General features: G+C 58.9%; 54 protein-coding genes, 1 tRNA gene and 1 other RNA gene (1 of these 56 running past the window's edge). 37 read left to right on the top strand and 19 right to left on the bottom strand.

All coding sequences use genetic code 11. The annotated features are described in order from the left end of the window. Positions 1-402 precede the first annotated feature (402 nt). From K328_RS0107980 to K328_RS0107970, 3 genes are all read left to right on the top strand, one after another. The gene (locus tag K328_RS0107980; protein ID WP_028465533.1) at positions 403-1,566 is read left to right on the top strand and encodes a phosphoserine transaminase; all 1,164 of its coding nucleotides are present in this window, start codon (positions 403-405) and stop codon (positions 1,564-1,566) included. Between the two features lie 79 nt (positions 1,567-1,645). Next, positions 1,646-3,223, top strand: coding sequence for a phosphoglycerate dehydrogenase (gene serA, locus K328_RS0107975; RefSeq protein WP_028465532.1), 1,578 nt, complete (start codon positions 1,646-1,648; stop codon positions 3,221-3,223). Between the two features lie 313 nt (positions 3,224-3,536). After that, positions 3,537-4,763, top strand: coding sequence for a bifunctional alpha/beta hydrolase/OsmC family protein (locus tag K328_RS0107970; protein WP_028465531.1), 1,227 nt, complete (start codon positions 3,537-3,539; stop codon positions 4,761-4,763). Positions 4,764-4,813: 50 nt separating this feature from the next. Here the strand turns inward: K328_RS0107970 and K328_RS0107965 are convergent, their stop codons facing one another. Then, positions 4,814-5,104 carry a DUF1127 domain-containing protein gene (locus K328_RS0107965; RefSeq protein ID WP_028465530.1) on the bottom strand — a complete coding sequence of 97 codons (291 nt, stop codon included), beginning with the start codon at positions 5,102-5,104 and terminating at the stop codon, positions 4,814-4,816. A gap of 193 nt (positions 5,105-5,297) precedes the next feature. Here K328_RS0107965 and K328_RS0107960 point away from each other — a divergent pair, with 193 nt between their 5' ends. Further along, on the top strand, positions 5,298-6,209 hold the full coding sequence (locus tag K328_RS0107960) for a transcriptional regulator GcvA (RefSeq protein WP_028465529.1): 912 nt from the start codon (positions 5,298-5,300) through the stop codon (positions 6,207-6,209). A 337-nt stretch (positions 6,210-6,546) separates the two neighbouring features. Here the strand turns inward: K328_RS0107960 and K328_RS26605 are convergent, their stop codons facing one another. From K328_RS26605 to K328_RS0107945, 3 genes are all read right to left on the bottom strand, one after another. After that, on the bottom strand, positions 6,547-7,206 hold the full coding sequence (locus K328_RS26605) for a hypothetical protein (protein WP_156901199.1): 660 nt from the start codon (positions 7,204-7,206) through the stop codon (positions 6,547-6,549). Next, positions 7,203-7,754 carry a beta-barrel domain-containing protein gene (locus tag K328_RS23025; RefSeq protein WP_051284633.1) on the bottom strand — a complete coding sequence of 184 codons (552 nt, stop codon included), beginning with the start codon at positions 7,752-7,754 and terminating at the stop codon, positions 7,203-7,205. Before K328_RS23025 ends, K328_RS26605 begins: the two co-directional genes overlap by 4 nt. A 124-nt stretch (positions 7,755-7,878) precedes the next feature. Then, complete coding sequence (locus K328_RS0107945) at positions 7,879-8,394, bottom strand: adenine phosphoribosyltransferase (RefSeq protein ID WP_028465528.1); 516 nt, start codon at positions 8,392-8,394, stop codon at positions 7,879-7,881. A gap of 169 nt (positions 8,395-8,563) precedes the next feature. On the opposite strand from K328_RS0107945, the gene K328_RS0107940 reads away from it, so the two are divergent. From K328_RS0107940 to K328_RS0107905, 8 genes are all read left to right on the top strand, one after another. Continuing rightward, positions 8,564-9,700, top strand: a complete 1,137-nt coding sequence (locus K328_RS0107940) for an MlaE family lipid ABC transporter permease subunit (RefSeq protein WP_051284632.1) — start codon at positions 8,564-8,566, stop codon at positions 9,698-9,700. Positions 9,701-9,703: 3 nt separating this feature from the next. Then, positions 9,704-10,519: an ATP-binding cassette domain-containing protein gene (locus K328_RS0107935; RefSeq protein WP_205620594.1), complete on the top strand. Its 816-nt coding sequence runs from the start codon at positions 9,704-9,706 to the stop codon at positions 10,517-10,519. Between the two features lie 20 nt (positions 10,520-10,539). Beyond that, positions 10,540-11,526 (top strand): MlaD family protein, encoded by a 987-nt coding sequence (locus tag K328_RS0107930; RefSeq protein WP_028465525.1) that lies wholly within the window; start codon positions 10,540-10,542, stop codon positions 11,524-11,526. After that, positions 11,526-12,173 carry an ABC-type transport auxiliary lipoprotein family protein gene (locus K328_RS0107925; RefSeq protein ID WP_036553248.1) on the top strand — a complete coding sequence of 216 codons (648 nt, stop codon included), beginning with the start codon at positions 11,526-11,528 and terminating at the stop codon, positions 12,171-12,173. The genes K328_RS0107930 and K328_RS0107925 overlap by 1 nt, the downstream gene beginning before the upstream one ends. Positions 12,174-12,256: 83 nt before the next feature. After that, positions 12,257-13,585 (top strand): aspartate aminotransferase family protein, encoded by a 1,329-nt coding sequence (locus tag K328_RS0107920; RefSeq protein WP_028465523.1) that lies wholly within the window; start codon positions 12,257-12,259, stop codon positions 13,583-13,585. 380 nt (positions 13,586-13,965) lie between these two features. Beyond that, a complete protein-coding gene (locus K328_RS0107915; protein ID WP_028465522.1) occupies positions 13,966-14,949 on the top strand; it encodes a TAXI family TRAP transporter solute-binding subunit in 984 nt (327 codons plus the stop codon). A 175-nt stretch (positions 14,950-15,124) separates the two neighbouring features. Further along, a complete protein-coding gene (locus tag K328_RS0107910) occupies positions 15,125-17,725 on the top strand; it encodes a TRAP transporter permease (RefSeq protein ID WP_028465521.1) in 2,601 nt (866 codons plus the stop codon). A gap of 14 nt (positions 17,726-17,739) precedes the next feature. After that, positions 17,740-18,165 (top strand): universal stress protein, encoded by a 426-nt coding sequence (locus tag K328_RS0107905; protein ID WP_028465520.1) that lies wholly within the window; start codon positions 17,740-17,742, stop codon positions 18,163-18,165. A gap of 83 nt (positions 18,166-18,248) precedes the next feature. On the opposite strand, the gene K328_RS0107900 is transcribed toward K328_RS0107905, so the two are convergent. Next, positions 18,249-19,070 carry a flagellin gene (locus K328_RS0107900; RefSeq protein ID WP_028465519.1) on the bottom strand — a complete coding sequence of 274 codons (822 nt, stop codon included), beginning with the start codon at positions 19,068-19,070 and terminating at the stop codon, positions 18,249-18,251. A 667-nt stretch (positions 19,071-19,737) separates the two neighbouring features. Here K328_RS0107900 and K328_RS0107895 point away from each other — a divergent pair. Next, entirely contained in the window at positions 19,738-19,992 is a 255-nt protein-coding gene (locus tag K328_RS0107895) for a hypothetical protein (RefSeq protein WP_028465518.1), read from the top strand. Here K328_RS0107895 and K328_RS23020 read toward each other — a convergent pair. The 5 genes from K328_RS23020 to K328_RS0107875 form a co-directional block, all read right to left on the bottom strand. After that, positions 19,989-20,630, bottom strand: a complete 642-nt coding sequence (locus K328_RS23020; RefSeq protein WP_036553247.1) for an alpha/beta family hydrolase — start codon at positions 20,628-20,630, stop codon at positions 19,989-19,991. The genes K328_RS0107895 and K328_RS23020 overlap by 4 nt on opposite strands. 13 nt (positions 20,631-20,643) lie before the next feature. Continuing rightward, positions 20,644-22,254 (bottom strand): fumarate hydratase, encoded by a 1,611-nt coding sequence (locus tag K328_RS0107885; protein ID WP_028465517.1) that lies wholly within the window; start codon positions 22,252-22,254, stop codon positions 20,644-20,646. Between the two features lie 92 nt (positions 22,255-22,346). After that, complete coding sequence (locus K328_RS0107880; protein WP_425411514.1) at positions 22,347-22,811, bottom strand: SspB family protein; 465 nt, start codon at positions 22,809-22,811, stop codon at positions 22,347-22,349. A gap of 63 nt (positions 22,812-22,874) precedes the next feature. Further along, positions 22,875-23,234, bottom strand: a transfer-messenger RNA (tmRNA) gene (gene ssrA / locus K328_RS26305). Between the two features lie 24 nt (positions 23,235-23,258). Next, entirely contained in the window at positions 23,259-24,779 is a 1,521-nt protein-coding gene (locus tag K328_RS0107875; protein ID WP_028465515.1) for a tetratricopeptide repeat protein, read from the bottom strand. A 172-nt stretch (positions 24,780-24,951) separates the two neighbouring features. Here K328_RS0107875 and K328_RS0107870 point away from each other — a divergent pair, with 172 nt between their 5' ends. The 3 genes from K328_RS0107870 to K328_RS0107860 are packed head-to-tail and all read left to right on the top strand — an operon-like array spanning position 24,952 to position 26,801. After that, on the top strand, positions 24,952-25,746 hold the full coding sequence (locus tag K328_RS0107870; RefSeq protein WP_028465514.1) for a thymidylate synthase: 795 nt from the start codon (positions 24,952-24,954) through the stop codon (positions 25,744-25,746). Between the two features lie 8 nt (positions 25,747-25,754). Next, complete coding sequence (locus K328_RS0107865) at positions 25,755-26,279, top strand: dihydrofolate reductase (RefSeq protein WP_156901198.1); 525 nt, start codon at positions 25,755-25,757, stop codon at positions 26,277-26,279. A 3-nt stretch (positions 26,280-26,282) separates the two neighbouring features. Next, positions 26,283-26,801 carry a GNAT family N-acetyltransferase gene (locus tag K328_RS0107860; RefSeq protein ID WP_036553245.1) on the top strand — a complete coding sequence of 173 codons (519 nt, stop codon included), beginning with the start codon at positions 26,283-26,285 and terminating at the stop codon, positions 26,799-26,801. 8 nt (positions 26,802-26,809) lie between these two features. On the opposite strand, the gene apbC is transcribed toward K328_RS0107860, so the two are convergent. Beyond that, positions 26,810-27,967 carry an iron-sulfur cluster carrier protein ApbC gene (gene apbC, locus K328_RS0107855; protein WP_028465511.1) on the bottom strand — a complete coding sequence of 386 codons (1,158 nt, stop codon included), beginning with the start codon at positions 27,965-27,967 and terminating at the stop codon, positions 26,810-26,812. Between the two features lie 141 nt (positions 27,968-28,108). Between apbC and hflK the strand changes: the two genes are divergently transcribed. From hflK to K328_RS0107835, 4 genes are all read left to right on the top strand, one after another. Continuing rightward, complete coding sequence (gene hflK / locus K328_RS0107850; protein WP_028465510.1) at positions 28,109-29,284, top strand: FtsH protease activity modulator HflK; 1,176 nt, start codon at positions 28,109-28,111, stop codon at positions 29,282-29,284. Further along, positions 29,281-30,156: a protease modulator HflC gene (hflC, locus tag K328_RS0107845; protein WP_028465509.1), complete on the top strand. Its 876-nt coding sequence runs from the start codon at positions 29,281-29,283 to the stop codon at positions 30,154-30,156. Before hflK ends, hflC begins: the two co-directional genes overlap by 4 nt. A gap of 39 nt (positions 30,157-30,195) precedes the next feature. Continuing rightward, positions 30,196-30,384 (top strand): DUF2065 domain-containing protein, encoded by a 189-nt coding sequence (locus K328_RS0107840; RefSeq protein WP_028465508.1) that lies wholly within the window; start codon positions 30,196-30,198, stop codon positions 30,382-30,384. A 278-nt stretch (positions 30,385-30,662) separates the two neighbouring features. Continuing rightward, on the top strand, positions 30,663-32,162 hold the full coding sequence (locus K328_RS0107835) for a DegQ family serine endoprotease (RefSeq protein WP_028465507.1): 1,500 nt from the start codon (positions 30,663-30,665) through the stop codon (positions 32,160-32,162). 84 nt (positions 32,163-32,246) lie between these two features. On the opposite strand, the gene serB is transcribed toward K328_RS0107835, so the two are convergent. Further along, positions 32,247-33,143 (bottom strand): phosphoserine phosphatase SerB, encoded by an 897-nt coding sequence (gene serB / locus K328_RS0107830; protein ID WP_028465506.1) that lies wholly within the window; start codon positions 33,141-33,143, stop codon positions 32,247-32,249. Between the two features lie 52 nt (positions 33,144-33,195). On the opposite strand from serB, the gene miaA reads away from it, so the two are divergent. The 11 genes from miaA (at position 33,196) to K328_RS0107775 (ending at position 44,874) form a co-directional block, all read left to right on the top strand. Further along, on the top strand, positions 33,196-34,167 hold the full coding sequence (gene miaA, locus K328_RS0107825) for a tRNA (adenosine(37)-N6)-dimethylallyltransferase MiaA (RefSeq protein ID WP_051284768.1): 972 nt from the start codon (positions 33,196-33,198) through the stop codon (positions 34,165-34,167). 163 nt (positions 34,168-34,330) lie between these two features. Then, positions 34,331-36,121, top strand: a complete 1,791-nt coding sequence (locus K328_RS0107820) for an acetolactate synthase 3 large subunit (protein WP_051284631.1) — start codon at positions 34,331-34,333, stop codon at positions 36,119-36,121. A gap of 114 nt (positions 36,122-36,235) precedes the next feature. After that, on the top strand, positions 36,236-36,832 hold the full coding sequence (gene ilvN, locus K328_RS0107815; RefSeq protein WP_205620593.1) for an acetolactate synthase small subunit: 597 nt from the start codon (positions 36,236-36,238) through the stop codon (positions 36,830-36,832). 137 nt (positions 36,833-36,969) lie between these two features. Further along, a complete protein-coding gene (ilvC, locus tag K328_RS0107810) occupies positions 36,970-37,989 on the top strand; it encodes a ketol-acid reductoisomerase (RefSeq protein ID WP_028465502.1) in 1,020 nt (339 codons plus the stop codon). Positions 37,990-38,277: 288 nt separating this feature from the next. Continuing rightward, complete coding sequence (locus K328_RS0107805; RefSeq protein WP_028465501.1) at positions 38,278-39,321, top strand: rod shape-determining protein; 1,044 nt, start codon at positions 38,278-38,280, stop codon at positions 39,319-39,321. A gap of 49 nt (positions 39,322-39,370) precedes the next feature. Next, complete coding sequence (mreC, locus tag K328_RS23015; RefSeq protein ID WP_084608156.1) at positions 39,371-40,312, top strand: rod shape-determining protein MreC; 942 nt, start codon at positions 39,371-39,373, stop codon at positions 40,310-40,312. Beyond that, positions 40,309-40,818, top strand: coding sequence for a rod shape-determining protein MreD (gene mreD, locus K328_RS0107795; RefSeq protein ID WP_028465500.1), 510 nt, complete (start codon positions 40,309-40,311; stop codon positions 40,816-40,818). Before mreC ends, mreD begins: the two co-directional genes overlap by 4 nt. Before the next feature lies 1 nt (position 40,819). After that, entirely contained in the window at positions 40,820-42,832 is a 2,013-nt protein-coding gene (gene mrdA / locus K328_RS23010) for a penicillin-binding protein 2 (protein WP_205620592.1), read from the top strand. Positions 42,833-42,847: 15 nt separating this feature from the next. Further along, positions 42,848-43,996, top strand: coding sequence for a rod shape-determining protein RodA (rodA, locus tag K328_RS0107785; protein WP_205620591.1), 1,149 nt, complete (start codon positions 42,848-42,850; stop codon positions 43,994-43,996). 176 nt (positions 43,997-44,172) lie between these two features. Beyond that, positions 44,173-44,739, top strand: coding sequence for a hypothetical protein (locus K328_RS0107780; RefSeq protein ID WP_028465498.1), 567 nt, complete (start codon positions 44,173-44,175; stop codon positions 44,737-44,739). Positions 44,740-44,798: 59 nt separating this feature from the next. After that, positions 44,799-44,874, top strand: a tRNA-Lys gene (locus K328_RS0107775). A gap of 110 nt (positions 44,875-44,984) precedes the next feature. On the opposite strand, the gene K328_RS25690 is transcribed toward K328_RS0107775, so the two are convergent. Next, positions 44,985-45,452, bottom strand: coding sequence for a PAS domain-containing protein (locus K328_RS25690; RefSeq protein ID WP_169721188.1), 468 nt, complete (start codon positions 45,450-45,452; stop codon positions 44,985-44,987). Between the two features lie 143 nt (positions 45,453-45,595). After that, positions 45,596-46,120: a hypothetical protein gene (locus K328_RS23000; protein WP_156901195.1), complete on the bottom strand. Its 525-nt coding sequence runs from the start codon at positions 46,118-46,120 to the stop codon at positions 45,596-45,598. Between the two features lie 196 nt (positions 46,121-46,316). Between K328_RS23000 and K328_RS0107760 the strand changes: the two genes are divergently transcribed. Both K328_RS0107760 and K328_RS0107755 read left to right on the top strand, forming a co-directional pair. Further along, entirely contained in the window at positions 46,317-46,790 is a 474-nt protein-coding gene (locus tag K328_RS0107760) for a c-type cytochrome (protein ID WP_028465497.1), read from the top strand. A 66-nt stretch (positions 46,791-46,856) separates the two neighbouring features. After that, complete coding sequence (locus tag K328_RS0107755) at positions 46,857-47,762, top strand: c-type cytochrome (RefSeq protein WP_036553239.1); 906 nt, start codon at positions 46,857-46,859, stop codon at positions 47,760-47,762. 57 nt (positions 47,763-47,819) lie between these two features. Here K328_RS0107755 and K328_RS25685 read toward each other — a convergent pair whose 3' ends face one another. Beyond that, positions 47,820-49,775 carry a methyl-accepting chemotaxis protein gene (locus tag K328_RS25685; protein ID WP_169721187.1) on the bottom strand — a complete coding sequence of 652 codons (1,956 nt, stop codon included), beginning with the start codon at positions 49,773-49,775 and terminating at the stop codon, positions 47,820-47,822. 723 nt (positions 49,776-50,498) lie between these two features. Here K328_RS25685 and K328_RS0107745 point away from each other — a divergent pair. The 3 genes from K328_RS0107745 (at position 50,499) to K328_RS0107735 (ending at position 53,990) form a co-directional block, all read left to right on the top strand. Next, positions 50,499-51,674 carry a M20 aminoacylase family protein gene (locus K328_RS0107745; RefSeq protein ID WP_028465495.1) on the top strand — a complete coding sequence of 392 codons (1,176 nt, stop codon included), beginning with the start codon at positions 50,499-50,501 and terminating at the stop codon, positions 51,672-51,674. A gap of 146 nt (positions 51,675-51,820) precedes the next feature. After that, entirely contained in the window at positions 51,821-52,675 is an 855-nt protein-coding gene (locus K328_RS0107740; protein WP_028465494.1) for an FkbM family methyltransferase, read from the top strand. Positions 52,676-52,766: 91 nt separating this feature from the next. After that, positions 52,767-53,990, top strand: a complete 1,224-nt coding sequence (locus tag K328_RS0107735; RefSeq protein WP_028465493.1) for an aminotransferase-like domain-containing protein — start codon at positions 52,767-52,769, stop codon at positions 53,988-53,990. Positions 53,991-54,072: 82 nt separating this feature from the next. On the opposite strand, the gene K328_RS25680 is transcribed toward K328_RS0107735, so the two are convergent. The 3 genes from K328_RS25680 to K328_RS0107720 form a co-directional block, all read right to left on the bottom strand. After that, the gene (locus K328_RS25680) at positions 54,073-54,570 is read right to left on the bottom strand and encodes an SRPBCC family protein (RefSeq protein ID WP_051284627.1); all 498 of its coding nucleotides are present in this window, start codon (positions 54,568-54,570) and stop codon (positions 54,073-54,075) included. Next, on the bottom strand, positions 54,567-54,881 hold the full coding sequence (locus tag K328_RS0107725) for an ArsR/SmtB family transcription factor (protein WP_028465492.1): 315 nt from the start codon (positions 54,879-54,881) through the stop codon (positions 54,567-54,569). Before K328_RS0107725 ends, K328_RS25680 begins: the two co-directional genes overlap by 4 nt. An 85-nt stretch (positions 54,882-54,966) precedes the next feature. Next, positions 54,967-55,380 (bottom strand): hypothetical protein, encoded by a 414-nt coding sequence (locus K328_RS0107720; protein ID WP_156901194.1) that lies wholly within the window; start codon positions 55,378-55,380, stop codon positions 54,967-54,969. A gap of 189 nt (positions 55,381-55,569) precedes the next feature. On the opposite strand from K328_RS0107720, the gene K328_RS0107715 reads away from it, so the two are divergent. After that, a complete protein-coding gene (locus K328_RS0107715; protein WP_028465490.1) occupies positions 55,570-56,541 on the top strand; it encodes an MBL fold metallo-hydrolase in 972 nt (323 codons plus the stop codon). On the opposite strand, the gene K328_RS0107710 is transcribed toward K328_RS0107715, so the two are convergent. Beyond that, positions 56,530-56,711 carry the final stretch of a PAS domain-containing protein gene (locus tag K328_RS0107710; RefSeq protein WP_084608154.1) on the bottom strand. It continues 616 nt past the right edge of the window, so only the last 182 of its 798 coding nucleotides appear in the window; its start codon lies beyond the right edge, outside the window — the gene reads right to left on this strand; the stop codon is at positions 56,530-56,532. The genes K328_RS0107715 and K328_RS0107710 overlap by 12 nt on opposite strands.

Raw genomic sequence — 56,711 nt, 5'->3', positions numbered from 1 at the left:
AGGGAGGAAACGCCCAAGAAGTAAACAATACGGCTGGGCAGTCCGTATTGCAGTGCACAATATATGCTGCAAATTTCTGAGGTGCAACCCATTCATCGAGCTAAATTGATCTCGATTTGGAATGAGCCGGTTTCTCATATGTGATGTGATTATTTTGCAACGATTTGAAGTGATTTAAACCAATTTTGAATGTAATGAGTGGGGCGTGAGGCGTATTGACGCACCTCCGATCCTTTCTAAAACCGAATGGTCTTTTCCATAATTGGTCGAGGATGTGCGGGAAATTTTGCGCTGCAACATTAGGTCGCGACAATTTCCCCTGTTGACAGTTCCGGCGAAATCCATAGCGTCTGCGGCGGGCCGCCACTCCCCAACGAGTGGTTACATGTTAAGGATGATACTATGAAGCCGACGGCAACCCCGTGTGCGCCTCAGTTCTCGTCCGGACCTTGCGCTAAGCGACCCGGATGGGGCCCCGCTGCACTTGCTGACGCCGCTTTAGGGCGTTCTCACCGATCCAAGATCGGAAAATCCAAACTCAAGGAAGTCATCGACCGGACCCGCGCCCTGCTGGGTGTGCCGGACGATTACCGTATCGGCATCGTGCCGGCGTCCGATACCGGCGCCTTCGAGATGGCCATGTGGTCCATGCTCGGCGCCCGCGGCGTGGATCTGCTGGCCTGGGAAAGCTTTGGTTCCGGCTGGGTGACGGATGTGGTCAAGCAGCTCAAGCTGGAGGATGTCCGGGTGCTTGAGGCGGATTACGGCCAGATCGCAGACCTTTCCGCGACAGATCCCAAGCGCGACATCGTCTTCACCTTCAACGGCACGACCTCCGGCGTTCGGGTGCCGAACGGCGACTGGATCGCCGATGACCGCGAAGGTCTGACCCTGTGCGACGCGACTTCGGCCGTCTTCGCCATGGATCTGCCGTGGGACAAGCTCGATGTCACTACCTATTCCTGGCAGAAGGTGCTGGGCGGCGAGGGTGCGCACGGCATGCTGATCCTCAGCCCGCGCGCTGTGGAGCGGCTGGAAAGCTACGTTCCGTCTTGGCCGATGCCGAAGATCTTCCGCATGACCAAGGGCGGCAAGCTGATCGAGGGCATCTTCAAGGGCGAGACCATCAACACGCCCTCCATGCTGGCGGTCGAGGATGTGCTAGACGCACTGAAATGGGCGGAAGGGATCGGCGGCCTGAAGGGTATGATCGCCCGCTCCGAAGCCAACCTCGCGGCGGTCTCTGCCTGGGTCGAGAAAAGCGACTGGGCGGGCTTCCTCGCGGCCGATCCCGCTGTTCGTTCCAGCACGTCCATTTGCATCTCCGCCTCCGACCCATGGTTCGACGGCTTGTCCGAGGAGGACCAGCGGGCGGCCATGAAACAGATCGACAGCCTGCTTGAAGCCGAAGGCGTTGCTTTCGACATCAACGGGTATCGCGACGCGCCAGCCGGTCTGCGGCTCTGGGGCGGGGCGACCGTCGAGGCCTCTGATATGGAAGCTCTGCTGCCATGGCTCGACTGGGCCTACGGACAGGTAAAGCTGGCCAGGTCAAAGGCCGCCTGATCGAAAATGCTCCCGGCAACAGGCCGGGAGCGTCTTTCCCGAGATTGCAGAAGAAATTCGAGCGCACGAGGAGCATGCCGTGCCCAAAGTCCTGATTTCAGACAAGCTGAGCCCCGCCGCCGTGGAGATTTTCCGCGCGCGTGGCCTGGAGACCGATTTCAAGCCCGGCCTGTCGGCTGACGAATTGCTTGAGATCATCGGTGATTATGACGGCCTCGCCATCCGGTCCGCGACCAAGGTGACGGCCGAGGTTCTGGCCAAGGCGCCGAACCTCAAGGTCGTCGGCCGGGCCGGCATCGGCGTCGACAATGTCGATACCGTCGCAGCCACGGCCGCCGGTGTGGTGGTGATGAACACGCCGTTCGGCAACGCCATCACCACGGCGGAACATGCCATCGCCATGATGTTCGCGCTGGCCCGCCAGATCCCCGCCGCCGACCGCTCGACCCAGGAAGGCAAATGGGAGAAGACCAAATTCATGGGCGTCGAGCTGACCGGCAAGCGCCTTGGTTTGATCGGCTGCGGCAATATCGGCGCCATTGTTGCCGAGCGGGCGCGCGGCCTGAAAATGCGGGTCGCCGCCTATGATCCATATCTGAGCGACGAGCGGGCGGCGCAGCTTGGCGTCATGAAGGTCGAGCTTGATCAGCTCTTCGCCGAGGCGGACATCATCACCCTGCATACGCCGATGACCGATGCCACGCGGAACATCATCGATGCGGGCGCAATCCTGAAGATGAAAGCCGGTGTCCGGATCATCAACTGCGCCCGTGGCGGGCTGGTGGACGAGGTGGCTCTGCGCGGTGCGCTGGAGACCGGTCACGTCGCCGGTGCCGCCTTTGACGTTTTCGTCGAGGAGCCTGCCAAGGAGAACGTCCTGTTCGGCGCGCCGAACTTCATCGCCACGCCGCATCTGGGGGCTTCCACCAGCGAGGCGCAAGAGAAGGTGGCCCTGCAGGTGGCGGAGCAGATGTCCGACTATCTGCTGACAGGTGCCGTGACCAACGCGGTCAACATGCCGTCCGTCACGGCGGAAGAGGCGCCGCTGCTGAAGCCCTATATGAAGCTGGCCGAAAATCTCGGCGCGTTTTCGGGGCAGGTGATCGGCAGTGCGATCAAGTCGATCTCCATCGAGTTCGAAGGGCTGGCCGCGGAGATCAATCCGGCGCCGGTCGTGGCCGCCGCACTCACCGGTGTGCTGAAGCCGACGCTGACCTCAGTCAATATGGTCAGTGCACCGGCGGAAGCGCACGCGCGCGGGATCGCCGTGACCACGATCAAGCATGACCGTCCCTGCGACTACCAGACCATGCTGCGGGTGACTGTCGAAACCGACGAGCGCACCCGGTCCGTCGCGGGCACGCTGTTCGCCGAGAACCTGCCGCGTCTTGTGGACGTGCAGGGCATCGCCATCGAGGCCGAGTTCGGCGAGCACATGCTCTATGTCCGGAACTACGACAAGCCGGGCTTCATCGGCGCTCTGGGCTCTGCCCTCGGCGATGCCGGGGTCAATATAGCCACCTTCCATCTCGGCCGACGGGAAGAGGGCGGCGAGGCGGTTGCCCTTGTGGAGGTGGACAGCGCTGTCAGCGAAGATTTGCTCGCCGCCGTCAAGAAGCTGCCGAACGTGGCGCGGGTGGATGCTCTGAACTTCTGACTATCAGCCCCACTACCGTCATCCCGCGCTTGATGCGGGATGACGGTGGAAAGCGGGTGCAGTTCTATGATTTTCCGGATTCCGGCTCTCCGGCCGGAATGACGTTGAGGGAGCTAAGGTGCGCCAGAGACATGGTGCATTTCATGTCCCCTGTGGGCATGGGAAGAGCTTCAGCGTCTCATGAAGCCCGCTCGCGCGGATATGAAGTCTAATTTCCCAAGCTCTGCATATATCACTCAGTGCGGCTATGGTCTTGTGACCATGGCCGGTTAAACCCTGCATCCAAGCTTCGATTAATAAGGAGAGGCGGTCTATGTCGGTCGAGACCAGAAAAGTCAGTTTCCCGGGGGCACAGGGCGGCACATTGGCGGCGCGCCTTGATCTACCGGTCGGCAAGCCGCGCGGGTATGTGCTGTTTGCCCATTGCTTCACCTGCTCGAAGGACATTGCCGCCGCGCGCCAGATCGCGGGTGGTCTGGCTGCGGAGGGGCTTGCCGTGCTGCGGTTTGACTTTACCGGTCTCGGGCACAGCGAGGGGGAGTTCGCGAATACGACCTTTGCGTCGAATATCGAGGACCTTGTCGCGGCGGCGGACTGGATGCGCGCGGAAGGGATGGCGCCGGCATTGCTGATAGGGCATTCGCTTGGCGGCGCCGCGGTTTTATCTGCGGCCGCTCACATCCCGGAGGTCAAGGGTGTCGCGACTATCGGGGCACCGGCTGACCCGGGGCATGTCGTGCATAATTTTGGCGCGGACCTTGACGTTATCGAGCGGGACGGAGAGGCGGAGGTGTCGCTCGCCGGCCGGAATTTCCGGATCCGGAAATCTTTCATCGACGATCTCAAGACGCATGACCTGGAAGAGCGGATCGCGAACCTGAAGCGGGATCTGCTGATTTTCCATGCTCCTCTGGACATGACTGTCGGTATCGAGAATGCGAGCCGGATATTTGCCGCAGCGAAACATCCAAAGAGCTATGTTTCTCTCGACAAGGCGGATCATCTGCTCACCCGGCCAGCCGACGCGGATTATGTTGCCTCGGTCATTGCCGCGTGGGCGGGCCGCCTCGTTCCGGAAGATGCGCCGCTGCAGCTCGCCGCGCGCGAGGGAGAGGTCGTCGTCGCGCATCTTGGCGAGGGGAATTTCCCGCAAGCCGTCCTTGCGGCGGGTCACAGGCTGCGGGCGGACGAGCCTAAAAGTGTCGGCGGCGATAATAGCGGCCCGGCACCTTATGACTTCCTGTTGGCGGGCCTCGGTGCCTGCACCAACATGACCCTGTCGCTCTATGCCGAACGCAAGGGCTGGCAAATCGACCGTCTCGAGACCCGGCTCCGGCACAGTAAGGTTCACGCTGACGACTGTGCCGCCTGTGAGACGAAAGCCGGCAAGATCGACAAGATCAGCCGGGAGATCACGATTGAGGGGCCGCTCGATGTGGAGCAGCGGCAAAAACTCCGGGAGATTGCCGACAAGTGCCCGGTCCACCGGACCCTGCATTCGGAAATCATGATCGAGACAGAGATCGCGGAGGCCGTTTGACGATGGCTTGAGGAGGGGCGGAGCTTGCCGCTTTGCCGACAGCCTGTAGCTCAAGCGTCACCCCGGTGCGCTTTCTGTTCGAGTATTCTCTCGACCGTCGCGGTGATTTCAGAGCGCTCTACACCGATATCCAAGAGCTGACGGTCGCTCATGCCTTGAAGTTCCTGGATGCTGGCGCGCCGCATTCGCTCGCGGGCGATCTTGCTGAAGCCCCGGCGTATCGCTGTATCCGCGGCCCGGATGAGTCGTGACACGCTTCCCAAAATCGGGTGCCCGAGCTGATCGAGGCGCGGTTGCTGGAAGTCGCAAGCGGGTTCGGGGTGCTGGTGGCGTAGGTGCATGATGTCCTCCAACGGCTTACGGATTCACCGGCCGTTGACTTTTTATGGAAGAGATTTATTTGATGATTTTGTCCACCTTTCCAATCGGGAGAGGCGCGGTGTTTGTTGTCTTATATTGAAAATATTGAGTACTATCGCTGCCGACAAACGAGAAGATCTCGGTTTATGTATTAGAAAAATTTGGGTGTAAGCCATGGGGAAACCGCAGCCGCCACTTAATGCGCTCAGGGCTTTCGAGGCGGCCGGGCGGCACCTCAGCTTCACGAAGGCGGCTGCCGAGTTGAACGTCACGCCGGCCGCAATCAGTCATCAGGTCAAATCGCTTGAGGAGCTGCTTGGGGTGCCGTTATTCCGGCGGCTGACCCGGGCGCTTCGGCTCACAGAGGCGGGGCAGGTCGCCCTGCCAACATTGGGGCAAGGCTTTGACAAGTTGGCCCAGGCGGTGGATCAGATACGCAGCCATTGCGAAAGCGGGGTTCTGACGATCAGCGTCAGCCCTTCGTTCGGCGGCATGTGGCTGCTGCCCCGGCTAGAGCGGTTCCGCAGCATGCATCCGGATATCGAAATTCGCATCAACGGAACCGATCGTCTGGTTGATCTGACGCGCGACGACGTGGATGTGGCGGTGCGCTATGGCCCCGGCGGCTATGAGGGGGTTCGGGTCGACCGCTTGTTCGGTCAGCGCAACACGCCGGTCTGCAGTCCGGCACTGCTGGAAGGGGAACACCCGTTACGCAAGCCCGAGGATCTGCGCCACCACACACTGCTGCATATTGACTGGATCGAAGCCGAAGCGAGCTGGCGTATGTGGTTGCTGGCGGCAGGCCTGCGCGATATTGACCCGGCCCGGGGCCCGCGCTTCAGTATGGAAAGTATGGCCGTTCAATCTGCGGTCGATGGCCACGGTGTGGCTTTGGTGGGCGAGTTACTGGTGGCGGATCACATCGCGGCGGGCCGTCTCGTGCGTCCCTTCGATCAGAGCCTGAGTACACCGCTGACCTTCGCCTTCTATCTGCTGAGCGCGAAGGATCGTGCCGATATTCCAAAGATTGCCGCGTTTCGCGACTGGCTGATGGAGGAAGTGCGGGCGGTGAATGGGGAGTGAGGCCCGTACCTATATCGTCATACCGGCCGAAGAGCCGGGACCTGGGCGATCATAAAGCTGCACACTCCGTCCCTGGGTCCCGAATCAAGTGCGAGATGACGATGAGGGGTAGATGATCCGCTCAGTCGTCGTAGGCGATCAACGACGTAAGGGGATGTCGAGCCGGTCGCGGCCCTTCAGGAAAGTTAGTTCCATGATGCCGGCGCCGCCGGTGACTTTCCTGCGAATTAAGTTGTGTGTCCCCTTAATTGCAAAGTTGTGTGTCCCCTTAATTGCAATGAATACTCTTCTGGAGTAAAATTGTATGAAACAGGAATTGTTTGTTGATCAGTCATATTCACTCAACCTTCTTGAATTCGTCACTAATTGAATTAGAATAAAAATCGATAAATTCGCTAAACTTCTCCTCACTATCAAATGGAAAACCGCCTTTACCGCGAATAAGGATCATCATGCCGATACTCATATGAAATCTAACTGAAAAACTTGACGCATAATCCATCCCATCAAATAAATTTATCTTAAGAGATGACCTATTTTTGTATTTTGGTCGAACAATATAACTTGTTACTATTCCTTCTCTTTTTTTAAATACCCTAGAAAAGCCTGAAAACCCGCCACCTGAAGTATCAAATTCTTGTAATTTCTTGTATTTTCCGATAATTTTAACTGCTCTATCAATTATTTCATAATCACAATCCTCAAACATAGTAACCAAAAAAATTTTCGAACGAAAAAAATTGGACATATCAATATTTTTTGAATCAATGAATATATTTTTTGAAAATTCTGTAGATCCATGTTTTGTTTTTATGAAAATATTTCTATTATGCGAGTAAACATCTCCACATATATCAATATATTCAGTGTTAGTTTTTTCTTTATTATTTTCTCCAGATAAAACTACTTTAGAAACAAATAAGCATGTTAACAATGAAAGATAAGCAAGATTTTTTATTTTTATAAATGAGCTTATTTTTTTCCTCACATCCCTCATCGTTCCCTCATCCCTTCGCTCGCATAGCGCAGCACCGGCTGCAGCACATATTCCAGCACACGCCTCTCCCCCGTCAGCAGGTCCGCCGTCACGTACATGCCCGGCACCAGACGCACGTCTCTTCCGTCCACATTCAGATGCTCCCGTTCAATCTCGATCCGCGCCGTGTAGGAGAGCATCTGCGGCGCCGCCTGCGGGCCGCCGGTCGCCGCGCCCGGGGCGCCGGCGGCGTTGTTCGCGTCCTGCGGCACCACGGCGTCGGCGCTGAGGCTGACGACTTTCCCCTCGATGCTGCCGTAGCGCATGTAGTTGAAGGCATCGACTTTTACCGCCGCCCGCTGGCCGATCTCGATAAAGCCGATATCCCGGTTCGTCACCGTTGCCTCGACCGTCAGACGGTCGCCGTCCGGCACGATCCGCATCAGCGGCGCGCCGGGCTGGACAGTGCCGCCGAGCGTGTGCACCGAGAGGCCGGTCACCTCCCCCGCCACCGGGGCGGCCAAGGTCAGGCGGCCGACCCGGTCGCCGGTTTTCCGGTAACGCCCCATTCATCCGGCTCCGACGCTGTTTCGACGTCAGGAATATTAGGCGGTGCGGTTCTGTCTGTCTTCAGCGAACAGCGAGGATGACGGACCGAAGTCAGGAGGCCGGGACATGGCGTCCCGTGTCGCCTCAGTCGTCGTAGGCGATCAGGGAGGTGAAGGGGATGTCGAGCCGGTCGCGGCCCTTCAGGAAGGTGAGTTCCATGATGCTGGCGGCGCCGGTGACTTCGCCGCCGACCTTGCGGACAAGCTCTATGGCTGCGGCAAGCGTACCGCCCGTGGCCAGCAGATCGTCGAGGATGACCACGCGCTGGCCCGGCTCGATGGCGCCGTCCTGCACTTCGATCGTGTCGCTGCCATATTCCAGATCATAGGTATAGGGAATGGTCTTGCCCGGCAGCTTGCCCTTCTTGCGGACCATGTGGAAGCCGAGGCCGAGTTCCAGAGCGAGTGGGGCGGCGACCAGGAAGCCGCGCGACTCGATGCCGGCCAGCACGTCGGGCTTGTAGCCGTCGACGATGGTCTTCAGCTGGTCCACGGTTTCCTTCCAGGCTGCCGGATGGGCAAGCAGGGTCGAAATATCGTAGAACAGGATGCCCGGCTTCGGGAAATCGGGCACTTCGCGGATATGTTTCTTGAGGTCCATGCTCGGTTTCCAGCGCCATCTGTTAAGCAGCGGCCTTGATAGGTGAGAGTTGCGATGAATTCCAGTATCTTGTGAAATCTTCGCGTTTTCAGGCGCATGGGGTGTGCCTGGAATAATCTTTGCGCCGATCGGCCGAGTGCCGGTGTCCTTGGACTGGGGGGAACAAGACGTGGCGGCTGCAGCCGAAACCTTGCTTTCGATCACGGAAACGGGTGGTGAACTCAGGGTCGGCATTGCCGGACCGCTGACCATTGAAGCGGTCGCACGGCTCGACCGGCAATTCCGGCAGGCAGTGAAGGCGTCCCCGCGTCAGGTGGTGATCGACGCTGGCGGGGTCACCGCGCTGGACAGTGCCGGCGCCTGGGTCCTGCGCCGCACGTCCGAGGCGTTCTCCGGACGCGGTATCGAGGTCCGGCTGGACGGTTTGCAGGCTGAGTATTCAGCACTGCTGGAGAAAGCCTTCATTCCCGATCCGGACGTGCCGACGGATGAAGACCGGCCGAACACGCTGATCGTGATCACCGCCCGGGCCGGGAAGGCAATGTTCGACATGGCTCATGTCGGGCGTGATCTGTTCGGCTTTTTCGGTCTCACCATCGTCTCGTTGCTGGGGTTGCTGACGGGCCGGACGAAGCTCCGCTTCGTCGCGTTGGTCAGCCAGCTTGAATATGTCGGTCTCAATGCCGTCGGTATCGTCTCGCTGCTCTGCTTTCTGGTTGGCGTGGTGCTGGCCTATATGGGCTCGCTGCAGCTTGAGCGGTTCGGCGCCGCGATCCTGACCGTGAACCTTGTCGGCATTTCGGTGCTGCGCGAGATCGGCGTCCTGCTGACGGCGATCATCGTCGCGGGCCGGTCCGGCAGCGCCTTTACCGCCCAGATCGGCACCATGAAGGTGAACCAGGAGGTGGATGCGCTGGAAACACTCGGCCTCTCGCCGGTGGACGTGCTGGTCCTTCCGCGCCTGATCGCGCTGTTCATCGCGCTGCCAATCCTGGTCTTCATCGGCGATATCGCCGGGCTGGCGGGGGGCGCGATGATCTCGGTCATGAAACTTGATCTGACGATCCAGCAGTTTCTGATTCAGCTCAAGGGGTCTGTCGATTTCTGGGATTTCGGCACCGGCATCCTGAAAGCGCCGGTCTTTGCCTATGTCATAGCGGTCGTCGGCTGCCATCAGGGGCTGAAGGTTTCCGGCAGTGCCGAGAGTGTCGGCTTCCGCACGACCAAGGCCGTGGTTGAATCCATCTTCATCGTGATCGTCCTGGATGCGCTGTTCGCGATCTTCTTTGCCGAAGTCGGGATCTGAGCGATGGCGGCGATGACGGAAGAGAGCTTTACAAGCGACGCGGCGAGCCCTCCTGCCATCCGGTTGCGCGGCATCCGGAACGCATTCGGCACGCAGGTTGTGCATGACAATCTCGATCTGGATGTTCTGCGCGGCGAGGTTCTGGGGGTCGTTGGCGGCTCCGGCTCCGGGAAGTCTGTCCTGCTCCGGACCATCATCGGCTTGCAGATTCCGTCGGCGGGCGAGATTGAACTGCTCGGCGAGAAGATCGAGGCGGGGCGCGGCGAGATGCCGACGCGCAAGCTGCAGGGCCGGTTCGGCATGATGTTCCAGGACGGAGCCCTGTTCAGCTCGCTTACCGTCGCGCAGAACATCATGGCGCCGATGCGGGAACGGGGCGGCATTCCGAAGCAGTTTATGCGCGAGTTGGCACTGCTGAAGATCAACATGGTCGGCCTGCCGCCGAACGCGGCGGACAAGTTCCCCTCGCAGCTTTCCGGCGGCATGCGCAAGCGGGCGAGCCTCGCCCGGGCGCTTGCGCTCGATCCGCAGGTGGTCTTCCTGGACGAGCCGACGGCCGGTCTCGATCCGATCGGCGCATCCAATTTCGACATGTTGATCCGGGATCTGCAAGGCAGCCTCAACCTGACTGTGGTCATGGTCACCCACGATCTCGACAGTCTGGTGGCAATCTGCGACCGGATCGCGGTGCTGCTCGACAAGCAGGTGACGGTGGGGACCATGTCGGAGCTGGTTGCCAATCCGCACCCCTGGATACAGGAATATTTTCACGGGCCCCGAGCGCGGGCCGCATTCGAAGCCCCGGGCCTCAAGGGCTAGGGGAGGGAGACGGAACTGCCATGGAAACACGCGCAAGCTATGTCGTCGTCGGAGTGTTCGTCTTCGCCATGTTCGCGGCCGGGATGGGGTTCGTCGTCTGGCTCGGCAAGGTCGAGCTGGACCGGGATGTCGCCACCTACGAAATCACTTTCGAGGAGCAGGTAACCGGCCTTTCGGTCGGCAGCCCGGCCCGTTATCGGGGCATTCCGGTTGGCCAGGTGACCGATATCACCATCGACCCGGACAATATCGAGATCATCCGGGTCCGGGTCGAAATCGACAGCAAGGTGCCGATCAAGCGGGACGTCTATGCCACTCTTGAGAGCCAGGGGCTGACGGGCGTCGGCTATATCCAGCTCGCTGGCGGCTCCAAAGACGCTCCGTTGCTGGCGGCACGCCCGGGCGATGAGGTGCCGGTGCTGGAATCCCGGCCATCGGTCTTGCAGGAAGTGGCTGAGGCCGCGCCCGAGATCGCCTCGCAGCTTGTCGTTCTGGTAAATCGTGCCAATCAGCTGCTGAACGAAAAGAACAGAACGTCGATCCAGAACACGCTGAAGAATCTTGAGAGCGTTTCCGCCATTCTCGCGAACCGCAGCACCGAGATCGAAGCAATCATCGAGAACGCCCATACGACGATGCTGGTGCTGGACGAGACCGTGGCGCAGGTCGGCGGCGACATTTCGGTGATGAGCGAGGAAATATCCCAGACCATGGCAACGACGCGGGGCACGGTTTCAGCCGTCGATGCGGAGATCGCGATTGTCTCGGCCGATCTTCGCGACACGCTGCAGAATGTCAGCAAGGCATCCGATGAAGCGGCCACCCTGATTTCCGAGAACCGCGAGGCGGTCAACGATTTCGCGGAAACCGGGTTATATGAGCTGACGGAGTTCCTAGTCGAGGGACGCCAGTTGATGAACGATCTTGACCGGCTAGTCCGGCAGGTCGAGGCGGATCCGGCGCGGATCCTCTTCGGCAACAGAAACAAAGGTGTGGAGACCGACTAATGAGTGAGCAGAACGTCCCCTCCCTGAGCCGCCGGCGGCTGCTTGCCCTTGCCGGAACGGTCTTGCCGGTTGCTGCTGTTTCCGCCTGCGGGGTGATACCGACACCGCAGGCGCCATCGCAGCTCTATCGGCTATCGCCGAAAAGCACGTTCGCCGACGATATTCCCAAAGTGTCCTGGCAGTTGGGTGTCGAGCCGCCGCTGGCCCCGGCGGGTCTCAATTCCTCCCAGATCGCGGTTATGCGCGGCGAGTTGACGATGGATTATTTCGCCCGGGCGAAATGGGTCGATACGGCGCCGTCCATGGTCTATCGGCTGTTGGTGGAGTCCTTCGAGAATTCAGGAAAAATCATCGGAGTCGGCCGCAGCGGCGTCGGTCTGCGCAGCGATTACGAGCTGCAGACCGAGTTGCGGGAATTCCAGGCCGAGTATCTCGGGGGTGCGGCTGTTCCGAACATCAGGGTCCGGATCAATTGCAAGCTGGTGAAGATCCCGCAGCGGATCATTATCGCATCGCATTCCTTCGAATCCCTGCGGGAGGCGCCGGACAACCGGATGGAAAGCATCGTCAAATCCTTCGATCTGGCGCTCGGGAGCGTGATGAAGAAGATCGTCGGCTGGACACTGAAGAGTGCTGCGGAGCTCTGATCCGGATGGCTTGACCGGATGCGGAGTGGGGGAGCACTGTCGAGTTTATTCATCCTGAAGCATCCCAATTGAAAGTCTCCGGCATGAACCACGTCTTTCATCGCAGTGCAGTCGCCTCCTATCCCGTCGCGGCAACCGGGGAGGGTGTTTACATCAAGGATACGGACGGCAAGAGCTATCTCGATGCCAGCGGTGGGGCTGCGGTGTCCTGCCTCGGTCACAGCGACAAGCGGGTGATCGATGCGATCAAGGCGCAGCTGGACGAAATTCCGTTTGCCCATAGCGGTTTCTTCTCGAACGAGCCGATGGAGCGTCTGGCGGATCACCTGATCGCGCGGGCGCCGGGCGACCTAGACAGGGTTTATTTTGTCTCCGGCGGCTCCGAAGCCGTCGAGGCGGCATTGAAGATGGCGCGCCAGTATTTCATGGAGATCGGCCAGCCGGAGCGGCACAAGATTATCGCCCGCAAACAGAGCTATCATGGCAATACGCTGGGCGCGCTGGCGGTTGGCGGCAACGAATGGCGGCGTGAGCAGTTCCGCCCTCTGCTGATCGACATCACCCATGTCTCGCCCTGTTATGCCTACCGGGGCCGGCAGGATGGCGAGAGCGAAGAGACTTACGGTCAGCGCGTTGCGGACGAGTTGGAAGCGGCCATCAAAGAGCATGGTCCCGAGACTGTCGCGGCGTTCGTATGCGAGCCGGTCGTCGGCGCCACTCTCGGTGCCGTGCCGCCCGTTCCCGGCTATCTGAAGCGCATCCGCGAGATCTGCGACACTCACGGTATCCTGCTGATTTTCGATGAGGTCATGTGCGGCATGGGGCGCACGGGCTATCTCTTCGCGTGCGAGGAAGATGGCGTTGCGCCGGATCTGCTGACCATCGCAAAGGGCCTCGGCGCCGGGTATCAGCCTATCGGGGCGACGCTGGTCTCGAAAAAGATCTTCGAGGCGATCCGCGACGGCAGCGGTTTCTTCCAGCATGGCCACACCTATATGGGCCATCCGGCCGCTTGCGCCGGGGCACTCGCGGTGCAGCAGGTTATCGAGGAAGACGGTCTGCTGGATAAGGTCCGCGTCATGGGAGAGAAGCTGAAGGCGGCCCTTGAGGAACGGTTCGGCAACCATCCCCATGTCGGCGATATCCGTGGCCGCGGTCTTTTCATCGGCATAGAGCTGGTCGAGGACAGGGCGAGTAAACAATCCTTCGACCCGGATCTGAAGCTCCACGCAAAGGTGAAAGCCAATGCCATGGCGAACGGGCTGATGTGTTACCCGATGGGCGGCACCATCGACGGCCGGGTCGGCGATCATATTCTGTTGGCCCCGCCGTTCATCATTGATGACAGCCATGTCGCTGAAATCGTCGAGAAGCTTGGTGTGGCGGTGGAGAGCGCACTGTCTTCACGCTAGCGGGAACCGGCAGTTGGCTATCCTGCGGCCGGTGGCATTATGAATGGGGACGTTCCACCAAGATCGCTGATTTGATGAAAGCATCGCTGCTTTCTGAGTGGGGAGACAGACCGCACTGCAGCATTCTATCGTGTTCGTCTAAATTTTTATTGTATACAAAAATAATTGAATAAATTCATACTTTTCAATGCCCTAGTGCGGATTGACCTTTCTCGTTCTTGCGAGGCATAGTTGTTCCGGTTGGTCTGCGACCCGATGGCTTTGATGCGCCATACGCATGGGAGCGTAGTCGCATCCGGTTCAGGCATTACTTGCCTGACAAAACGAAGCAGTAGAACGCAGACAATTTTTAAACCAGGATTTAACTTGGAGGAGGCTTCATGAAACGGGCTTTCACGTTTGGCTTTGCGGCGGCTCTTGTGGCTGGCGCGTCGCTCGTCGGAGCAACGCAGGGCGCTAGCGCTGCCGAGCAGCAGTTCATCACCATCGGTACCGGTGGTGTGACGGGTGTCTACTATCCTACTGGCGGTGCCATTTGCCGTTTGGTCAACAAAGGTCGTAAGGCGCACGGTATCCGCTGCTCGGTCGAATCGACGGGTGGCTCGATCTATAACATCAACACCATCCGTGCCGGTGAGTTGGACATGGGTGTTGCCCAGTCCGACTGGCAGTACCATGCCTATCACGGCACTTCGAAGTTCAAGGATGCCGGTGAGTTCAAGGATCTGCGCGCTGTCTTCTCCGTGCATGCCGAGCCGGTAACGGTTCTGGCGCGTGCCGATGGCGGCATCAAGAATGTCACCGACCTCAAGGGCAAGCGGGTGAATATCGGCAATGCCGGTTCCGGTACCCGTGGTACCTGGGAAGTCATGGAAGAGGCCCTCGGCTGGACGCGCGGCGATCTGAAGCTGGCCGCCGAGCTGAAATCCTCCGAAACCGGCCAGGCGCTGTGCGACAACAAGATCGACGCCTATTTCTGGCTCGTCGGTCATCCGTCGGCTCTGACCAAGGAATCTGTTGCGTCCTGTGACGCGGTGCTGGTCGACGTGACCGGTCCGGCGATCGACAAGCTGGTTGCCGACAACTCCTACTACCGTAAAGCCACCATCCCGGGCGGCATGTATTCCAGCAATCCGGAAGACGTGCAAACATTCGGTGTCGGCGCGACCTTCGTCAGCTCCACCGCCGTCTCCGACGATGTCGTCTATGAAGTCGTGAAAGCGGTCTTCGAGAATTTCGGCGACTTCAAGAAGCTGCACCCGGCCTTCGGTCATCTGAAGGAAACCGAAATGGTGAAGGACGGCCTGTCCGCTCCGATCCACGGTGGTGCCGCGAAGTACTACAAAGAAAAAGGCTGGATGTAATCCGGCCGAAAGAAGGGAGGGGTTCGCCCCTCCCTTCTTGCTTTGCCTGACGAAAAACAATGACGGGCAGCCCTGTCCAATGGGTTTGCCGGATGAACCGGGAACAGCGCGCTCTCTGCGCGCAGCATTTGTCTGAGGGTGACGTGTCCTGACCGGACACGCGAGGAGGGGGTTAATGAGCAACGAGACCACGGAGTCGAAATCCGCGCGCCAGGCGGCTGAAGATCTGGTCGCTGCCGTTGATACCGGCGCACGGAGCGTGCCGGGAAAGGTGGGGCTGGGTATCGCACTCGGTGCGTTGGCTTGGTCCCTGTTCCAGCTTTGGATCGCGTCGCCGCTGCCGTACCTGCTGGCCGACTTTGTCCCCCTGATGAACAACACTCAAACCCGGCCGATCCACCTTTGCTTTGCCGTGGTTCTCGCCTTTCTGTCTTATCCGGCGCTGAAAAGCTCACCGCGCCGCAGCGTGCCGATTACGGACTGGCTGTTCGCGATCATCTCGTCGGTTTGTATCCTTTATCTGGTCGCCGAGGCCGATAATCTCGCGGGTCGTATGGGGATCCCGACGACGGCAGACATCGTGACAGCAGGTATCGGCCTCGTGTTGCTGCTGGAGGCTACCCGGCGGTCTCTCGGCGTGCCGTTGATGGCCGTTGCTCTGGTCTTCCTCGTCTATATCTTTTTCGGCCAGTACGGGCCGGACATCATCGCCTGGAAGGGGGCGTCCTTCCAAAAAGCCATGTCCCACCTCTGGATCACCCAGGAAGGCGTGTTCGGGATCGGTGTCGGTGTGTCGACCTCCTTCATCTTCCTGTTCGTGCTGTTTGGCGCCTTGATGGACAAATCCGGCGCGGGCATTTACCTGACCAAGCTTTCCATTGCGCTGGTTGGCCACATGCGGGGCGGTCCGGCCAAGGCTTCTGTCGTTTCCTCGGCCATGACCGGTCTGATTTCCGGCTCGTCGCTTGCCAATGTGGTGACCACGGGCGCCTTTACCATTCCGTTGATGAAGCGCACCGGTTTCTCTGCCGAGAAGGCAGGTGCCGTGGAGGTTGCCTCCTCGACCAACGGTCAGCTCACACCGCCTGTCATGGGCGCTGCCGCCTTCATCATGATCGAGCGGGTCGGCATCGACCTCGTCGAAATCATGAAGCACGCCTTTCTGCCGGCAATCATTTCCTATATCGCGCTGGTTTATATCGTGCATCTCGAGGCCGTGAAGGCCGGTATGGTTGGCCTGCCGCGTTCCTCGACGGGCCGCGGGCGGACGATCCTGGCGAAGATTTTCAGCACGTCGACCGTGCTGGTCGGTTTCCTCGTCCTGATGGCCATCACCTATTACGGTTTTGCCTGGACCAAGGACGTTCTAGGCGAAGCGACGATCTATATTGCATCGGCTGTACTGCTGATCGCCTACGCATTTCTGCTCAAGCTGGGGGCCTCCTATGAGGACGGTCGCCCGGAAGATCTGGAAGAAATGACAGAGTGCCCGGAAATGCGGCCGACCCTGATGTCCGGTCTCTATTTCCTGTTGCCGATCGGCGTGCTGGTCTGGTGTTTGATCGTCGAGCGTTTCTCTCCGGGCCTCGCGGCCTTCTGGACGTCGATTGTTATGCTTGTGGTCGGGCTCACCCATCGGGCCGGCAAGGCTTTTTTCCGGGGTGAGGGGATCGACATGGCGGCTCTCGGCATGGGACGGGCCGAGCTCTATGACGGTCTGGTCTCCGGTGCCAGGAACATGGTGCCGATCGGCGTCGCCGTTGCGGTTGCGGGTATCGTGGTTGGCGCTGTGACTTTGACAGGTCTCGGTCAGAAGATGACCGAGTTCGTCGAATTCGTTTCCGCCGGCAATCTGATGCTGATGCTGCTGTTTACCGCCTTCATCTGCCTGGTGCTCGGCCTCGGTCTGCCAACGACGGCGAACTACATCGTCGTCTCGTCGCTTATGGCGCCGGTGATCGTGACCCTCTCGGCCCAGTCGGGTGTGATTTTGCCGCTGATCGCCGTGCATCTCTTCGTGTTCTATTTCGGGATACTGGCGGACGATACTCCACCTGTGGGGCTGGCGGCTTACGCCGCCGCCGCTCTATCGGGCGGCGATCCCATCAAGACCGGCCTGCAAGGATTTGCCTACGATATCCGAACCGCGATCTTGCCGTTCCTCTTCATCTTCAACACACAGCTTCTGATGATCGGGATCGACGGTGTGGTGCATTTCATCATCACCGTGGTCACGGCAACCCTGGCGATGCTTATGTTCGCCTCGGCGACACAGATGTATCTTCTGGTGAAGAACAGGATGTGGGAATCCGCTGCCTTGTTGCTGGTCGCGTTTACCCTGTTCCGGCCCGGTTTCTGGCTGGACCAGATCGATCCGCCGTTTGTCCTGCATGATCCGACAAAGATCTACGAAGTTGCCGAGGCAATCCCGGGCGGTGCTGACATTCGTCTGACGGTGCAGGGCGAAACCATAGACGGGAAGACTGTTTCCAAGGCGGTTCTGTTGCCGCTTGGAGATGCCGGCCCGGGGGCGGACAGGCTGGCGAATATAGCCGGTCTTGAAATGCGGTTCGAGGACGACAAGGCGCTGGTCGACAATATCGGTTTCAGCAGTCCGGCGGAAAAGGCCGGGATCGATTTCGACTGGCAGATCACGGAAGTCATGACGCCGGCAGACCGTCTGCCGAAAGAGCTGTTCTTCATTCCGGCAATTGGTCTGATGGTTCTCGTTTTTGCCCTGCAACGGTCGCGTCGCCGCCGCCTTGAAGCTGTCTAGGAAAGAGAGAGAAAATGTACAAGCACATCCTTTTGACAGTTGATCTGGATGACAAGGATTCGTGGAGCAAGGCGCTGCCGCTGGCTATCTCCAACGCCGAAACTCACGGGGCTACTCTTTCGGTCATGACTGTGGTGCCGGACTTCGGAATGAGCCTTGTCGGGCAATACTTCCCGAAGGACCATATCGAAAAGGTCATGAAGGAAGCGAACAAGCGTCTGCACGAGCTGGTCTCTGAGCGCGTTCCGCCGGGCATGCAGGTTCAGCACATCGTTAGGCAGGGGACGGTCTATGAGATGGTGCTCCTGACGGCGAAGGAGATCGAAGCCGATCTCATCATCATCGCCTCGCACCGCCCGGCGCTGAAGGATTACCTGCTCGGGCCGAATGCGGCGCGGGTGGTGCGCCATGCCAATTGTTCAGTCCTGGTGGTCCGCTAAACGAAAAGGCCCCGCCGGTCAGGAACGCGGCGGGGCTCTCTATAATCAATTGATCTAGGTGCGTGGCGCCTGAAGCCGTTCTGTTAAGAGCGGAACAGGCCGAGAAGTGCTTGGGGGCTGCGGTTGGCGATGCCGAGCGACAGTGCGCTCAGCTGGCCGCGGACCTGATCTGCCGCAAGCTGGGCTGCTTCCCGACCGAGATTTGCATCGACGATATTGCCGAGGCCTTCTTCGGTTGCATCCGCGATGCCCTGCAGCTGATCGTTCTGCGCAGTAATACGGCGACCGCTTGCGCCCAGCTCCCCGAGCGAGGTGTTCAGGGCTGCCTGGAAGTTCGTGAACTCATTTTCAAGAACTGCAGCGGGGTCGCTAAAATCCGCGGCAGCCAGTGCTGCGAGGCTGTCCGCGACCGAGCCCTGACCTGAGACGGTCAAGACGTCCCCGTCGCCGTTCTGAAGCGTATTCAGATCTCCGGCTCCGGACTCAAGCAGATTGGTTCCGTTGAAGCTGCTGTTGTCGACAAAGCCCTGAGCCTGTCCCAGGAGTGCATCCAGATCGTTCTGCAGGATGCCCTGTTGCTCTGTCGTGTTCGCGGGATTGGAAAGCTCAACCAGCTTGCCCTGAATGTCAGAAGTCAGATTTGAGATTGCCGTCGCACCGGCTGTTGCGACTTTCACCGCGCCTGACGTCTGGTTCAATCCCTGCTGCACGGCTGCATTGGCGCTCAGCTCTCCCCGGATGCTCTGCGCGATGGCAAACAGAGACGCCTGATCCAGCGCGCCTGCAACATTTTTTCCGGTCGAAATACGGTTCTGAGTTTGGCTTTGATCGTTACGCGCGGAATTGAAGCTCCGGAGCGCCGAAAAGGCGCCGCCATTCGTATTGATCGAATTGTTAATAGCCATATCTACGCACTCTCTCTAACGGTGCACGAACAGAGATGTCCGGTAGTCTCTTCACTCTCAACTTATAATATAGCATTTTTTCCGTCGTTTGTAAGTCGTGATCGGAAAACCGTCCCAACCCGGTGTGATACAAGTCACTCGACCGGCTCAAGGGAGGGTTTGCTTGCTATCACTGGGGCTCCGATGCGTCGCTTCAGCCCGGTTCAATTTGGGCGCGAATTGGCGTGGAATTAGCGCGGAAGTCGCGGTCAGATTCATGGGGTTTTTGAGGTCCGGATTATGCGCCGATACCTCTGAAGAGAACGAATCTACGTCGACATGACGCGGTTCATACTTGTTTAATTTTTATTAAATAGTTGCTTTAGAGCGGTTTATTTCCGTGCCGGGACGCTTAGTGATTGGATTGGCTTACTGGCAATACGCTTACTTTTTGTTAATGAAATTTTAGGACAACTTTAAAATATGACTGTCTATGTGTTTAATCGCATTGTTTTGGAAGACCGCGATACGCACATCTCTGGTTGTGGAAAGTTGTGTAATTTGTGGCACTTGCGGCAATGTGTTGCGACATAGCATTGAGGGTTGCATTTCTTTCTGCTAATGTAGGATTCACTTGTTGATTGTGGGAGCGCCTTTCAGGGGCACTCTTTGAGCGGGATTTAGATCAGTGGCCGTTTGGGAACAGACAGAAGACAGCGTCGCGGAAGCACTTTTCCGATCAGTTATGCGTGTGGTCGCTCTGGTTTCTTTAGCTGTTATTCTGGTTGGCCCGATTGTGGTCGGCGGGTGGATGGCAAATGCCTATATCGTCTACCGCACGAGTGCTGACGAATTGCAGCTGCCCGTGATTGAGAAGCAGATCAAATCACCGGCTGAACTGATCAGCGCTGCAATCGACGACAGATCCCAGCTTCACCATTAAGCCTTTTGTCTGCGAACGACGTTTTCAAGAAAGGTCATGGCGGCGGTAATCGTTGCTGCCATGTTCGATTGAGATGTGTGGCCTGAGGCTTTTCGTGGCGACAGGTCATGATTGCCGTCCGGGATCCACTCAAGGGTGATCGCTTCCGATAACCGATAGCTCTCGACTTCTGTTCGAGTCCCAAAAGGATCCCGCTCGCCCTGAAGGATCAGCGTCGGGCAGATGATGCCCTCCAGATGCTCCGTGCGAAGCTTGTCCGGTTTGCCTGGCGGATGAAACGGGTAGCCGAGGCAGATCAATCCATCGACACCGCTCTCGTCGGCGACAAGGCTCGCCATGCGGCCACCCATGGATTTTCCGCCTATGACGAGGGCGCGGTCTGCTGCCGCTGCCGCAATAGCGTTCCGCCAGCTTTCCAGAAGAATGGGTTGACGGTCGGGCGGCCGTTTGCTGCCGCCAGTGCGTCGTCCCGCCATATAGGGGAATTCAAAGCGGAGTACCCGGAAGCCGGCCGCGGCGACGCCTTCTGCGATCTGGTTCATGAATGGCGTGTCCATCGGCGCGCCAGCGCCGTGGGCCAGAACGAAAGAGGCCGGCGCATCCGCCGGCCCGTCCGTCAGAAAATCAGGCGCTGTCATACGCGCCACATCATCAGATGTTGGCGAAGAAGTCATTGCCCTTGTCGTCCGTAACGATAAAGGCGGGGAAATCTTCGACTTCGATACGCCAGACCGCTTCCATGCCGAGTTCCGGAAACTCCTGAACCTCGACCTTTTTGATGCTTTCCAGCGCCAGTTTGGCGGCGGCCCCGCCGACGGAGCCGAGATAGAAGCCGCCATATTTCTTGCAGGCTTCGCGGACCTGGGGGGAGCGATTGCCCTTTGCCAGCATCACGAAGCTGCCGCCGGCAGCCATGAAGGGATCGACATAGGAATCCATCCGCCCCGCCGTGGTCGGACCGAACGAGCCGGAGGCATAGCCTTCCGGGGTCTTGGCCGGGCCTGCGTAATAGATCGGATGGTTCTTCACGTAGTCAGGCAGGCCTTCGCCGCTGTCGATCCGTTCTTTCAGCTTCGCATGGGCGATGTCGCGGGCAACGATGATCGTGCCAGACAGTGAAACCGGGGTCTTGATCGGATACTGGCTGAGCGTCTTGCGGATCTCATCCATTGGCTGACCGAGGTCGATTTTGACGACATCACCCTCGAACTCACTCGGATCGATATCCGGCATATACTTGGACGGATCTGTTTCCAGCCGCTCGACGAAAATGCCGTCCTTGGTGATCTTGGCGAAGCACTGGCGGTCGGCAGAACAAGAAACCCCGATGCCAACGGGCAGGGATGCGCCATGGCGCGGCAGGCGGATAATCCTGATGTCGTGGCAATAATACTTGCCGCCGAACTGGGCGCCGATGCCCATGTCCTGGGTCATCTTCAGGACCTGCTGTTCCATCTCCACGTCGCGGAAGGCGTGGCCGGACTCGCTGCCCTTGGTCGGCAGACCGTCGAGATACTTGGTCGAGGCGAGCTTCACCGTCTTCATGTTGAACTCGGCCGAGGGGCCGCCGATCACGATGGCGAGGTGATAGGGCGGGCAGGCTGCAGTGCCGAGGGTGCGGATCTTGGTATCCAGGAACTTCATAAGCGCGTCCGGATTGAGGATCGCCTTGGTTTCCTGGAACAGGAAGCTCTTGTTCGCCGAGCCGCCGCCCTTCTGGCAGAACATGAACTTGTAGGCATCGCCTTCGGTCGCATAAAGCTCGATCTGCGCCGGCAGGTTGTTGGACGTGTTCTTTTCGGTGAACATGTCCAGCGGTGCCATCTGGCTGTAGCGCAGATTGTGGTTTGTGTAGACGTCGTAAACGCCCTTCGCGATGGCTTTTTCTTCGTTGAAGCCGGTGAAGACGTTCTGGCCCTTCTTGCCCATCACGATGGCGGTGCCGGTATCCTGGCACATCGGCAGCACGCCGCCGGCGGAGATGCCTGCATTTTTCAGCAACTCGTAGGCAACGAACTTGTCGTTGTTGGTCGCTTCGTCATCTTCGAGGATATTGCGCAGTTGCTGAAGATGCGCGGGGCGGAGCAGGTGGGAGATGTCCCGGAAGGCCTGTTCCGTCAGCATCGTGAAAGCTTCGGGCTCGATGGTCAGGATGTCCTGGCCACGAAACTTTTCCACACCGACATAATCGCTGGTGAGTTTGCGATATTCCGTCGTGTCCTCCGCAAGCGGGAACATCTCGGTGAAATTGAAGTCGGCCATTGGGGCTATTCTCCAGCGTATATCTCTCTTGCGGAAGCGGTGCCGCCTCCGTCGAAATGTATCCGGTCTTTACCGTGAGGCGGCCGCCGGATTTATTTCTTCTTCCGAAAAGTATCGAGGGAGACGACTTGGCCCATGGCCGCACCATCGTCTTCACCTTCTGGCATTGGATCCTCGGTCTCGTCGTCGGACGCCTCAAGCAGCTCCGCTTCGCTGAGCTCACTCTCCTCCAGTGTTTGGAACTGAAGGCCGAATTTCACCGACGGATCGGCGAAACCGGTGATCGCGGCGAACGGGATCACAAGCCTCTCGCGAACATCGTTGAAGCTGAGCGCGACGCTGAAGAACTCTTCCTCGATTTCCAGGTCCCAGAACTGGAACTGGAGCACGATGGTCATCTCGTCCGCGTATTTTTCAAGCAGGTAGGGAGGGATCGAAACGCCTTCTCCCCGGGTCTTGAAGGTGATGTAGAAATGGTGGTTTCCGGGGAGGCCGTGCTGGGCGACCTGCTTCAGCGCGCGCCGAACAACGCCGCGCAGCGCTTCATCCACCATCATATCGTACTGGAAAGGTTCTTCCAAAATTTCCCCCGGTATTCGTCCGTCAGCATACTCAAATTCAGCGGGACGCTTCTGTTGCCAGGTGCGCCCCAAACCCCGCCTAAAGGTGCGAACCCTTAGGACTTAAATGAAGACATCTGACTGCTTACGCAGCGAGACGTGCTTCCGCATAGTTGTTGTCATTTGCAACTACTATAATGGCCCGATATCGGTGGTACCATGCCGAGCGAAAGTTCTGTCTTTACTACACGCGTCGATCCTATTTCGCCCCCAAGGAGCCGGTCGAGAAACCGGAAATCTTTGGTGGAGGCGCCGGGTACCGCCCCCGGGTCCGCAATGCCTATTCCACAGGCCGTTTATCGCCATAGTCGGTTGCCCGACACGCTCAATATAGGCGCTTGTTGTCTCAGGAAAAAGAGGAGAGTTGCGAGATGTTTCGAGGAATTAGTGGTTTTCCAATATTTCGAGCGCGAGGCTCTTTGCAATAATCATAGATCTGGCCCAGTCGCCTAGTCTGGTCTGCTTGATCCTCCGGATCGCGCCTATAAAGCTGTCTCGGTCTCCGGATAGAGGTACCCAGCCGCCCGAGGTCAGAAACTCAATCGTTTTTGTGCCGACGGCGCCGACGATCGCCGCAGTCGAATTTCCAACCGAAAGCATCAGGTCGAGACTGGATGCCAGCGCAGCAAGGCTTTCAAGATCGTTGCGCAGATCGAGACCCGCGATTCTGTAAAGTTTGTGGCCCGTCGCTTCTTCAAACTCTGCGATCATTTCCTCCGTTTCGCCATACTGAAGTGAAACGAGCAACGTGTTGGGCAAGTCGAGCAAGTCGCGCCATGCTGATGGAGGTGGGTAATTAACTCCGCGCCCGAAGGTTTGTGAGCCGCTAGTCCAAGAAACGCCGACGATATGCCGTCCCGCAGCCTGGGCCCGGAGATGATTGCCGATCTGCTGCGTCAGATCCATGCGAGGGATCAAGAAGCCGCAGTCATTGCGCTGGGGCCGAAGACCTTCTCCTACAAAATGGCGTAAGCTGCCAATCTCGACATAGCAATCGGGACCTCCCGATTCCGGAAGCCAGGCATAAGAAAAATGTCCGCGACCGCTCCTTTTATGCCTGGAGAACCCGTGTGCCCGGATGGCTGGGATGGATCTCTCGAAAAGGTCAACTAGTCTAGGGTCGCATTCCAAGGTGATGCTTCGGGCTAACTTGGAGAGTTCCGGCAGCATAGCCGCAAACCGCAACTCATCGCCGAGACCCTGCTCGTTCAGGATCAGAATATTATGTGCTTCGGGGCAGGTTCCGTCCCAGCGCGGTATTGAAATCGATCTCACCGGGGCGCTGGATATCTGCGAAGAAAGCCTTGCCTCGTAATATGCCCAACCCTCCCTGACTTTTCCTTGAGAGAGAAGGTGAACCCCGTAATTGAGACGTAATTGCTGATTTTCCGGATTGGCCTGCAAGGCGCTTTGATAATGCGGCTCCGCTTCTGAGAAGCGTTCTTGCTGGCTTAGAATTTCCGCCAGGTTTGACTGCGCTTTGGATGAAGCCGGAACAATAATGACCGCCCGGCTAAAGGCGGGTTCAACCTGATGAATGTTCCCCGATTTCAGGGCTATTTCACCGTATGCTGTATAGACAGGCGCTATGCTTGGCGATCTGATGATCGCACGTCGTAGGACGTCATTCGCTTGTTCAGAAGCGCCGAGTTCGGCAAGGCTGTGCGCCAGTCCGATGACTGCCTCCGCCATATCGGGGAGGGTTGTGTGGATCGCCTGGAAAAGCTGGGCCGCACGGTCCATCATGCCCGAAAGACGGCAGGCCGTTGCCAGGCTATAGGCAATAAGAACATCAGTAGGGGCAGACGCGAACGCATTTTCCAGGCGGGAGCGCGCCTCGTTCCATTTTCCATTGGCCAAGAGCTGCTGGCAGTCGGCCAAAAGGGAGTCGCGGCTTTCCGGCATGATCGGTATCCCGGTCCGGTTTCGGTGCGAACGGATATTGGACCAAAAGTGCGAGCGGATTCAGCACTCTGTCAATCGTCATTGCCATCCTGGTCTGCAATCCCTTGCGTTAGACTGCGCCCGGTTCACAATATGTGCCGTTTCTCAATGAGCGTGACGGGACTGTCTATCCATGCGGCAATATCTCGATCTGATGGCGAAGGTGCTGGAGGAAGGCACCGACAAGAGCGACCGGACCGGGACCGGGACGCGGTCGATTTTCGGCCATCAGATGCGTTTCGATCTGTCCCGTGGCTTTCCGGTTCTGACGACCAAGAAGCTGCATCTGAAATCCATAATCCATGAGCTGCTCTGGTTCCTCGCGGGTGATACCAACATCGCATACCTGCAAGAGAACGGCGTCCGGATCTGGAATGAATGGGCGGACGAGAACGGTGACCTCGGGCCGGTCTACGGGCATCAGTGGCGGTCCTGGCCGGATAAGGATGGCGGGACTATCGACCAGATCCGGAACCTGCTTGACGATATCGGCGAACGGCCGGATTCCCGACGCCTGATCGTTACCGCCTGGAACCCTGCAGACGTGCCGAAAATGGCCTTGCCGCCGTGTCACTGCCTGTTCCAGTTCTATGTTGCGGACGGCAAGCTGTCGTGTCAGCTCTACCAGCGCAGCGCGGATATCTTTCTCGGCGTGCCGTTCAATATCGCATCCTACGCTTTGCTGACCCTGATGGTGGCTCAGGTCACCGGTTTGCAGCCTGGCGATTTCGTCCATTCCTTCGGGGATACCCACCTCTACCGTAACCATTTCGATCAGGCCCGCGAGCAGTTGCAGCGTGTACCCGGACGTCTGCCCACCATGCGCATCAACCCGGAGGTTACTGACCTGTTTGCGTTCCGCTATGACGATTTCGAGCTTGTTGGCTACGAGGCCGCACCGCATATCTCCGCGCCGGTCGCGGTCTAGAGATGGGTATGGACGATAAGGTTGTGCAGTTTCCGGTGCCGGTCATCGTTGTTGCAATGTCCGACAATGGCGTAATCGGGGATGGCGAGAAGATGCCCTGGCATCTGCCGTCGGACCTGAAGCGGGTGAAGCGGATGACCATGGGGAAACCCCTGGTGATGGGCCGCAAGACCTATCAGTCAATCGGCAAACCCCTGCCGGGCCGAACCAATATTGTCGTCACCCGTGATCGTGGCTTCAAGGTCGAGGGCGTCGAGGTGGTGCATGATCTCGACGAGGCGCTGGACGTCGCCCGCCGTGTGGCGCTGACGGATGGTGTCGACGAGATTATCGTCTTTGGCGGTGCGGAGATCTATCGCCAGGCCTTCGACAAGGTGAAGCGCCTGCATCTGACGGAGATCCATGTCGACGTTGAGGGCCAGACCCGCTTTCCCGATTTCGACCGGGCAGAATGGCACGAGACGGAGCGGGAAGATCACCCGGCGGACGGCGAAAAGCCTGCACACAGTTTTGTCACGCTGGAGCGGGGCTGAGAAATGAACGACAGAGTGGTCAGCCTGCGCGCCATGGAGCCGGGTGACGCGGAGCGGGTGCTTGCGATCTATCAGGCCGGGATTGATACCGGCCATGCAACTTTCGAAGCGCAGGCACCGGACTGGGCCGCGTTCGATGCGAAATATCTGTCCGAATGCCGGCTGGTGGCGCTTGCTGACAATGTTGTCGTTGGTTGGCTCGGCTTGACGCCGATTTCAAGCCGCGCAGTCTATCGCGGGGTCGCGGAGCACAGCATCTATATCGCGCCGGAGGCGCGCGGTATGGGGATCGGGCGGATTCTGCTCGAAGCGCTCATCAAGCAGTCCGAGCAGGCCGGGTTCTGGACCCTGCAAACCAGCGTCTTCCCGGAAAACGAAGCCAGTATCCGGCTGCATGAAGCCTATGGCTTCCGTATCCTCGGTACACGTGAACGGATCGCGAAGATGACCTATGGCCCGATGGCAGGGCAATGGCGCGACACCACGATCATGGAGCGGCGCAGCACCATTGCCGGTCTCTAAGTTCGCGCCTAGTTGAAGACGATGTTCGGAGCCGCCCGGCTCCCGGTGTCACCGCTGCCGATCTTGCTCCAGACCTTCTCTGCAATTGCCTTGTAGGCAACGGAATGCGCGCTGTCCGGGGCCGAGACCACGATCGGGTTTCCGGCGTCCGAGGTCTCGCGGATATCCATGTGCAGCGGGACTTCGCCGAGGAAGTCGACACCGATCCGCTCGGCTTCGTCGCGGGCGCCGCCATGGCCGAAGATGTCAGAGCGCTCACCGCAGCTCGGGCAGAGGAAATAGCTCATGTTCTCGATGATGCCGAGCACCGGCACGTCGACCTTGCGGAACATGTTGAGGCCCTTGCGGGCATCCAGCAGGGCAATGTCCTGCGGTGTCGAGACGATCACCGCGCCGGCCAGCGGAACGCGTTGGGACATGGTGAGCTGGGCATCGCCTGTGCCCGGCGGCATGTCGACGACGAGCACGTCAAGTTCGCCCCAGAGCACATCACGCAGCATCTGTTCCAGCGCGCTCATCACCATCGGGCCGCGCCAGATGGTCGGGGTGTCTTCCGGCACCAGGAAGCCGATCGACATGCATTTGACGCCGAACCGCTCGAGCGGCTTCAGGATCTTGCCGTCATCCGTCGTCGGGCGGCCGGAAATACCCATCATGCGGGGCAGGGACGGGCCGTAAATGTCCGCATCGAGAATGCCGACGGTGAGGCCCGAGGCCTTCAGAGCGAGGGCGAGGTTGATGGCGGTGGTGGATTTGCCGACACCGCCCTTGCCCGAAGCAACGGCAATGATCGACTTGATGCCGGGTACCAGGGTTTTTTGCGTATTCTGCGCCGGGCGGGCTTGAGGGGCGCCGGCCGGAGCCTGTGCGCGCGGCTGAGGCGCCTGAGGCGCGGGCTGCTGGCCCTGGGCACCCGGACGGTGCGCGGTGAGCACCGCGGTGACGGACAGCACACCAGGAACCGTGTCGACGGCCTTCTCCGCCGCCTGACGCAGCGGCTCAAGCTCCGGGCCGCGCTGCGGGTCGACCTCGATAGCGAAGCCGACATTGCCATCTTTCACGACAAGGCCGCTCACCATGCCAAGTGAGACAATGTCCTGCCCCTTGTCAGGGTCTTCTACAGCCTTCAGGGCTGCCAGGATCTGATCTTCGGTTACCCGTGCCATGCTTGATTTCTCCGGCTTTTGGCCAATATGCGGTTGCACTGTATTGTCGTGCGCAAGCAGATATACGCTTCCCCTATTCCTTTGCAACAGGTGGGGCATCTGCTAAGAGCGACGAGCGCTTTATGATGAGGGGAAACATAGATGCCTTGGAGTAATCAAGGTGGTGGCGGCGGCGGCCCTTGGGGCGGCGGCGGTGGTAACGGGTCTGGCGGCGGCAGCGGCGGTGGCGGTAAGTCCCCGTGGGGTGGCCGCGGGCCAGGCGGCGGCGGTCAGCAGCCGCCTGACATTGACGAGGTGATCCGTCAGGGTCAGGAACGGCTGAAGCGCTTTTTGCCGCACGGCATGGGCGGGCCGACGGGGGTTACACTGGTCGTCATCGGCCTTCTGGCTCTTTGGCTGTTTTCCGGACTTTATCGGGTGCAACCGAACGAACAGGGCATCGAGCTTGTGTTTGGCCGGTATACCGGTGTGCCGACGGAGCCTGGTCTGCACTGGAATTATCCGTCTCCGATCGGAGGTGTGATCCGGCCTGATGTGACCCGCGAAAACCGGGTCGAAATCGGTTATCGCAGTTCCGGCGATGGCTCCGGCCGCAGCTCGGTTCAGCGCGACGTGCCGGAAGAGAGCCAGATGATTACCGGCGATGAAAACATCGTCGATATCGATTTCGTCGTGTTCTGGCGGATCGCCGAAGCCGGCGACTTCCTGTTCAATCTGCAGGATCCCGAGGAAACCGTGAAAATGGCGGCGGAGTCGGCCATGCGCGACGCCATCGGCAAGCGGCCGATCCAGGTCGCTCTGACCGAAGGTCGTCAGCTGATCGAAAGCACGGTGCAGGAAGATCTGCAGAACTTGCTGACTGAATACGGCGCCGGCGTTTCTGTGCGGCAGGTTCAGTTGCTGGCGGTCGATCCGCCGAAGCAGGTGATCGATGCCTTCAACGAAGTGCAGCGTGCCCGTCAGGATAAGGACCGGCTGAAGAACGAAGCCGAGACTTTCCGCAATGACGTGGTTCCGCGGGCTCGCGGTGAAGCGGCACAAATGATCGAAGAGGCGGACGCTTTCCGTCAGGAAGTCACCAACCGCGCCATCGGTGACGCGGATCGTTTCGAGTCGGTCTACAAGGCCTATTCGGCTGCCAAGGAGGTCACCCAGAAGCGTATCTATCTGGAGACCATGGAAGAGGTCCTCGGAAACGTGAACAAGATCATCATCGACAGTGCGGACGGTGGCTCCGGCGTGGTGCCTTATCTGCCTCTGCCTGAAGTGCAGAAACAGATGCAGAAGAACAGTACGACCTCGGGAGGCACGCAATGAATAAGGGCCTCGCAGTCTTAGGCGTCCTGGTACTGGGCGCCGGGTTTGTCGCTTTCACGTCGCTTTTCGTCGTGCCGCAGGTTCAGCAGGCCATTGTCCTGCAGTTCGGTGCACCGATCGAAGCGGTCAAGGATCCCGGCCTGAAGGTCAAGTTGCCTTGGCAGAACGTGGTCTATTACGACAAGCGCGTGCTGGATCTCGATCCGCCGAAGCAGCAGGTCATCCTGTCTGACCAGAAGCGTCTCGACGTGGATTCCTACGCACGCTTCAAGATCGTTGACCCGTTGCTGTTCTTCCAGACCGTGAAGGATGAGATGGGCGCCCGTTCGCGTTTGAGCCCGATCATCAACTCCGCACTGCGTCGTGTGCTTGGTAACGAAACGCTGCTGAGCATTCTCTCGGATCAGCGGATCTCGATCATGGCCAGCATTCGCCAGCAGGCGAATGACGGTGCCCGGCCGCTCGGTATGGAGCTGGTCGAGGTGCGAATTCGCCGTGCGGATTATCCGGAAGAAACCAGCCTCAACATTTACAACCGGATGAAGTCCGAGCGTGAACGAGAGGCCAAGGAATTCCGGGCACAGGGTCAGGAAGAAGCGCAGAAGATCCGCGCCGATGCCGACAAGCAGCGTGTCGTGATCGTCGCTGAAGCCAAGAAGCAGTCCGAAATCCTGCGAGGTCAGGGCGACGCTGAAGCGATCCGTATTTATGCGAAAGCATTCGGCAAGGATCCGGAATTCTTCGCTTTCTACCGGTCGATGCAGGCCTATCGGAAGGCGATGACCGGCGGCGATACGACGATGGTACTGTCTCCGGATAGCGACTTCTTCAAATTCTTCAAGAACATCGAAGGCGCGCCGGCTCCGCAATAGCGGAGCCGATGCGGCTCGGAAACAGACGAGGGCAGTGCCGTGACGGATTTCCTGACGGCGCTCGCCCTCGTTTTTTTTATTGAGGGCTGTCTTTACGTACTGATGCCGGGCCGAATGAAGGCAATGATGCGGATGGCGCTGGAGCTGGATGAAGGCGTGCTGCGGCGCGTTGGACTCGCGGCGATGGTTCTCGGCTTCGTGCTTGCCTGGTTCTTGCGCGCCGTTTGAGGCGTTCGCTGCTTCCCGGAGAGGGAGGGGATGGCAATTGCCCCAATTCAGACACAGTTGCTCGATCCTCACCACATTGCCGCCACACCCGGTCGCTATATCTGACATTATTGAGGGGCAGCGTTGAAAGCCGTTCGATCGTCCCTACCTTTGATGGCGTATAAAGCGGGGCGAAAATAATTACTTCTGTTGACGGGCCAAAGGTCCGCCGCTTCCGGGCCGGGATAGAGTCCCGATACCCAAAATAGATACAAGCTTTGCCAAGGAGCGTTCAAACTATGACAGGCGTCCCCACGGAAATCTCACACTCGGTCAGCCGAAGCCTGAGGAACGGTTTGGTGGCCGGTTTCATGGCGGTTGCCGTGGCCGTGCCGGTGTTTATGCCGGTAAACCCCGCGATTGCCAGAGCTGCGCCGGAGACCTTTGCCGATCTTGCGGAGAAGTTGCTCCCGGCGGTGGTCAACATCTCGACGACGCAGACCATCACGGCATCAAGCGATGATCGCGCATTGCCACCAGGCACGCCGTTCGAGGAATTCTTCAAGGAATTCGAGGACCGCATGCGTCCGAACGGTGAGCCGCGCTCCCGTCGGGCACAGTCCCTCGGTTCCGGCTTCATTGTCGACAAGGCTGGCTATGTGGTGACCAACAACCATGTCATCCGCGACGCGGACGAAATCGTGGTCCGCATGCAGGACGATACAGAGTTCGAGGCGACTTTGGTCGGCACCGACCCGAAAACTGACATTGCCGTGCTGAAGTTCGATCCACGCGACGTTGATCTGCCGGTGGTGAAATTCGGTAACTCGGACAAGATGCGTGTTGGCGACTGGGTTGTTGCGATCGGTAACCCGTTTGGTCTTGGCGGCACGGTCACGGCCGGTATCGTTTCGGCCCGGGGGCGTGATATCGGGCAGGGTCCGTATGATGATTTCATCCAGACCGATGCAGCCATCAACAAGGGCAATTCCGGCGGTCCACTGTTCAATCTGGATGGCGAGGTGATCGGTGTGAACACCGTGATCTTCTCTCAATCGGGCGGTTCGGTTGGCATCGGCTTCGCGGTTTCCGCGGCGTTGGCCGATCCTGTCGTCCAGCAGCTGCGTGAATTCGGCCGGACCCGTCGTGGCTGGCTCGGCGTGCGGATCCAGGAAGTGACGGACGAAGTTGCCGAAAGCCTGTCTCTCGACAGTGCGCGTGGCGCTCTCGTTGCTCATGTCAACGACAAGGGGCCGGCCAAGTCGGCGGGTATCCGTGCCGGCGACGTGATCCTGACGTTCAACAAACGTGATGTCGCCTCCATGCGTGAGCTGCCGAAGATCGTCGCTCAGACGCCAATCGGCAAGGACGTGCCGGTTGAACTCTGGCGTGGAGGCAAGCTGGTCAAGGTCACCGCGAATATCGGTGAGCTTGAGGAGGCTGAGAAAAAAGCCCTGCTTACCAGTGGTGGTCCGCAGCCGGAACCGGCTAAACCTGACCGTGTTGAATCGCTGGGCCTTGAATTGTCGGCAATCAGCGACGACATGCGAGGTAAGTTCTCTCTTGGAGACGATGCCAAGGGCGTTGTGGTCACGGATGTTGATCCGAATGGCCCGTCGGCCCGCGATCTGCGGGTAGGCGACGTGATCGTCGAGGTGCAGCAGACGCCTGTGATGTCACCGTCCAGCGTCCAGAAGGGCATCGCGAAAGCCAAGGATGCCGGCAAGAAGTCGGTTCTGCTTACCGTCAATCGCGGTGGTGAAATGAGGTTTGTCGCACTCCGCATTACTGAGGGCTAATTCTCCCCCGCCCCCCCAGGCAGCCCTAGCGGGTGCGACGCGCGGCGCCGGTCGAAAGACCGGCGCCGTTGTTTTTGGCGCCGTTCAATCGGCAAATTCGGATCGCTTGTATCCTTGCAGGTGGAGCAGCGCGCTAAGGTCTCCGTGATCGATCCGGAAACCTGCCGCCTCGCGGACGGCCGGTTTGCCACGGAAAGCGACACCCATGCCCGCAGCCTGCAACATGGCGAGATCGTTCGCCCCGTCGCCGACCGTCACGGCGTTGGCCGGACCAATGCCGAGTTCGGCGCAGAATTCGTTGAGGGCAACGAGTTTCGCATCCCGTCCCAGGATCGGCTCGCCGACGGTCCCGGTAAAACTGCCATTGGCGACGTTCAGCGTGTTGGCGCGGTCGGTGTGGAAACCCAGCCGCTCGCGCACCGGGCCAGTCAGCGATGTGAAGCCGCCGGAGACAAGGGCGGTATAGGCTCCGTCGCGCCGCATAGTGGCAACAAGGACTTGTGCGCCAGGGGTGATCTCGACTTCGGCCAGCAGGCGGTCAAGCAGGCTCGAGGGATGCCCTGCCAACATCGCGACCCGTTCCTTCAGGGCTTCCTCAAAATCGAGCTCACCGCGCATGGCGCGAAAGGTGATCGGGGCGATCTTGTCGCCGATCCCGGCATAGGCCGCGAGATCATCGAGGGATTCGGAGGTGATGACCGTGGAATCCATATCGGCAATGAGCAGCTTCTTCCGACGGTCCGGAGCACTCTGCAGGTTCACGTCCACGTCGATCCCGGAAAGGGCCTCTTGCAGCGTTGCAGTGAGGTCGGCTTGCATGATGCCGTTGAACGGAAGATCAGCGGCCACGTCGGGATCGAGCCAATCGATTGCGCCGATTGTCAGACCGCCGTCGCGCAAGGCCGCCTCTACTATGGAGACAACGGCGCTGTCGATTGCGGGGGCGGTCGGATTTGACGTCAGAGTGAGGACATATTGCATGGGCCCGGCTTATCGCGTAATCGCCATGGGCATGTCCAGCGAAGTTTCAGATATGGAAGACGGCCCCGGCACAATCCGGGACGGCACGATCAGGGCCATTGTCATCGGCGGTCCGACCGCGAGCGGTAAATCTGCGCTCGCTGTCGATCTCGCCGAGGAGTTGGGCGGGACTGTCATCAATGCGGACTCGATGCAGGTTTACCGGGAGTTGGACATCATCACCGCCCGGCCCGATCCGGTCGATCTGGAGCGGGCGCCGCATCGGCTCTACGGATTTCTTGGCGCGGCGGAAGTCTGCTCGGCCGCACTCTGGCGCGACCATGCCCTTGCCGAAATTCACGAAGCCGCAAAGGCGGGCAGGGTGCCGATCCTCTGCGGCGGTACCGGACTCTATCTGCGCGCCCTGACACATGGCCTTTCCGAAATGCCCGAGGTCTCACCCGCTGTGCGCGCCGAGGCGCGCGCGCTGCATGCTGAGATAGGCGGGGCGGCGCTCCGGCAAAGGCTGGCGAAGGGGGACCCCGTACTGGCTGCGCGCCTGCACGATGGTGACAGCCAGCGGCTGATCCGGGCTTGGGAAGTGCTGCAGGAAACGGGGCAGCCGCTTTCCGCCTGGCAGGAGCGCCCGGCGGAACCGCCGGAAGGCATCGACTTCTTCACTGTCACACTGTTGCCGGAGCGTGCGTCTTTGTATCGCAGTTGCGATGGACGCTTCGAAAAAATGCTGGAGCGCGGCGCATTAGAGGAGGTGGAGGCCCTGATGGCGTTCGATCTCGATCCTGCCTTGCCAGCTATGAAGGCTTTGGGTGTTCCGCAACTGATTGAATTTATAAGAGGAAAGGCGTCTCGTGAGGAATGCGTTCGGATCGCGCAACGGGACACGCGGCGCTATGCGAAACGTCAAATGACATGGTTCCGTAATCAGGTTCATGCAAATTCGACCCTGCATGAGCAATATTCGGAAAGATCGGACGAAAAAATCTTTAATAATATTCGTCAGTTTCTGTTGACCGGTCATAGATGACGGTCTAGGTTCCGGCCCGTCGCGACGCCTTTGGTGTCGCGATATTTGTCTGAGTTTCTGTCGACCTTACTGATTTGACAGGATTTTATCTGATCAATCCCGCCCAGTGGCGGGTGCGGTTTATGCCGCAACTGCGAATTTGATTTGAGAGAGGAACGGTAAAATGGCTACCCCGCGCACGCCGCATACCCGAAAACCCGACGCCCAGATGAATGGGGCGGCGATCATTCTCAAAGCGTTGCAGGATCAGGGCGTAGAAGTGGTATTCGGCTATCCCGGCGGGGCGGTATTGCCGATCTATGACGAGATCTTCAAGTCCAACCGTATCCGCCACATCCTAGTGCGCCATGAGCAGGCGGCCGTGCATGCGGCGGAAGGTTATGCCCGTTCGACCGGTAAGGTCGGGTGCGTGCTGGTGACCTCCGGTCCGGGCGCGACCAATGCGGTGACCGGCCTGACCGATGCGCTGATGGACTCCATTCCGATTGTCTGTCTCACCGGCCAGGTGCCCACGCATCTGATCGGCAACGACGCCTTCCAGGAAGCGGATACGACCGGCATCACCCGGCCGTGCACCAAGCATAATTATCTGGTGAAAGACGTCACCCGGCTGGCCGACACTATTCATGAGGCGGTCTATGTCGCCACCACCGGCCGTCCGGGTCCGGTCGTGGTCGATCTGCCGAAAGACATTCTGTTCGCGGAAGGCCCTTATTATGCCCCGAACGGGAACGCGCATCCCAGCTACAAGCCGCAGGTAAAGGGTGACGAGAGCGCCATCGAGCGTGCGGTCGATCTGCTCGCAAAAGCCAAGCGGCCGATCTTCTATGGCGGCGGTGGCCTGATCAATGCCGGCCCGAAGGCCTCCAAACTCTATGCCGAGCTGGTGCGTCTGACCCAGGCGCCGACAACCCTGACGTTGATGGGCCTCGGCGCCTATCCGTCGCAGGATCGTCAGTTCCTCGGCATGCTCGGCATGCACGGGACCTACGAAGCCAATCTGGCGATGTATAATTGCGATGTGATGATCAATATCGGCGCGCGGTTTGATGACCGGGTGACGGGCCGGATCGCCGACTTCTCGCCGAATTCGACCAAGGTACATGTCGATATCGACCCGAGTTCGATCAACAAGAACGTGGTTGTTGATCTGCCAATCATCGGCGATGCGGCGAATGTCCTGGAGCAGATGATCAAGGTCTGGAAAGCCAAGGGCTACAAGGCCAATGCCAAGCCGCTTGAAAAGTGGTGGGCGCAGATCGAGAAATGGCGTGAGCGCAAGTGCCTGGCGTTCACGGAAGACACGTCGATCATCAAGCCGCAGCACGCGATCAAGCGGCTGTATGAGCTGACCCGTGATCGTGACACCTACATCACCACCGAAGTCGGCCAGCACCAGATGTGGGCGGCCCAGTATTTCGGTTTCGAGGAGCCTAACCGCTGGATGACCTCTGGTGGTCTCGGCACGATGGGCTACGGCCTGCCGGCGGCGATGGGCGTGCAGATCGCGCATCCGGACTCAACGGTGATCGATATTGCAGGCGAAGCCTCATACCTGATGAATATTCAGGAGTTGTCGACGCTCGCCCAGTACCGGCTGCCGGTGAAGTCCTTCATTGTCAACAATCAGTGGATGGGCATGGTCCGGCAGTGGCAGGAGTTGAACCATGGCGGCCGCTACTCCGAGAGCTATTCGGAGAGCCTGCCGGATTTCATCAAGGTCGCGGAGGCTTTCGGCGGCGTCGGCTTGCGGGCAGAGACTGTCGACCAGCTCGACGACGTCATCATGGAGATGCTGGAGACAGACCGTTTCGTGCTGGCCGATATCATGGTCAAGAAGGACGAGAACTGCTTCCCGATGATCCCGTCCGGCGCTGCGCATTACGAAATGCTGCTCGGACCGGACGACAAGGCGGAACTGGAGACGTCGGAGAACGGGATGGTTCTGGTCTAGAAATCCCGCCTGAAGGCATGTCGCCCGCTTGCCGGAAAAGGCGCGGGCGCCATCCGTCCATTCACTCTATAAGGTATCGGCGGCCGGTCGGCCGCCCAGAATTCGGAGCGTATCGTGAACGCAACCACTGAAATCGCAGAAGCGACCCACACTCTTGCCGTGCTGGTGGACGACGAGCCGGGCGTGCTCGCCCGTGTCATCGGCCTGTTTTCCGGTCGCGGCTATAATATCGAAAGCCTGACGGTTTCTTCAGTCGACACGGCGGCGCACTTGTCCCGGATCACCATCGTGACCACCGGGACGCCGCTGATCATTGCCCAGATCAAGGCACAGCTCGGCCGGCTCGTGCCGGTTCATTCCGTGCACGATTTGACCCTTGAAGGCCCGCACCTGGAACGCGAGCTGGCGCTGATCAAGATCCGCAATGTCGGCGAGCACCGTATCGAGGCACTCCGGATCGCGGACATGTTCCGTGCCCGTGCTATCGACAGCACGCTTGAAAGCTTCGTCTTCGAGCTGACCGGCAGCCCGTCCAAGATCACGGCGTTTGTCGAGCTTATGAGTGCGCTTGGCGCAATCGAGGTATCCCGCACCGGCGTCGTCGCGATCGCCCGGGGCAGTAATCTGGATATGCCTGTCTTCAGCACGCTGGAGGTCAACCGCAAGAAGGCCAAGCAGCCGGCAGGCAAGAAGGCACAGAAAAAGGTCTGAACAGGCCTGAGGCAGCGGGAGTTATCGGAGCCCGACCCGTTGCCCGATCAATTCTGCCCGGCGGCTTGCGTCGGGTGGGAGACAGAGAGCTCCATTGAAGTATTGAGTTACAGGAACGTAAACGAGAGGGCCTAGAAATGCGCGTCTATTACGATCGGGATGCCGACGTCAATCTGATCAAGAACAAGAAGGTTGCGATTGTCGGTTACGGTAGCCAGGGCCATGCCCACGCCAATAACCTGAAAGACAGTGGCGTGAAGGACATCGTCGTCGCGCTGCGCGAAGATTCGTCCAGCCGTGCCAAGGTCGAAGCCGCTGGTCTGAAATGCATGACCGCAGCCGAAGCCGCTGCCTGGGCTGACGTTGTCATGATGCTGACTCCGGATGAGGGCCAGTCCGACATTTATGATCAGGACCTGAAAGACAACATGCGCGAAGGCACTGCCATCGCATTCGCGCACGGCTTCAACATTCACTTCAGCTTCATCGATCCGCGTCCGGACCTTGATGTCTTCATGATCGCACCGAAGGGCCCGGGTCACACCGTGCGCTCCGAGTATGTACGTGGCGGCGGCGTGCCGTGCCTGGTCGCCGTGCACCAGAACGGCTCCGGCAATGCGCTCGAGATCGCGCTGTCCTATTCCTCCGCCATTGGTGGCGGCCGGGCCGGCACCATCGAGACGAGCTTCAAGGAAGAGTGCGAAACCGATCTGTTCGGTGAGCAGGCTGTCCTCTGCGGCGGTCTCTGCGAGATGATCAAGGCTGGTTACGAAACCCTGGTCGAAGCCGGTTATGCGCCGGAAATGGCCTATTTCGAGTGCCTGCACGAAGTGAAGCTGATCGTTGATCTGATCTTCGAAGGTGGCATCGCCAACATGAACTACTCCATCTCCAACACGGCCGAGTATGGCGAATACGTCACCGGCCCGCGCATTATCACCGCTGCGGTGAAGGCGGAGATGAAGAACGTTCTCGAAGACATTCAGTCCGGTGACTTCGCGCGCCGCTGGATGCTGGAAAACCAGGTCAAGCAGGCCGGCTTCAAGACCATGCGCCGTCGTGCAGCCGAGCACGACATCGAGGTGGTCGGCGAGAAGCTGCGCGCCATGATGCCCTGGATCTCCCAGAACGCTCTCGTCGACAAGGCGAAGAACTAATCTGGCAGAACTAACCTGAAGGTAGCGCGGCGGCGATTCTGTCGTCGCCGCGCCGCCACTTTCGCGCATTAGAAAATTTTTTGCTAAAGCGACGCGACAATTAAATTACATAGTAAGCTGATTCTTTGATATGATTCCCCTGTGGCGTCACCGATTTCGGGTAGACTGCGTGGGGTAAATGCAATGGGTGACCGTTTTCCGTTGCAAGGCCGATCCGAACTTTGGTCTATTCCGGCGGCGGCACTGTATGTGAACCGATTCCGAAGCGCGCGACCGGGCTGAACGTAAATGTTTTTTGCAAACCTACTTGGCATGCTCTCCGCCGACATGGCGATTGACCTTGGGACCGCGAATACGCTGGTCTACGTGAAGGGCCGGGGCATTGTTCTCAATGAACCGTCGGTTGTTGCTATCGCCACTGTGCGCGGCAAGAAACAGGTTCTCGCCGTCGGTGATGAAGCGAAACAGATGCTTGGCCGAACGCCGGGCAACATTCAGGCAATCCGGCCGCTGCGCGATGGCGTCATTGCGGATTTCGAAGTCGCCGAGGAAATGATCAAGCACTTCATCCGCAAAGTGCATAACCGGCGCAGCTTCGCCAGCCCGCAGGTCATCGTCTGCGTGCCGTCCGGCTCGACAGCGGTTGAGCGTCGGGCGATTCAGGAGAGCGCAGAGAGCGCGGGCGCCCGCCGGGTGTTCCTGATCGAGGAGCCGATGGCTGCCGCGATCGGTGCGAACCTGCCCGTGACGGAGCCGACCGGCTCCATGGTCGTCGATATCGGCGGCGGTACCACCGAGGTCGCCGTGCTTTCGCTCGGCGGTATTGTCTATTCCCGTTCGGTCCGGGTCGGTGGCGATAAGATGGACGAAGCCATCATCGCCTATATCCGCCGGAACCATAACCTGCTGGTCGGCGAGGGCAGTGCGGAACGGATCAAGAAGGAAATCGGCTCCGCGTTCCCGCCGGAAGACGGCGTTGGCAAGACCCTTGAAATCAAAGGGCGCGATCTGATGAACGGCGTGCCGAAGGAACTGATCATCGACCAGAGCCAGGTCGCCGAAAGCTTGGCCGAGCCGGTTAGTCAGATCATCGAGGCGGTCAAGGTCGCCCTTGAGCAGACCCCGCCGGAACTCGCAGCCGACATCGTCGACAAAGGCATTGTGCTCACCGGTGGTGGCGCGCTGCTCGGCAATCTCGATTACGTGCTGCGGCACTCGACCGGCCTGCCGGTCTCCATCGCCGACGATCCGCTCTCCTGCGTGGCCCTCGGTACCGGGCGCTGTCTCGAGGAAATGAAGGTACTCCGCAACGTTCTCATCGGTGCCTACTGACCGATGAGGCTGCGATGATGGAATTGGCGTAGGAAGGAGCAGGCAAGGAATGGGGCGTAGACCGGCATCATTTTCCCGTGTCGCCCAGCCTGTGCGAACCCTTTGGCAGCGCTTTGCCTTCACTGCACTTGTATTGGCCGCTTTCGGTCTGATGCTGCTCGGCAAGGCCGACATCGTTATGGTCAAGCGATTGCAGATCGCTGCGGTTGATGCTGTCGCGCCTATTCTCGAAGCCCTCTCGCACCCTGCCGCTGCCGTCTCCAAAGGCGTGGAAACAGCGCTCACTCTGCGGGACCTGCATGCGGAGAACGAGCAGCTGCGTGAAGAGAACAGCCGCCTGAAACAGTGGCAGCATGTCGCTCATCTGCTGGAATCCGAGAACAAGGCCCTGAAGCGTCTGACGCATCATGTCGGGCCACCGCCGGTTAGCTATATTTCCGCCCGTGTGATAGCGGAGGCCGGTGGCCCGTTCGTGCGTAGCGCCCTATTGAACGCGGGGCGCCAGAGCGGTGTCCGACGCGGCCAGGGCGTGGTCTCGGAAGACGGGCTTGCAGGAACCGTCGTCGAAGTCGGCGAGTTGCATGCACGTATGCTTCTGGTGACGGACTTGAACGCCCAGATCCCGGTCCTGATCGGCGCCGCGCGGGAGCCGGGTATTCTGGTCGGGGACAATACAAACCATCCGCGCATTCTGTATCTGCCGCAGAACAATCGGGTCTCTCCGGGGGATCTGGTGATCAGCTCCGGACATGGCGGGATGTTGCCTGCCGGTTTGCCGGTCGGCACCGTTTCCTCGGTCTCGGAATCAGGGATCCGCGTCAAGCCCGTGGTCGACTGGACCCATCTCGAGTTTGTCCGCATCGTCGATTACCTGATGCAGGGCGTGATCCCCGGCCCGATGGACCCGCCGCCGTTTACCGTGCTGGCGCCGGACCCTGAACCGACCCTGGTTGAACGGCTCGGTGTGACCCGCGGGAAGACTGATAGATGAAGACGAGTTTCGTCCAAAGAATGGATCTTTGGGCGCGCCATCTGATGCCTGCCGCGACGATGTTGCTGCTGGTGCTTGTGAGCGCGGTGCCGCTCGGCATTCCGGGATACGCGCAGGTCTCGCCCGCCTTTACGCTGATGGCCGTGTTCTATTGGGCTGTCTACCGGCCGGATCTGACACCGCCTTCCGTGGTTTTCCTGACCGGTCTGGCCGAGGATCTTGTGCATGGCTATCCGCTCGGCCTGACTGCCGTCATCTTTCTCGCCGTCTATGGTGTAGCCACGACCCAGCGTCAGACATTCCTGACCAAACCCTTCTTCATTGCATGGGGCGGGTTCGTCATCATTTCCTTCGGTGCGTTCCTGCTGGACTGGATGTTGATGTCGCTATTCTCGCTGGCATGGATCATCCCGGACACGGTGCTGGCCCGCTTTGGGCTGACGGTCGCGCTTTTCCCGGCTATGGCTTGGCTCTTCGTTCGCATTCACCGCTATCTGGTGCGATAATATGCGCATGAAGAACCCAAAGGATCAGGATACCAAGCGGGCCTTCACCCGGCGCTCGCTGATACTCGGTGCGGGGCAGCTCGGTCTGGTCGGAGCGCTTGGCGCGCGGCTCTACTATCTGCAAGTGGTGGAAGCGGACCGATACCGGACGCTCTCCGAGGAAAACCAGTTCAATCTCGAGCTGCTGCCGCCGACCCGCGGGTTGATCCTGGACCGGAACGGGGTTCTGGTCGCCTCGAACGAGGACAATTTCCGCGTCGATCTCGTACCGGAACAGACCAGCGATGTGCGCGCGACCATCAATGCATTACGCCAGGTCGTCCATGTGGACGATTGGGATGTGAAGCGCGTGCTGAAGGAGATTTCCCGTAAGCGCAGCTTCGTGCCCGTGACGGTGGTGGAAAACCTGACCCGGGAAGATATCAGCCGGGTTGCGGTCAACGCACCCTATCTGCCTGGCATCCGGATCGAGGAGGGGCGCTCCCGGGTTTATCCCTTTGGCTCCAAGGCGGTGAATATCACCGGCTACGTGGCAGCGGTTTCGGACACGGAATTGACCGGTGATCCGGTCCTTGAGCTGCCGGACTTCCGAATCGGCAAGAGCGGTATCGAAAAGCTCTACGATCAGGAAATGCGCGGCTCCGCGGGCCGCCGTCAGGTCGAGGTCAACGCGCTCGGCCGGATCATCCGGAAACTTCCGGGCGACGAGGGGCAGCCGGGCAAGAACGTTCATCTCACCCTCGACATGGGCCTTCAGATCTTCGCCCACGAACGGCTTGAGCGCGGCAGCTCGGAGCGGGTTCCCATCGCGGATATCCGCGTGCAGGAAGCCATCGCGCGCTCCGGTGTGCCGAAGCGCTATCTGGAGAATGACGACGGGACGGTGTTCCTCGACAAAGGGGGCAACATCGTGCAGGGCGAAAGCGGTGCCGCCATTGTCATGGATGTGCATACCGGTGAGGTTCTGACCATCGCCTCGACGCCGGGTTTCGACCCGAACAATTTTAACAAGGGGCTGAGTGCCCGCGATTGGGAGAACCTGCTTTCCAATCCGCGCCACCCTCTGACCAACAAGGCGATTGCCGGGACATACCCGCCGGGCTCGACCTTCAAGATGATTGTGGCGCTTGCTGCGCTTGAAGCCGGTGTGATCGGGCCGGAGACGGAGGTTTACTGCAACGGCCATACGGATCTCGGCAATGCCCGCTTCCACTGCTGGAAGCGCTGGGGTCATGGCAAGATGGACGTCATGGATGCGCTTGAGCAGAGCTGCGACGTTTATTTCTACGAGGCGGCGAAGCGGGTTGGTATCGACCGGATCTCCGAAATGGCCCGCCGTTTCGGCCTTGGTGAGACACTCGAGATCGAGCTGCCGGGCGAGCGCAATGGCCTGATCCCGACCCGGGAATGGAAACTCGCCGTGCGCGGTGAGCGCTGGCAGAAGGGCGAGACTCTGATCACAGGCATTGGCCAGGGCTTCGTTCTGGTGACGCCGCTGCAGCTCGCAGTTATGACCGCGCGGCTGGTCAATGGCGGCTATGCGGTGAAACCAACTCTGATCCGGCGCGAAGAAGGCGACGAGCAAATCCCGAAAATGAATGTCTCGCGCGGCAATCTTGCCTATGTGCTTGAAGGCATGCGGCGGGTGGTCAATGGAGCGCACGGCTCAGCGCGTAGCGCTAAAATCCCGGAGTCCGGCGTCCAGGTTGGCGGTAAAACCGGGACCGCGCAGGTCCGGCGGATCACCAAGGCGGAGCGTTTGACCGGTGTGATACCGAACGAAGAACTGCCCTGGCGTGAGCGGGATCATGGATTGTTTGTCGGCTACGCGCCGGCGGAGGCGCCGCGCTACGCGGTTGCCGTCGTGCTCGAGCATGGTGGCGGCAGCAAATACGCGGTGCCGATTGCCCGGGACATTCTCGCCCGTGCCATGGAAGCCGACGGGTTCGAAGCATCCGAGGCAGAACCAGTCGAGATCCTGCCGCAGGCTCAACCTGAAACGGATCAGGGTTAAGCCATGGCGACCGGCATGCATTCAAACTCTCTCAACCGGCCGGAACTGACGCTCGGCATCAAGCTGCAGCAGATCAACTGGGGACTTATCCTGCTCCTGACGCTGATCGCCTCAGTCGGTTTCGCCATGCTTTATTCGGCAGCTAATGGCAGCTGGACGCCCTGGGCCATGCGCCAGGCTATCCGGTTCGGTATTGGCCTGGTGATCACGCTCGGCATTGCGCTGATTGATATCCGCTTCCTGATGCGTTGGTCCTATGCCTTCTATTTCGTATCTCTCGGCCTCTTGGGAGTTGTCGAGATCGCCGGAGAGATAGGCATGGGCGCGCAGCGCTGGATCGACCTCGGTGTCTTCCGCCTGCAGCCGTCGGAGTTGATGAAGCTGGCGCTGGTACTTGCTTTGGCGCGGTATTTCCACCGTCAGACCTTCGAGGAGGTTGGCCGCATCCGCAGCCTGTTCATACCGCTGGTTCTGGTCTTTGCACCGGCGATCCTGGTTCTGCGCCAGCCCGATCTGGGCACGGCAGGCATGATCATCCTTGGCGGCGGAGCCATCTTCTTCCTTGCCGGCGTGCGGATCTGGAAATTCGTCACCGTTCTCGTGCTTGGCTTGTCCGCGATCCCGATCGGCTGGCAATTCCTGCATAACTATCAGAAGAACCGGATTCTGACCTTCATCAACCCGGAGAACGATCCTCTCGGCGCCGGATATCACATCCTGCAGTCCAAGATCGCGCTTGGCTCAGGGGGGCTCTTCGGCAAGGGCTTCCTGCAAGGCTCCCAAAGCCATCTGAACTTTCTGCCGGAAAAGCAGACCGATTTTATCTTCACCATGCTGGCTGAAGAGCTGGGGCTGGCGGGGGCGTTGTTCCTGCTGCTGCTCTATGTTCTGGCACTTGGGTACGGCTTTGCCATCGCGCTGCGCTGTTCCAGCCAATTCGGTCGCCTGTTAGCGCTCGGAACAACCACGACGTTGTTCCTCTACATGTTCATCAATATTGCCATGGTGATGGGATTGATCCCGGTTGTTGGTGTGCCGTTGCCGCTGATCTCATACGGCGGGACAGCGATGCTGACGGCGATGATCGGCTTTGGTCTGATCATCAATTGCTACGTTCATCGTGACATCGAGATCGGCCGGCAAGGTTTCGAAGACGAAGACTGAAGCTGCTGCCCATCTGGAGCGGTGTTTGAAATGCCCTAAGGTTGAGCTTTTCGTAATCATAAAAGCGCCTTAATAGACTTTTATGGGATTTTTCTGTTAAACTTTCGCGAATGAGCTTTTTGTTGATCTTATGCCGTCCGTTGTTTCCGGAGCGGGACCGAACAGGTTGGTGACCCTTGGACAATATTGAACGCAAGAGCCTGAAAATTCTCGCCGACTCCGCCCGTGAGAATCAAGGCGAGAGCGACCTTACACGTAACCTCGATGCAGCAGCCGAAACCGGGGACCGGGTTGAGTATGACCGGGCCCGTGACAGCTTCGATTCCTTGCCGCCGGAAGAACGGCGCAGCATCGGTACCGGTGCCGTAGAGCAGGCGGAAACAGTCCGGATCGAAGCCAAACTTTCCAAAGCGACCCGCGGTCGCCCGGTGCCTCCGGCCGAGCAAGCTGAAGAAGACCGGGATATGCTCGGACTGGATTGGGTTCTGGGAAAGTCTGAAAGCGTGCCGAAGGCGGTGCGCAAGAAGCAAACCCGGATGCAGGACCCCGAAGCACGCCGTCCGGCGGCCCAGGCACCTCTGCAGGATGACGGAGAGGGGAATTGGAACTGGCAGGCCTTGCCAAACGATCCGACCCTGCGTGGAGGCAGCAAAGACAAGGACCCGTTGCAGGAGCTACGCGAACAGCTGCTTGGCCCGGGTTCAGAACACACTTGGCGTCGTTCTCAGTCCTCCGGGGAATAGTGCAAAACCCGCTTGCAATAGGGTCACGCCTTTAGTATCAATCCGCTCCCTCGACGGGCGGGCGCATAGCTCAGTTGGTAGAGCAGCTGACTCTTAATCAGCGGGTCGTAGGTTCGAGTCCTACTGCGCCCACCACTCTCCGCCTTGATAAAAAAAGTGTTTCCGGCTTCGTACGGTAAACGGATCAGTCGCTCCGACAAGCTCCCATAATCTCATTCCGATACGCTGGCATGTACCCTTGCGGTCTAAGGCTCTTGAACTCTTTCGAAATCAAGAAATGCGATGAGCTTGTTAACGGTATTGTCGTCATCCGAAAGCGGGAAAATGGCCCGTTCAATAGTATGATGGTAGTCATTTAGTTTTCGGAAGTCATGATCCGAAAAAACCGGGCGCTTTTCAAAAATAGGAAGGTGGTACTCATTCAGAACCTTGTTTCTGACATCTCCAAAATCAATTTCGTCCAAATATTTTCCAGTATAATCACTCCCATACATATCGACGATTTTCGTTCCGACAAGACGAATTCTCAATCTTGCACCGTCGTTTTCGACATCAATCAGGATGATGGAGGAGAGCAATCTAGGCATCTCTAGCGGGTCGAAATCGGCCCGTTTGGCCATCCGGCGATTACCGCGCTTACTGTTCCAGAGCTTAAATGCCTCGCGAAGAAGCGGTGATCTCACTCTCTCGAACTGTTTTTCTTCGACACTCAAGTACAACACCACATCGGTTTGGGCCTGATTTAATCAGTCTGGTTTTTCAAGATACCAATCATGGCATGTAAATGTCAGGAGTCATGCGTGGATTGGCGAACCGTTACTGAAACCGGTCGACGTCTGGTTTGACAGGAGGCTGCTCAGGAAACCGGCCCGCAGCCCTTGAGCTGTGCCGTGGCTCTCCCGTCCGACAGAAAAACAGCGGTCGCGGGTTCTTGTCCTACGGTGGTGATGACGATCATTGCACCTGCGATTTCTGACGAATCCACCACTGTCTGCCCGTAAGGTCCGTCGGGCAAAGTGTCGTCGACATCCACGGTGAAGACGACGCGCCCGCGCCCTTCGAGCCTGTCAAACAGGATTGATACGACACGATCGCCGTCCGTGACGGGGGAGAAGCTCCGGACTGCGTTTCTCCCCTCGGCAATGCCGAAGGGTTCGTAGACACTCGCGCCCGCGCCGCCTTCTGCAATGTCAAATAACAGACCGCCGGCCGAGCTCCGTAGGTCGATCTGCATGCCGAAATCGTAATATTCGCAATCGTTCCGGTTCTCGACGATGAACAGATCGGACGGGGAGGTTTCGATGAATGTCACGACGAGATCGGCCAAAGCCGCCGAAGGTAGCAGGGAGAGGAGGGCGGTGAGGAGTGCGCGAGTGGTCATAAAACAGATATAGGTCTGCGTTTTGAGGTGCACAGAGGGCGGAACCCATAATCACGTCACGGCAGAGATTTATCTTCCATACTGTCGCGGATTTTTTCTCGTCATACCAACCCCGATGACCTTTTAGTGAATATACAGAAATTTTTGCTGTTGTAGCCTAAAGGCAGGCAAACTTGCCTGCAGTGGGAGATCAAACATGCAAAAAATTAAAACAACATTGACTGCCTTTGGCCTTTCCGCCGCGCTCCTTGCGGCGGCTCCGGTATTCGCTGACGGCCACCTTGAAAAAGCCATCGAGGCGCGCCAGGCGGCGATGAAGCTCTATTCCTTCAATCTGGGTCAGCTTGGAGCGATGGCGAAAGGCAACGTAGCCTATGATGCGGCGGTAGCCAGTGCTGCTGCCGGTAACCTCGCCGCGCTTGCCGCGATGGATCAGGGGGCGATGTGGCCAAAAGGTTCCGATGCAACCGCGATGCCCGACAAGACCCGCGCTATGGCTGAAATCTGGTCGACCTATCCCGAGATCACCGGAAAGAGCAAAGCGCTCGCCGATGCGTCGGCGGCGATGGCCAAGGTTGCTGGTGATGGCCTGCCGGCGCTGCAAGGAGCTATCGGCGATGTCGGCCAAAGTTGTGGCGGGTGCCATAAACCCTTCCGCGTGCCGAAATAGTCAAATCAGTCCCTATCGGGGGCCGGCTTGTGTCCGGGCCCCGATAGATGCGCAGGAGAGGGTGTGATGACAGGTTGGGTGCGGCTCGCGGGGGTCGCTCTTGCCGTCGCTGGAGCGGTTGCCGGATGGGTTCTGACGGCGCCTGAAACGCTAATGGAAGACAGTGTGCCGGCTGGCGGAGGTGATGTTGAACGTGGCCAGGCAATTTTCACCATCGGCGGCTGCGCCTCCTGTCATGCGGCGGACGGTGCCAAGGGGGAACAGAAGCTAATTCTTGCGGGCGGCCGGTCTTTCGTCACCGCATTCGGCACCTTCTATGCCCCGAACATTTCCCCAGATCCCGGATCCGGAATCGGGGCCTGGCGTAGTGTCGACTTCGTTAATGCCATGAAGCACGGCGTTTCACCCGATGGCAGTCATTACTACCCGGCTTTTCCCTACACTTCTTACGCCCGGGTGAAGACCGAGGATTTGCTGGATCTCTGGGCCTACATGAAGTCGCTCCCTGCGAGTGAGCAGGTGAACACGCCGCACGCAGTCGGCTTCCCGTTTTCGATCCGGCGCGGTCTCGGGCTCTGGAAACAGCTCTACCTCGATCCGGCTCCGGTGGTGGAGGTTGCCGAAGACTTGGAGAGAGGGCGTTATCTGGTTGAAGGGCCGGGCCATTGCGGGGAATGCCATACACCGCGCTCCGTCATTGGCGGTCCCGATCTCTCGCGTTGGTTGGCTGGTGGCCCAAATCCGGACGGGAAGGGCTCTGTCCCGAACCTGACCCCGGGTGGCGCTGGTATTGCTGCCTGGTCCGAAGCCGATATCGCGGAGTATCTGAAATCCGGTTTTACACCGGATTTCGATACGGTCGGTGGTTCCATGACAGAGGTGGTGGAGAATACGGGCCTGCTGAGCGACGAGGACCGCCGTGCCATTGCCCGCTACCTCAAGGCTATTCCGCCGATTGGTGCGCCGAAATAAAAAGCCTTGAGGTATGCTGACTGCGAGGACAGTGGCCGTTTCGGCCAGACTGTTCCGTCAGGCGGCGACTGCCGCTTGGTCCCATGCCCGGATGGTGTCCCGGATGCTTTCGTCGAGCTCGATGAACTCAGCGCCGAACCCTTTGACACGTTTGCGTTGCCTCACGACCCGAGCCTGCACTCTGCCGAGACCGGTCAGGTCAACCTCGATTGCCGAGCCTTCCGGGATCTGTTCATCAGTACCGATTTCGAGGCCGGTTTCCGAGATGTTGTGGATCACACAATCATACCAGCTCTCGCCGAGGCGGAATCTTGACGCTTCCATGAGCGTTTTACGTTCCGCTTCACGCCGGTTACCTGCCGCGGATTCCCGGACGATGGCCGTCAGTCTGGTCTGTAGCTCCTGCATCTTGTTTGTGATGGTGGTCGCTGACGTACTGATCTCCTGGGACATGGTGCCGTTTTCCTCGGCCGATGCGGCGACGCCAGTGATTTTTCCGGAGACTTCCTGAGTGCCCATGGCTGCTTCCTGGACATTCTGGGTGATTTCATTGGTGGTGTCTGTCTGTTGCTCGATTGCGACCGTGATCTGTTCCGAGATCTCGTTGATCCGCACCACGGTCTCGCCAATCGCGCGCATTGCCTGGACCGCGTCGCTGGTAATGCTCTGAATGCTCTGGACCTGCCCCGCGATATCTTCCGTCGCGCTGCCGGTCTGGTTGGCGAGGGATTTTACTTCCGACGCAACAACCGCAAACCCCTTGCCCGCTTCGCCGGCGCGTGCGGCCTCGATTGTCGCGTTGAGAGCCAGAAGGTTGGTCTGCTCGGCGATGTCCGTGATCATGTTGACCACGGCGCCGATCTTTTCGGCTGCGCTTGCAAGCCCTTCGACCGTTGCGTTGGTTTTCTCGATCTCGGTTGTCGCTTCCCTGGCGATGTTGGTCGATGCACCGACCTGCCGGCTGATTTCCTGAATTGACTGCGCCATCTCCTGGGATGCCGCGGCCACGGTATTAACGTTTACAGTCGCTTCTTCCGACGCGGCCGCGACGGCCATGCTTTCCTGTCTCACGTTTTCCGCCGACCGGTTCATGGTTTCCGAGCGCTGGCGCATCTGCTCCATCTCTTCGGCGATGGAGTTGACGGCGGTTTTCAGTTCCTCTTCCAGCTTGTTGCTAAGCGTCAGCATCTCTTCCTGCAGACGGCGTTGCTGTTCTTCCTGCTCCTGCTGCCGGGACTCTGTCATCTGCTCAAGCTCAATACTGGCCTCTTTGAAAACCGAAACGGCTTCCGCCATGCTGCCAATTTCGTCTCTGCGTCCGCGCGCCGGAACCTCCGCGCTATAGTCGCCGGTGGACAGCTTAGCCATGGCAGAGGTCAGCTTGACGATCGGTCCGGCGACCGCATTGCCGATTGCCGCACCGCTGGCAAGCCCGCCGACCAGCCCCAGGCAGGCCAGAGCGACAATGATCTTCAAGCTTTGCTGTTCGTGCTCTTCAGCAGCATAGAGAGAGCGCTGCGTAAATTCCCCGATCTCATTCAGGATCTCTTCCATCTTGTGATCGAGAGTGGTTTCCAGTGCCTCCGCTTTTTCAGCAAAGCCGGTTGCCGCATCCATATCACCCGCTTCATGGGCTTTGAATGCGCCTTTGGCCTGAACCTCGTAATCAGCGTGGAGGCGCTTTGCTTCTTTGATTTGTTCCGCGACCGATGAAAATTCCTCGACGGATTCGGTCGCCCCGTGGGACGAACTCACCTCAATCGCATGCTCCAGTCTGCGTTCAAGGTCCAGAAACAGCGCATCCGCACTCTTGCTTTGTTCTTCGAATTTTCCGATTTCCTTGGCGAGCACCGCGCTGAGGTCGGCATCTTTCTTCTGAATGCCGGAAAATCGCATGGCTTTCTCAAAATGAATGGCTTGCTCAAGCTGCAAGACGGTCACCTTGGTCAATTGCCGGGTGATCGGCATGTCTTCTTCCGCAATCTCCTTGAGCTCAATGCCGATCAAATTCATGGAGAATACAGCATAGATCAGAGCCACTATCGGGAGAGGGAGAGTGACCAGACATACGCCAATGATTTTCTTCCGGATCGAGAGACTGGAAAACATTTAAAGCGGCCCTTTGCGTGATCTTCCATTGGAAGGATTTGTATCAAAAATTGTATAATCGAAACTTCGCCCATACCGTTGCTAGATGCACAAACTACCCATATTTCCTGTGTTTTTTCACGGGAAATTTTTACGTTTTAGAGTGCTAATGTCATCCGTCTGTATGGAAATCGCTATCTTGAGTTTATAAATGAAAGCATTAATAAGCCATTAATGTAAATATCCGTTAAGCTTCCACAAGTTTGGAGCTCTTCGCCGTTAAGTAATGGCACATATTTTCTGTTCGTATTATGGGAAGTATTTTACATAATTTTGTAAGACTAAATCTTTCATAGATTGCATGATTGCGGCCAAGTGATTTCCGCAGGCCAGATCCGATGTGAAGGATTGAGGGGGCCTCTTCGACGATGGTGCGTTGGTTCTGAACTAGGGAAAGGTTCCTGCTTCCCGATAGGTGCTTGGTTGCAGTAGGATAGGATTTCTTTTCAGGCCGTAATTCGAGCGGCCTTAAGGTCGTTGATACGACCGTTTCCCGGACTATTCAGACACGCCCGGCCTGCGCGGCAGCGCTATGGCACCCTCTACGGCTTCCTCGCCGTGGCAGGAATTTGAAAGGAACAGGTAGTGATGCCGATCAAGAACCGTATCGCCGAATTCGAAGGTGAAATGCGCGAATGGCGCCATGATTTTCATATGCATCCGGAGCTCTGCTACGAGGAAACACGGACGGCCGGAATTGTTGCTGAAAAGCTGCGTTCCTGGGGCATCGAGACCCATGAAGGTATCGGTAAAACCGGTGTGGTCGGAGTGATCAAGGGAAATGGCTCCGGCACTGGTTCCATCGGCATCCGGGCGGATATGGACGCCCTGCCGATGCAGGAAGTATCGAACCCGGAATACAAATCGACTGTTCCCGGTAAGATGCATGCCTGCGGTCATGACGGCCATACGTCCACGCTGCTCGGTGCGGCAAAATATCTGGCGGAAACCCGGAACTTCGATGGCACCGTTAACCTGTTCTTCCAGCCTGCTGAAGAAGGGGGCGCTGGGGCCAGGGCGATGATCGAGGATGGCCTGTTCGACCGCTTCCCGACCGATACGGTCTACGGTCTGCACAACATGCCGCAGCTTCCGAAGAATACCTTCGGTATCCGCAAGGGGCCGCTGATGGCCGGTGCCGATAGCGTCACCATCACCATCAAAGCGCGCGGCGGTCATGCCGCCATGCCGCATCTGGCAATCGACCCGATTGCCATCGGCACGCAGATCTATCAGGCGGCGCAGACATTTGTGTCCCGCTCGATCAATCCGTTCGATACCGCCGTGGTCAGCATCACCCAGTTCCATGCCGGAACCGCGAATAACGTCATTCCGGGCGAGGCCATGCTGAACGCTTCTGTCCGCACCATGACCAAAGAGGTGCAGGCGTTGATCAAGGAGAAGTTCCAGAAACTCTGCGACGGTCTCGCGCTAGCCAACGGGGTCGAGATCGAGTGCGAATATCGCGAAGGCTATCCGGTCACCTCTAACCATGACGAACAGGTCGAGCGGATCATCTCCGCCGCGGCCAGCGTGGTCGGCATGGAGGCAGTCGATCCGGAAACCGAAGCTTTGATGGGCAGCGAGGATTTCTCCTTCATGCTGGAAGAGCGTCCGGGCGCCTATATCTTCCTCGGTGGCGGGGACGAAACCCACACCCACTCGGTGCACCATCCGGAATATGACTTCAACGACGAGACGCTGACCACAGGCGCCAGCCTCTGGGCGGCATTGGTTGAGGCGGAACTGCCACGCGCCGGCTGATCCGCAAACGACGAATTATCTCTGCGGCGCCTCTGGCAAAAGGGGCGCCGTTTGCATGTCAGGGATATGGCTTTCTGTTGCCGGACCCGAGCGGAGATGCGAGCTTTCCGTCTCTATCCGGTTATGTGTTTCCTCGCGGGGGAAAAATGAGTGCTGAACGACCGTCTCTGACGGAAATGCTCGATATAGACGTGACGATTGATGTCGTCGATATCGGCGCCAACCCGATCGCGGTCGATGGCCGCCCGCCGTACCAGGATCTTCTGGAAGCGGGGAAGGTGCGGCTCGTTGGGTTCGAGCCTAACCGGGATGCGCTGGCCGAGCTTCAGGCGCGGAAAAGCGCGCATGAAACCTATCTACCCCATGCGGTTTATGATGGAACCGAGCAGACCTTGAGGATCTGCAAAGCGCCGGGGATGACCTCCTTGCTGGAGCCCAACCCGGCGGTGTTGAGTTGCTTTCACGGCTTTGACGAGTGGGGCCAGGTCATCGGCCGGGAGACGATCCAGACAGTCCGTCTGGATGATGTCGCCGAGATCGATAATCTCGACTTTCTGAAGATCGACATTCAGGGGGCGGAGTTGGAGGTATTCCGGAACGGAACCGACAAACTCGCAAACTGCCTGATTATCCAGTCGGAAGTCGAATTCATGCAGATGTACGAGAACCAACCACTGTTCTCCGACGTCGATCTGTTCTTGCGGGAGCATGGGTTCATGCTCCACCGCTTCGTCCAGCCGGTCAGCCGGGTGGTGAAGCCGCTTATTGTCGATAACAATCCTTACGCAGGTCTCAGCCAGTCCGTATGGGCGGATGCGATCTTCATTCGGGATTTCACCCGCTTCGATCTCTTGAACCCGGTGCAGTTGCTGAAAATCGCGCTGATCCTGCACGACGTATACAGTTCTTTCGATGTCGCGCTGCGGGCGCTGTTGACCCGCGATGCCATGCTCGGCACCCGCTTCGGCGAGGCATATCTTCGGAAACTGGAACGTCACTAGTGCACGTCGTTCGTGCGTCCGGACCTTGTCCTGACCGCTGATCCCGGCCACGCTGCTTTCCAATTGGGGAATCATCAGGTGGGGAAGTGCGATGGCATCGCAGGAGTTTGATTTTGAAGCCGTGGTGCGGCAAGACCTACCGGCACCGGCAGGGCGCTGGAACGGTTTTCCGGACTTCAATTTTGTCGGCGGTCACAACGCGCCGGAGAGCATTCCAACTGATGCACTGGTTGAAGCTGCGACACGTGTTCTGCAGCGCGAGGGAACGACACTCGCCACCTACAGTCTGGAAAGCGGCCCTCAGGGCTATCGTCCGCTCCGTGAGTTCCTCGCCGGAAAACTCGGGCGCGATGCCGGGATGACCTGCACGGCGGATGATGTGCTGCTGACGTCCGGCTCTTTGCAGGGCCTTGATCTTATTAATGAGGTGATGCTGGCGCCGGGGGACACGGTGCTGATCGAGGAGGCAACCTATGGCGGGTGCCTGACCCGGTTCCAGCGCCTGGGCGTCACGCCGCTCGGCATCAAACTTGATGAGCAGGGCATGCGGATGGACCATCTCGCGGACACTCTGGCGAAACTGGAGGCCGAGGGGACAAAGCCGAAATTCATCTATGTCATCCCGACGATACAGAACCCGACCGCCTCAATCATGCCTCTGGAGCGCCGCGAGGAGCTGCTGCGGCTGGCCGAGCAATACGATGTTGCCGTGATTGAGGACGAGTGTTACTCGGACCTGATCTGGGACGGAAAACGCCCGCTGGCGCTGCATGCGCTGGATAAGAGTGGACGGGTAGTCTTTGTCGGCTCCTTCTCGAAATCCATTGCCCCGGCACTCCGCGTTGGTTTCATCGTCGCCCCTTGGCCATTCATGGCGCGCCTGTTGTCCTGCAAGACCGATGCAGGTTCCGGCTCGCTTGAGCAGATGGTGCTGGCCGAGTTCTGCAGCGCGCACTTTGAAAACCATGTCGCAGGGCTGAACAAGGTGCTGAAGCAGAAATGTGAGGTGCTGATCGAGGCGATGGAGAAGAATTTCGGCACCGTGGCGGAATTCGAGACGCCGCCAGGCGGCATCTTCCTTTGGGTCAAACTGCCGGCCGAGGTCGATACGTCGCGCCTCGCAGCAGAGGCCGCCAAGCATGGCATCCAGATCAATCCGGGGGCCGAATGGTCTATCGAGGGGCCGGGAGCGAAGAGGGCGATCAGGATCTGTTACGCCAACCCTCCGATCGAGACGATCCGGAAGGGCATTGCCGCGCTAGCGGAAGTCTGCCGGGAGGAGTTCGGCGTTCCGAAGACCATCGCGAACGCCTGAAGCAACTGGCAATCCTTTGCCCTCCGCTGCCTGTGTCCTTAGCTCCGGCAGCGGAAGGCGGCGAGGGGGCAGGCTCCGGGTATCAGGCTGTGGCCGCCGCAGCCGGTGAATCACTCTGCAATATCCGCTCAAGATCGCCGAAGCAGGCGTCCCAACCGCCGCAGATATTGAGCCGCGAGCTTTCGCTTTCCACCATCGAATGGATCAACCGGACACGGGTGCCGCCTTCCACCGCCGTGAAATACACGGCAATCTCGGATGCGGGGGAGTTCTCTCCTTTTCCTGCCGCCGTCTCCTTGTGATGGCGCCAGCTGAAGACAAGGATCCGACCCGGATCTATCTCCTCATACTGTCCATGCAGAATATCGCGCGCGCCGTCTTTCTCCGCGAAGGTGAACGTCCAGCTCCCGCCGACCCTGAGATCGACCTCCGCCTTTTCCAGTGCGTGGTTACCGAACCACTGAACCAGGTCTTCCGGCGTGGTGAAGGCCCGGAAAATCCGTTCGGGGGATGCCGGGAAAGTGCCTTCGACAATGATCGGATCGGCACCGTGCGGTGATTTCAGATAGGCGAATGTCATTTCTCTTCCTCCAGGAAACGGGCGAGGCTTTTGAAGCCATCCTCCCAGAACTGCTTGTAGGTGTTCAGCCAGGCAGCCGCGTCTTTCATGGGCCCGGCATTGAGGGCGCAATAGCGGGTCCGGCCGCGTTTGCGGACGGTGACAAGCCCAGCATCGGAAAGCACACGGACATGTTTGGAGACGGCCGTCTGGGACATGTCGAACGGTTGCGCGACTTCGGACAGTGCGGCCTCTCCCTCATGCAGGCGCGCAAGAATTGCCCGGCGTGTTTCGTCCGAAAGGGCGGCGAAAGTTTGATCGAGTGCTGGCATGGCCCGCGTCCATTGGTGAACTGATTGGTTGACTGTATGATGTGCGCCCTTATCAGTCAACCAGTCAGTTCACTAAGCGTGCGGGTCAGCCGCCGAGCCGGAAATCTGGGAATGGTAGCAGGATGAGCGAGAGGGCCATGAAAATCAGGGCGGAAATGACTGCGTATTGGCCAAACTTCCGATAGGTCTGGTGCAGGATTTCGCCAATAATCCGTTGCGCAACCAGCTTTGGCGGCCGGTCTTCCTTGGCGAGAATGATCCAGAGTTCCGTCTGCCGGTAGGGGCGCGACGGTGCGCGCATCGCGTAGTGAAACAGGATGGCGGCAACGATCAGGCAGAGGATGCAGCCGGCGCGCGCGGCGACGATCGGCTCGTAGCTCAGACTCATGACAATGCAGATGATCGCTAGCGCGGCAAAGCCGGAGGCTCTGCCAACAGAGATGATTGCTGCATTCTCAATTGCTTCCATCGGGCGTATCCGCAGCGTTACCGAGCTCACTGGTATCGCTCCACGAGAGCGAAATAGGCCGCGTCTCTTCAGAGGCAACCATGTGATGATCGCATTTCGGTGCGTGAAAACCAGGGTCCCGGATGTCGTCAGGAATGGTTGAATGCTCTTTGTGTCGTTTCGTGTCGGGATGGTGCGAAATGCAGCACAGATTCAGATATTATCCCGAGGGAGGTAACAGTGCTTGTGAGATCCATAGGACTGGCAGTTGCTCTAGTTGGAAGTCTGGCCTTCTCGACAGGGGCTGCCGAAGCGCAGACCGTGAGCGTAACGCCGCTTGGCAGTCACGACGGTGAATTCTGCCGTTTCGACCGGGCGATGATGTTCGAAGATCCGGATGGCACGCGCATTCTTTACGATGCGGGGCGCACGGTTGCCGGAGCAGGTGATCCGCGTCTCGGTAAAGTGGATGCGTTGCTGGTCAGCCATATGCACGGAGACCATGTGGGTGACCGTCATATCGATGCGGTCAACGCCGGGGAATGCGGTGCGCCGGCCATGACGAAAGTGGATGCACCGAACACCAACAGCGTGAACATCGCGCTCGATAAATCCGCGCTGATTGTCACCGGCAGCGAGATGCCGAGATTTTTCGCGAGCAAGCTGAAGGCTCTTGGCGGCGATCCGAAAAAGTCCCAGCTCGTCCGCTTTGGTGCATCCCGCAAGGTTGGCGGGGTCACAATCACGACCGTGCCGGCTGTTCATTCCAATGGGGTGGCAGGCGCCTTTATCGGTGGGCAACTCGGAAAACTGCTGAATGAGTCGGGTCTGACGGCCTATGCCGGTCCGCCGACCGGCTATGTGCTGACTTTCAGCAATGGCCTTGTCGTATATCTCTCCGGCGATACCGGCGTGACAGCGGAGCAACGTACCGTGGTCGGCGAGCAGTACGGTGCGGAGCTTGTGGTGATGAACATCGGTGATACTTTCACCACCGGCCCGACCGAGGCGGCTTTTGTCGTGAATGAGCTGATCAAGCCGGTTTCCGTGATTCCCTCGCACGCGAATGAGATAGGCACCAAGGGCGGCAAGGTTATTGCGGGCACCAAGACGGAGGCTTTCATCAAGGCGGTGAAGGTTTCGGCGCATGTGCCGCTCAGTGGCAAGGTCATGGCCTTCGACGGTGCCGGAATATGCACATCAGGTTGCTAGAAGCCTGATCGAAGCGTTCGGCGTTTCGTCCTGAGCTTCGCGAGAGGAGCTGCGTCCGGCTGCAGCTCCTCTCGTCTCAATTCCGCTTTGCTGCATCGATATCTCAAGCGGGGGCCTGGAGAGGCTCGCAGGTGAGTGATGCGTGAACTGGAGCACAATCAAAATGCGCT

It is taken from the genome of Nisaea denitrificans DSM 18348, from assembly GCF_000426505.1.
Classification (GTDB): Bacteria; Pseudomonadota; Alphaproteobacteria; order Thalassobaculales; family Thalassobaculaceae; genus Nisaea; species Nisaea denitrificans.
Note: the sequence above shows the minus strand (reverse complement) of the source record. Positions and strands in the feature narration are given on the sequence as shown.

Coding starts and splice junctions, on each gene's coding strand:
- ilvC (WP_028465502.1), top strand. CDS start 36,970: ATGCGCGTCTATTACGATCGGGATGCCGACGTCAATCTGATCAAGAAC.
- K328_RS0107805 (WP_028465501.1), top strand. CDS start 38,278: ATGTTTTTTGCAAACCTACTTGGCATGCTCTCCGCCGACATGGCGATT.
- mreD (WP_028465500.1), top strand. CDS start 40,309: ATGAAGACGAGTTTCGTCCAAAGAATGGATCTTTGGGCGCGCCATCTG.
- K328_RS0107915 (WP_028465522.1), top strand. CDS start 13,966: ATGAAACGGGCTTTCACGTTTGGCTTTGCGGCGGCTCTTGTGGCTGGC.
- mreC (WP_084608156.1), top strand. CDS start 39,371: ATGGGGCGTAGACCGGCATCATTTTCCCGTGTCGCCCAGCCTGTGCGA.
- K328_RS0107900 (WP_028465519.1), bottom strand. CDS start 19,070: ATGGCTATTAACAATTCGATCAATACGAATGGCGGCGCCTTTTCGGCG.
- K328_RS0107980 (WP_028465533.1), top strand. CDS start 403: ATGAAGCCGACGGCAACCCCGTGTGCGCCTCAGTTCTCGTCCGGACCT.
- K328_RS0107865 (WP_156901198.1), top strand. CDS start 25,755: ATGGACGATAAGGTTGTGCAGTTTCCGGTGCCGGTCATCGTTGTTGCA.
- K328_RS0107965 (WP_028465530.1), bottom strand. CDS start 5,104: ATGCACCTACGCCACCAGCACCCCGAACCCGCTTGCGACTTCCAGCAA.
- K328_RS25680 (WP_051284627.1), bottom strand. CDS start 54,570: ATGACATTCGCCTATCTGAAATCACCGCACGGTGCCGATCCGATCATT.
- K328_RS0107910 (WP_028465521.1), top strand. CDS start 15,125: ATGAGCAACGAGACCACGGAGTCGAAATCCGCGCGCCAGGCGGCTGAA.
- K328_RS0107740 (WP_028465494.1), top strand. CDS start 51,821: ATGAGTGCTGAACGACCGTCTCTGACGGAAATGCTCGATATAGACGTG.
- K328_RS23025 (WP_051284633.1), bottom strand. CDS start 7,754: ATGGGGCGTTACCGGAAAACCGGCGACCGGGTCGGCCGCCTGACCTTG.
- hflC (WP_028465509.1), top strand. CDS start 29,281: ATGAATAAGGGCCTCGCAGTCTTAGGCGTCCTGGTACTGGGCGCCGGG.
- K328_RS0107920 (WP_028465523.1), top strand. CDS start 12,257: ATGAACCACGTCTTTCATCGCAGTGCAGTCGCCTCCTATCCCGTCGCG.
- apbC (WP_028465511.1), bottom strand. CDS start 27,967: ATGGCACGGGTAACCGAAGATCAGATCCTGGCAGCCCTGAAGGCTGTA.
- K328_RS0107970 (WP_028465531.1), top strand. CDS start 3,537: ATGTCGGTCGAGACCAGAAAAGTCAGTTTCCCGGGGGCACAGGGCGGC.
- K328_RS23000 (WP_156901195.1), bottom strand. CDS start 46,120: ATGACCACTCGCGCACTCCTCACCGCCCTCCTCTCCCTGCTACCTTCG.
- K328_RS0107745 (WP_028465495.1), top strand. CDS start 50,499: ATGCCGATCAAGAACCGTATCGCCGAATTCGAAGGTGAAATGCGCGAA.
- serB (WP_028465506.1), bottom strand. CDS start 33,143: ATGCAATATGTCCTCACTCTGACGTCAAATCCGACCGCCCCCGCAATC.
- K328_RS0107820 (WP_051284631.1), top strand. CDS start 34,331: ATGGCTACCCCGCGCACGCCGCATACCCGAAAACCCGACGCCCAGATG.
- K328_RS0107880 (WP_425411514.1), bottom strand. CDS start 22,811: ATGATGGTGGATGAAGCGCTGCGCGGCGTTGTTCGGCGCGCGCTGAAG.
- K328_RS0107760 (WP_028465497.1), top strand. CDS start 46,317: ATGCAAAAAATTAAAACAACATTGACTGCCTTTGGCCTTTCCGCCGCG.
- miaA (WP_051284768.1), top strand. CDS start 33,196: ATGGAAGACGGCCCCGGCACAATCCGGGACGGCACGATCAGGGCCATT.
- rodA (WP_205620591.1), top strand. CDS start 42,848: ATGCATTCAAACTCTCTCAACCGGCCGGAACTGACGCTCGGCATCAAG.
- K328_RS0107735 (WP_028465493.1), top strand. CDS start 52,767: ATGGCATCGCAGGAGTTTGATTTTGAAGCCGTGGTGCGGCAAGACCTA.
- K328_RS0107870 (WP_028465514.1), top strand. CDS start 24,952: ATGCGGCAATATCTCGATCTGATGGCGAAGGTGCTGGAGGAAGGCACC.
- K328_RS0107860 (WP_036553245.1), top strand. CDS start 26,283: ATGAACGACAGAGTGGTCAGCCTGCGCGCCATGGAGCCGGGTGACGCG.
- mrdA (WP_205620592.1), top strand. CDS start 40,820: ATGCGCATGAAGAACCCAAAGGATCAGGATACCAAGCGGGCCTTCACC.
- K328_RS0107755 (WP_036553239.1), top strand. CDS start 46,857: ATGACAGGTTGGGTGCGGCTCGCGGGGGTCGCTCTTGCCGTCGCTGGA.
- K328_RS26605 (WP_156901199.1), bottom strand. CDS start 7,206: ATGAGGGATGTGAGGAAAAAAATAAGCTCATTTATAAAAATAAAAAAT.
- K328_RS0107930 (WP_028465525.1), top strand. CDS start 10,540: ATGGAAACACGCGCAAGCTATGTCGTCGTCGGAGTGTTCGTCTTCGCC.
- K328_RS0107935 (WP_205620594.1), top strand. CDS start 9,704: ATGGCGGCGATGACGGAAGAGAGCTTTACAAGCGACGCGGCGAGCCCT.
- K328_RS0107885 (WP_028465517.1), bottom strand. CDS start 22,254: ATGGCCGACTTCAATTTCACCGAGATGTTCCCGCTTGCGGAGGACACG.
- K328_RS0107960 (WP_028465529.1), top strand. CDS start 5,298: ATGGGGAAACCGCAGCCGCCACTTAATGCGCTCAGGGCTTTCGAGGCG.
- K328_RS0107875 (WP_028465515.1), bottom strand. CDS start 24,779: ATGCCGGAAAGCCGCGACTCCCTTTTGGCCGACTGCCAGCAGCTCTTG.
- K328_RS23020 (WP_036553247.1), bottom strand. CDS start 20,630: ATGACAGCGCCTGATTTTCTGACGGACGGGCCGGCGGATGCGCCGGCC.
- K328_RS0107835 (WP_028465507.1), top strand. CDS start 30,663: ATGACAGGCGTCCCCACGGAAATCTCACACTCGGTCAGCCGAAGCCTG.
- K328_RS0107945 (WP_028465528.1), bottom strand. CDS start 8,394: ATGGACCTCAAGAAACATATCCGCGAAGTGCCCGATTTCCCGAAGCCG.
- hflK (WP_028465510.1), top strand. CDS start 28,109: ATGCCTTGGAGTAATCAAGGTGGTGGCGGCGGCGGCCCTTGGGGCGGC.
- K328_RS25685 (WP_169721187.1), bottom strand. CDS start 49,775: ATGAATTTGATCGGCATTGAGCTCAAGGAGATTGCGGAAGAAGACATG.
- K328_RS0107925 (WP_036553248.1), top strand. CDS start 11,526: ATGAGTGAGCAGAACGTCCCCTCCCTGAGCCGCCGGCGGCTGCTTGCC.
- K328_RS0107725 (WP_028465492.1), bottom strand. CDS start 54,881: ATGCCAGCACTCGATCAAACTTTCGCCGCCCTTTCGGACGAAACACGC.
- K328_RS0107905 (WP_028465520.1), top strand. CDS start 17,740: ATGTACAAGCACATCCTTTTGACAGTTGATCTGGATGACAAGGATTCG.